This window comes from Paenibacillus aurantiacus (assembly GCF_042431225.1).
Lineage (GTDB): Bacteria > Bacillota > Bacilli > Paenibacillales > Paenibacillaceae > Paenibacillus_Z > Paenibacillus_Z aurantiacus.
Genome location: NZ_JBHMDO010000038.1, coordinates 115,344 through 173,014 on the forward strand (window position 1 = coordinate 115,344; position 57,671 = coordinate 173,014).

Below are 57,671 nucleotides of genomic sequence, written 5' to 3' on the forward strand. Positions count from 1 at the left end.
ACTGCCGGCTCGGAGCCGTTATATAGACGGTCGGCGAACAATCGGTACATCTGCTCGATCGTGCCTTCATGCAGTCCTTTCTCCTTCATCACCTTGTAGAGCGCGGAGATGTACAGCGGCACCACCGGGATGGCGGAGCTGGATTGCGTGACGAGCGCCTTGCTCACGGTCACATAAGCCTTCCCGTCAAGACCGCTCAGCTTGTCGGTCAAGCGGTCGGCGGTCGCCTCCAAATCGTCCTTCGCGCGGCCGATGGAGCCTTGACGGTAGATGGCTTGCGTAATGTCGGAGCCGATATAAGAGAAAGCGACGGTGCGGACACCATCTGCCAGCACGCCAGCCTCTTGCAGACGGATCATCCACTGTTCCCAATCGTCGCCGCCCATGACGGTGACCGTATTGCGAATCTCCTCTTCCGTAGCAGGCTCGATCGTGATGCTCGTCACTTCCCCGCTGTGGAAGTTAACGGTCTTGTTCGTATAGGACTGACCGATCGGCTTCAGAACCGAGTTGACGGCCTCGCCGGTAGCGGGGTCGTTGCGCCGCGCGGAAGCGACGCTGTAGACGACCAAGTCCACCTGTCCGAGCTCCTGGCGGATCACTTCAATGACGTGGTCCTTCGTCTCGTCTTCGAAGGCATCGCCGGTGACGCTGAAGGATTTCAGTCCTGCCTTGCCGGCTGCGGCTTCGAAGGCGGCCGAATTGTACCAGCCGGCCGAGGCTGTACGCTTCTCGCTGCCCGCGCTTGGACGATAGACGCCGATCGTGTTCGCGCCGGCGCCGAAAGCGGCCGCTATGCGGGCGGACAAGCCGTAGCCCGTGGAAGCGCCAATAACGAGCACGTTGCGCGGGCCTTCGATGGCCGGCTTTCCTTTGATGTACGTAATTTGTTCTTCAACTTGGCGCGCGCATCCTGCCGGATGGGCGGTCGTGCAGATGAAACCGCGTGTTCTAGGTTTGATAATCATGGTTATAGAGCCTCTCTGTGTCGTTATTCATTGTTTTCGTCCGGCTTCGAGATTCGTAGATGCCGTTATGACATAACGTATTATAACAATTTATTGGATGCAGGCATACTTTTTGCCGGAATCCGAACGGGAACCTGTATCAGCCGTCTGCCCACTTCCATCGTTCCATGAATATCACCGGTAATATAGATCATGGCATCACTTTATCCCGCATACAGATGCTCAGTTTGTATTCAATTACGGTCTTTCTCGCTTTCACTTACAAAGCTAGTCATCCCCAAAATAAGCTTGAATGCGTTTCGCGACTTCCTCGTTCGTTTGAACCCTTCCTTGGAGTCCCAAATCATGACGGTGTTGCCCAACCATATTCTTAAATAGATGGAGTGAAATATAATGGGCCTGATGATCCCTTTTTGCTCCCTTTCGGATCCATCCGGAAGTTCTGTTTCCGTTCGGACGATCCAAGTATTGCCCAAGCCGATCTCGATATATTTCAAACAAGTCCCCCTACCATCGCAGCTCCCTAGTTGACTTTAACGCGAATGACTTTCGGGTGGAAAGCTTCAACTCTGGTACAGGCGCCGCTCTCCAAGCAGAAATTGATCAATGGCTTCCCGATCTCCATCTGCCAATTCTCGTCCAATTCGCTTGGACCATTCGCGTTCGATCGCTGGCTTATTCGAATTGAACTCAACCACTAGTTCTGCCAGCGTGCAATACTCATTGATATCCTGCCAGAACTCATCCGCCGTCACAGGCCGATGATGGGATTCGATATACCAATCGGCTGGATATGCTTTGATCTTCTCGACGATCCGAAGAAAATTCCGCGCCGCATAATATCGGGGGCCATCGTAAATGGCCGGTCCAAGGACATCGCCGAGAAACAGGATCTGTTCCTCCGGGGTGTACATGATACACGAATCTTCTGCATGAACGCCGCCTATCTGTTCGATTTGACAGGATACAGCGCCTAGATGGAGCGTTAAGGTATCGGTAAACGTAATGTCCGGCAGCACAACCCGGATATCGCGCTCCATACCGGCATATTCCTTCTTGATATAGTCCGCGCAGAACGCGATCTCGCTTCCCTGCCTAACGCGTTCGTCAAGCGCTTCGTCCGACCAGTCTAAGCCGACCAGCGGTTGAAGCGCTTGGTACGTCAATTCTGTCGCGACGAGCAGTGATGATCTGTCATAAGCAGCGCCAAAGCTGTGATCCCAGTGCCAGTGCGTCAGCGCGGTTAGCGAAGGCCGAGCGGGATATTCGTTCCTCACCGCTTCCCGGAACGCCGCCGCATGACGCAGCGAGTTGCCGGCATCCAGAAAGAGCGTCCGCTCTTCGCCGATGATCGCACCGAGAATGGGGCGGTCAACCGAACCGTCTGCGGGCATGTATACAAACCGCCGAGTTAGCTGTTTCATCATGTTCAAAATCTCCTATGTCGTCGAATGCCGCGCCGTTGCGTGACAGGACATCCTAGCAATCCTTAAGCGGAATGGAAAAATCAACATAAAAAGGATGATGCTCTTCATTCAAACAAAGCTCGATGCGCTGCTTGAAATTCCCCCAGCTTACCATCTCTAATGCGGTCTCGATTGGAAAATATCCGACCTCCAGAGACTCCGGGGTAATCGTTAATTCTCCTCCGACCGGCCGGCCTAAAAATAACGTGTTGCAAATACTGGCGCCTACATTTTGAAAAATACCGCAGAACTTGGTCACTTCGATATCGATCCCGGTCTCTTCCTTGGTTTCCCTGATCGCGGCATCCTTCAACGATTCCCCTTCTTCGACTTGCCCGCCCGGCATCTCCCATCCCCGCTTGGGCCCTCGGATCAATAACAGCTCGTTACGCTCATTCACTACAATTGCCGCCGCAGACACGATATGCTTTGGAGCCATTTCATCGTCCTCCTTCTATTAACAAGCCTCGATTTATACTTCATGACGTGCGAAACCACTTGCGCAGCAGATTGATTTGCGCTTGATGATAGCGGCTATGGTCGGCGATGTGCCACAACCCCCAACGAAGGGTCGCTTGCTTCTCGTTGTCGTGTCCGAACGTGACCACTCGCGCGAGATCCGCATCTGTTAATTGCACACAGGCTTCTTCGAGCATATTCATAACCTCTTCATATTGGGCCATCAGCGTATGCCGCGGCACGCCATGGATCATTGGAATCCGATTCCGTTCATCGATCATGGGGCCGTATATTTCTTGCATGGCAGGCGGCACCGGTTGTCCCTTTATGCGAAACACCCAGTTCAGATCCACCACTGCAAGATGCCGGATCAACTGCGCCGTACTATTAAAATCGCGATGAAGTCCCTTGTAATCGACCTCTTCTTGCGACATCCCTTCGGTGATCGATCGCAGCCGCGCGTTATTCTCGCGTACGGCGGCAACTAACATGCCCACAATCGGGGACAAATTGGCTTGGCCTTGCAAATCGTAGAACACTCCGGTTCCCCCTTCTCGTCTTCACAATCCCATTCGTTCGATGATGCGAGTCAACTGTCTCGTCAAGTAAGGCGAAATGTCGCCAATGCCAGACAAGGCTTCCAGCAAGGGGAACGTATGCCCTCCCCAAGGGCCACGCGGGTCAAAAACTTGCCGTCCGATCCGCACCCCACCGGCTTCCAAGAAGCCGTTCAATCGCTCCAATCCTTCGGCAAGCACGCTGACCGGCAGCGGTTTGTTCCTCCGATGGGACCATTCCGCTAAGAAGGACATGCCGCGCAAAATATCGTATTCGAAGAACCGCGGGAAGCATGGCTTCAGCCAATCCGTCTCGATGACGCTTCCGTCCTGTTTGGCGCATACAAGTCGATGCTCGATGAGATAACGCGCCCCTTCGTCCAAGAACGCCGCTTCCCGATTCGTGAATTCGCGGTCGGTATGCCGCAAGATCGCCTCCAGCGGAGGCAGCGTGGAGATGATCGAGCTTTTCCGCGAGCCCATATACGCATCCGGATTGCAGTTCAGCCCGCCGTCGGGCAGCTGATGGTTTAAGAGCCACTCGCGAATCCATGGCTGTTCATGGTCCAACTCGCAGCCGCACGCCATCAGGATCATGTAATACACGGCCAGCTCGCAGTGACAACAATCCATCTTCCGCTTATCCGCTTCACAGGTTGGCTGGTCTTTCTCGGTAATGACGAATGTCTGCCAAACTTGCGTCTCCAGCAAATGTTTGGCGCTTGCGATCGCGGAAGCCGGAATGCGTTTCGCTGCTCCCATTTCATAGAGAGCGGCCATATGCCACCAAGCCCCGTCCCACTTTCGACGGCTGTCTTCCGGACGTGCCGCCTCCCATGGCGAAGCAGACGCCAAATACCGTATCGATTGTTCCATTGCGACGTCAATCCGCGGATTCGTTCCCAACCGCGCCACTCCTCTGCCTGCTCGCTGCTTTCCGGAACAGTCTGTCTCGCTCTGTTCCCACCCGCTTCCAATTTTATCAAGTTGCCTGGCTGCTTTTCTATCTTTTTTATCGATGGATCAAAGAAGAAGCGCAATCCGCGTTCCCGCCGACTGCGCCTCATCCTCTCGCTTATTGCCACGCTTTGCCGCTCATGATGGAGCTTCGTAGTTTCGCAGCGGCATCCCTACATATTCCCGGAAAGCACGGATCCGATCCGCCTCGTATTCGAAGACGACCGCCAGCTCGTTGCGATACGGCCGGCCGTTCAACGAACCTTCCGCGCGGAAGACGACCATCCCCCGGCTCTCATCCGCCAGCTCGATAACCGGCGTCAGCTGCACCTGCAGCACGGAACGCTCGAAGCGGATCAGCTCCTCGAAGCGCGCCATGCCGCGCTGCTCCTCATTCCATCCCTCTAACGGGAGCGGCACGAAGAAGCGAAAATCCTCCGTCGCCATCGTCCCGAAATCCGTCGTATCTCCAGTTTCGAACGCCTGCTTGAACGCTTGAAATACGGTGCTAATCCTCGATTGGGCCATCCCATATCGCCTCCTGACCGAATCTGCATAACGAACTTCAAGACGAGCGGTTAACGGACGAACTTCAGCAAGCTGGATATAACGCCAAGATGAATCGCTTCGTGCATGAAGGCGAAATTGAACAGCTCGCCAGCCGTTTCGAAGCGGAAAGGTCCCATCGCGTACGGCGTCATCAGCTTCTGTTCGAGCAGGTCTGGCGTCAGCTCGGCAAGCCGGGACAGCTGTTCCGCCAACAGGCCGATCAGTTCCGCCTTCGCCGGCGGCGCTTCCGTCCAATCCGAAGGTTTCGTGCCGGAGCCGAAGAATGCCGCATAATGAACGGGGATGGCGGTCGGCCAGCCGAAGCTCAGCGAAGCGTATTTGTCCCACCAGTACGCCAGATGACCGACCTGCCAGCAAATCGTATTGGAGAAGCCCTCCGGCTGGATGTCCATGCCCGTCTCTGGCACGTCTTGAAGATGACCGATAACGATCTGGCGAAGCACCTTTCCTGTGTGAATAATCGATTGAGCCATGCGTATCTCCTCCTGCTTGTGGTTTTCTCTTGACGCCTTAAGCATACCGCTGCGCGGCGAGACCAACCATCACGAGATTCCGATGCAAATGATCGGTTTCGGTAATGATCGCGAAGAGGGGGTTGGTATCGGGGATCGGCCACTTTATAATGACGAAGAAGATGGATCAAGAAATGGGGGACTGGCGCGATGGAACTTCGACAGCTCGAATATTTCGCCGCTGTGTGCCGAGAGATGCATTTCTCCCGGGCAGCTGAACAGCTCTGCACCACGCAGTCGAATCTGAGTCAGCAGATCAAATTTCTGGAGAACGAGCTGGGGCTACCGTTATTCGATCGGATCGGCAAGCGGATCGCGCTCACCGAGGCGGGTCAAATTATGCTCGAACAAAGCAAACATATCTTCGAGCACGTGGATTATGCCAAACGCGCCATCACGGATCTCAAGCGGATGGACGGGGGCCGGCTGGATATCGGCATTTTGCCGGGGGATGGCGATTTGCTGTTCGATGCGCTGCTGATCGATTTTCATCGCGCGTATCCCAAGCTGTCGATCAGCGTGACGGAGACGATGGACGTATACGAACAAGTGCTGCAAGGCACGAGAGATCTCGGCGTGACGACCGTGCCGCTCAAGCCGGATGAACGAATGGCGGTCATTCCGTTATTTCATGAGGAATTCGCGCTGGCCATTCGGTCGGATCACCCGCTTGCGAAGTCGAAGGCGATCCCATTCGAGCAGCTCGCGCAGCTCAAGCTGGTCCTGTTCGGTCCCGAGCACCAGATGACGAAGGTCATTCAGTCGTGCTGCGACGCCAAAGGCATCGCGATCGACAATCCGATCGTCACCTCCACTTTATCGACACTGTTATCGCTCGTCGATCAGGGTATCGGCGCTTCCATTCTCCCCCGGCTGCTGCTCGATTACATGGATCATCCGAATATTGCGACCTTGCAGCTGCTGCACCCCACCCCGAGTCAAGACATCTGCATCCTCCATCGCACGGACAAATTCATGGGCCAAGCCGCGAAGCTGTTCATGCAAGAGTTGCAGGCTTTCGTGGAGCGCGTGAAGCAGCATGCCGAACGTTCGTCGCAATCGCAATCGGGATAAGACACCAAAAATCCGTCGCAGCCGGAGCGGCCGCGACGGATGAATCTGCTATAGAGATGAATGAAGCCCGAACGCCGTGCCGCTTCTTACCACGTCTCGTCCAGATGTTGCGCATAATAAGAGAGACCGCGCCCGAAGTAGAGCAGCTTCTCGTCCGACGTCGTCTCCATCAGTTTGGTCAATGCGAGCTCCATGGCCTCCTTGTGGCGCCCGGTATTATACAGCGCCATCGACAGGAGCACCTGGATAGCTCGATTGGCAGGAAACGCGTCCATGCCCCGGCGCAAAGTCGCCACCGCTTCTTCATATTGCCCGAGCGAGCGGTAGGTGCTCCCAAGGCCAAGCAAGCATCGCTCGAGATCCGCTCCCGTAAGCCCGAGTTCGAGCGCATGCACGTAATACGGAATCGCCGCTCTGCCCATGCCCGAATTGTCATGCGCCACGCCGGTCTGATAGTGAACCTCCGCGACGTCCGGATAGGCGGCCGCAAGCTCCAACAGCAGCGCTCGGGCTTCCGCCAGAATCGCCTGGTCCTGCTTGGCTCGTCCCTCTTCGCGCAGCCCAATCGCCTGATCTAATCGTTCTCTCATGTAGCCTTAGTCCCTTCTGATTTCTTTCTCCATCACGTAATCGTCCATGACGAACCCGCCGCCGATATCCGCCACCTGCTCCCTTACGGTCCGGAAGCCCTTCTTCTCATATACCGCGATACTCGATCCGTTATGCCGATTAACCGTCAGCCATATGTGGCTCAGGCTGCGTTCGTGGCACAGCCGCTCCAGGAATGCCATCGCTTGGCTCGCATAACCGCGTCCCCGGTAGGCTTGGGCGATGTAGAACTTGCTCAGGAAGAGCTTCCTGTCTTCTTCCCTGACCGACATGTAACCGACGGAGGAGTCGTTCTCCTCGTGACGGATCAAGACATATTCGTAGCCCTGACGCTCGATCTGATCCGTAATCGCGGGTACCGATTGGAACTTGCTTATCATGTAATCGATCTGCTCGATCGTAATGAGGGCGATGTAATATTCACGCCAAATCTCCGACGCCAACCGCGCCAGCTCGGCAATGTCATTGGCGCTGTTCGCGCGTTGAAACTTCAACGTCATAGCTAGTTCCCGCCTTTCATTGAGCGGCTTCCCGCAGCGGGATATAGACCTCCGCTTCATCCGGCCATACCGACTTGTCGAAACGATAAATTTCGAGCGCGAGCGCTTTGTCGTGATTGTGCTTGCTAGTGGCTTGCAGATAATCGTGAATGACGCGATAAGGATCATCAGGCGATTGTACGGCTGCATACCGGTGCGGAGGGATCGTGAAGCCGAGCATGCCTTCCGGTATATCGGACAGGCGAGCGACTTCCATGCACACGAAGTACGTGAACAGAATCTCCGACGAGAAGTGCGGACTCACGTACCGTTCGGGATGAAGGACATGTTGGATTTCGCCCTTGCGTCTGAGAAACTCGTTCTTCATTGCCTCTATTCTGTCGGGACGATGGCTGTTGAAGGGAGACGTGATGCACAGGCCAACCAGATGGATTTCCGGTAAGTCGATTTCGTTCACTTGGTTCATGCTCGACATGGGAAGCACCTCTTTCGGAAATTGGTTTACACTCACTCGTTTATCGGTCAGTCGACACGGATTGGACTAAATCTCCTCCGACGGATTGATGAGCGCGAGCACTTGGTGGTCTTCCCATACTCCGTTAATCTTCACGTTGCTGCGCGCGATCCCTTCTTTATGGAAGCCGGCGTTCTCCAGCACGCGGATCGACCCGGGATTGCGAGGCGAGACCTCTCCGACGATTCGGTGAAACTTCAGCTCTTCGAACGCATAACGGACTACCTGCTTCACAGCCTCCGTCATATACCCTTTGCCGTTATGCCCTTGGTCTAGGCTGTACCCGATCATGCAGCTCTGAAGCGCGCCCCGCAGCACCTGAGCCAGGTCGACGCTGCCGATAATGCGGCCATTCTCCTTGAGGCAAATGACGAAGGAATACCGTCGATCGGATTCCCGGTCCGTCTTGGTCTTCTGGATGGCTTGGAGCTGGTACGCCTCCGTCGCATAATCTTCCGGGTTGCTTGGCGAGAACTGCTCGAAGAACGCCTTGTTGCGCTCATACATCGCGGCCAGTTCCGCGGCGTCCGTCTCCTCGGGGAACCGGACGTCGATTGGCGGTTCAGTCATCTTGCAACCTCCTTCCGAAGCTAATGCCACCCATTGTATCATATCCCTGTCCGAAACTCTCGCTAGCCGCTCTCGCTTGCTAGACGTTCTAGAAGAGACCATGACGCATCGGCCAATATCCCCCTTACCCCTTCGTGGTTCAGCCTGCGTTCAGACATCCCCCTCCCACTTCATGCCGATTTCTTCAAAAGAAATCCTGCTCTCGGCCAAACCCGCTTCATCCTCCGATCCAATCAATTGAATCTCCTCCCGCGTTAAAACCAGAACTTCCGAAGGCGCTTCGATTTTTCGTTTGAATAGGGATCGCAGCAAAATCGTTTGCGTTTCGGACATGTCGTAATACGCTTGCCATTCATTTATGGCATGGTCTGCATCCAAGGCTTGTCTTTCTAAGAGAAACCCGCCGTTCTCCAGCATATCGCCCATAGCATCTTGCGAATAAATCCCCTCGCCATCTCCCCAGAATGCCGTTGTAATGAGCGGTACGGTCTGCCCATCAACGTCATCCAACAAATACTGAAGCGTTTCCTGTTCGGCTAACGATTTCACTTCATCAGGCGAGTCGATCAAGTAGTCCAATGCGTCTTTCGCATGCCGTAACCGTTCGCTATGTTCGTTCCGAAAAGCAGCCACCATATATTCGGACTGGAACGTGACGGTTCCCCGCGTGCCGGAAGTATTTTGAACGTTATAATTACACCCATCCCAAGATTGTTCGTGAGCGAACTCGGGATTGTGCGCGGTATCGATTGCATGTGCGATTGAAGCTAATATACACCCTTGCCATAGGTTGTGACATTTCCATGCGATGCCTTGCAAAACAATCCCTCTCCCTTCGGCTTTAACGAGACCAACGACTACTCTACCATAATTTGGATTATTCATCAGCACAAATTAAGATCGCCTAGATTACAACCTGTCCCCCTCTTGAAATCGAAAAAGCACCCAATCCGGGTGCCTTCTCGCGCTTAAATGATCGCGCCTCCGCTACATCGCCATCAGCGGCGGCTCTTGGTCGGTAGCACCCGGAACCGCCAAGCCAGGCGGCTTGACGAGCTGCGCGATCATCGCCAAAGGCGGCTGACCGCTCTCTTGCAGCTGCCTGAGCATCCGCTTCTGATAAAGCGGGGCATGCTCCATCGACTTGGAGAACGACTGGATCAACCGGACCACATCGTCCAGACCGAAACGATCTTCGAGCCGGGCAGCCATGCCGACCAATTGGAACTCGATCAAAGCGAATTGGGCCGCCAAATGCAGCCAGCCAATGAGCGGATCGGATTTGTGCAAATGCGGCAGCAGCTGCTGGTAGCAGACATTCACCGCATAATTCTCTAATACATAGCCATGTTCCCGCAGCAACGGCGCATAGTAGCAATCGTAGGCGTTCACGTATCGGGTCAGGCTTTCATCAGTGAGTTCGCTACCTGTATAGGCTAGTCCGGCGAAGGCTTCCGTCAGACACTGGACATACCGCCGATTCGGGATCCCCATTACCATGCGCATCTCCAGCAGCTTGCGAAGCAGCCTCATACGATCGGGCAAGGATGGAAGCGCGGACGAAGGGCGGAAGGCAACGGTATCGCGCGCATGCTCTCCGATCATCGCGTTCAGCCTATCCAGGACCGCTTCCGGCTCCTCCGGCTGCTCGCCTGCCTGAAGCGCATGAATCAGCTCCGCCCCCTTCAGCAGCCGGTCCTCCATGCGCAGCTCGCGGTTCTGAAGGATATCGATTAGCAAGGCGCGCAGCCGCTTCCAATTCGGGAACGCGTCTTGGCGCTTGGCGTGCGGCCACTGCCGGTGAAGGATATGCCGCTGCTCCGGCCCCTCTTCCAGGGCGATGAACCGAATGCCGCGTTCATTCAACAGAATCAGGCGCGCAGCCTCCGGACAAGCGAGGGATGCCGAACGTTCATACTGGCCTTCCACGATGTTCGTAACCCGTGGGAACGTCGCGCACACATCGGACAGATAGACTTCGCCGACCGTGGCTTGGATGCGGCACAGGCCGTCCGTACGAAGCTGCGGGCAGCGTCCATCCGGCGGCATGATCATTCGGCCGTAATCTTCCGCTCGCGCAGAATCCGGATTCGGTTCGATCTGACCGGCAAGTCCATCCAGCTCGGGATGACGCAGCTGCTCGTAGACGCCGTAGGTCGCGCGGTCGATATCGATTCGCCAGCCGGCGCAGCACGTATCTTCGCAAGCCGATCCGATGCAGTGAAAATCCGTCATGTAATGGGGGCTGTGTACGACTCGCATGCTCATCAACCATTCACTCCTCATCGGTTCGATTGATCTTCCCAATGGTGCGTGACCTTGTGATCCGACTGCTCCCGCCGACTATGATGGAAGCCCTTACACAACTAAAGATAGCGGGTGGAGCAGCGCTTGTAAATCGTTATTTTGCAATGACCCCGCCGCCTCGAAAGCCCGCAGCATCGCGTGTTTGACGAAGCGACGAACCTCGCCTTTATCCCCCTTCGATCACCAAAAAACGCGGCGGACAACCGTCTCATCGGAACCGGTTATACGCCGCCTGTGTCTGCAATAAACTCCCAATCACGCCGTCTACTCCAAGCGTAATGGATCCTCGATCACTAATCCGTCGTAACCCGGCACCCCGTCGCCCTTCTGCGCATTCAGCGTTCCGAGATCATGGATCTTCCAGGCGCCTTCCTCAAGTTTCAACGCGACCTCCAGGTGGGCGGCGTGCCCGATCGCGTAGAACAGATTCAGCGTCATCGTGAATCGGACGGTATCCGGCGCGACGGACACGATGTCGATCGGCGGCCAGGAGAAGGCGCGGGAGGGATGCCCGCTTGTGCGTTGCTCGTCGAAATCGCCCTTCAGCCGCTGGAAGCCCGGATTGTTCCACGCCTCCTCGGTGAATAGCGAGATCAGCTGGTTGGCTTCCAGCGGCCCTTTCGGCAAACTCAAGGATTCGTCCAGTCCGAGCGCCTGCTCGATCAGCTCGGTATATCGCTCCGCCAGCAGGCGCATCTGCTCGCTCTCGCGTCTGCGGTCGGATGCGTCCGTCACGATGAGCTCATGGCCGGCCAAATTCGGCTGCAGCGTCAGCTCAAGCTGATCCTTGCCCGCCATCATCACGATCGTCTCGCCCTGCCGGCGAACGGGCTGATTGTCATCAAGCGGCAGCTCCGTCAGACTGCGCTCCCCCACACCCCTTGAACGGTCCGCGTACCGGAAGACGAGCGGGAATGCCTCGCCTTTACGGGTCACCGCAAAGGCGCGCAAATATCGCGGATTATTTGGGGCTAACCCTTTGCCGAAAAGATACTGCTGCGGACGAAACAGCAGCAAATCCCAGCCGTCGAACGAGACGCGCTCCATATGCGCCAAGCTCGCCTCTTGCTCCAGCCGCAATCCCTGTATAGCGGGCAGCTCCTTGCGCGCACCCGCCCTGGCCTCGAAGGTGACGGTATAGTCGCCGTAAAACTGCAAGCCGTCTTCCTGGACATCCGCTACTTCGCCGGCTTGGGGCTTCAGCCGGATCGTCCCATAGCGCGACTTCCCCAGCACGCGCGCGCCCGCTTCCTTCTCGGCCGGCTTGTAATAGCCCTCACGCGTCCACCACTCGTTCAGCTCCGGCGCTTCCGAGATTGACGGGGGCAGGATCGGCAGCCCCCCTGCCGTCTGCTGTACCGAGTTCGGCGTCTTCGCATACCGGATCGCCCGTTCTCCGTCGATCGGATCGCGGTCGACGTAGACCAGCCAGCGATCGCGATGAATGACCGGCGCGTCCAGCCGCCAAGCCACGCCCTCTCCTGCGCGCTCGTCCATTGCGAACGTTCGTCCGTCCAGCCACCGCCATGACGGCTCCGCCTTCGTCCATCGATACAGCGCATCGCCCACGTCGGACGGTACATGCAGGTAGAGTCCCCGCTCCGTCGCAATGGCGGATGCAGGATGCGGCGACGGCCAGATCGTTCGGCTGTTGTTGTCGGCGAGCAGGTAAGAGCGGCGGACGAAAGCGGCGGGCTGGTCGAACGGCTGCACGATTACCGGCTGCTTCAAGTCCTCCGGCGACCCAGCCGTCCGATAATCGGTCAGGACGCCTGTTCGGATATCGTACCGCTTGTACGCGATATCCCGCTTCTTCGGCTCGGTATCACCCTTGAGCGTATGGACGCGGAACGTCTCCAGCCACACCTCGTGCTCGGACGCCCAGCCGTACACGTTCATGCGCGCGTCGGCCGGCCCCCGCAGCGTGAACGTCCGCTCCGGCTTGCCGTTACGGTCGTAGAACCGGACGCTCTGCGCATACAGGTGCAGACCGGTGTCCGAACGCGCGGCCAAGGTCCGGCTCCCGTCGCCGAATTCCTGGTAAAATCGCGTGCTCTCGGCATTCCAGCTAATCCCCGGGTTCATGAGCGCCCTCCCTTCGCCGAAGCCGAATTCGGCTACAACCTTGTCGCCCGCCGGTTCCAGCACCTGGAACTGCCGGCCCGCCTTCGGCTGGTACACCATGCGGGTGAGATCAGGCGAAGGGAAGAGCAGCTCGCGCGTCGGCGAGCTGCCCGGATCGCCGTAAGCCGGATAGCTCGCGCCCGGACTCGCCTGTACACGTCTGCTCGCCCAGTCGATCAGCCACGTTCTCCCCTTGAAGCTTGTCACCAGCACCTTATCCCCACCGTTCTCCCCTTGCGCCACATGCATGCCAAGCAGAAAATCCGGCTCTTGCTTATTCTCCAGCGGCTGCGACCAGAATCGTTCCGCGACGACGGCCACTCTGCCGTCAGCCGGATCGAACTTCGCCAGATCGTAAATAATCGTGCCGTTCTGTTCAGTAGGGCGGACGAAGACGACATGCCCCTCATCCACTGCCATGACGGGAGTTGCGCTTTGCAGATGGTAGGGATACTCGAATAATAGATAGGACCGCGCCTCTGCCGAACCGGGCTCGACGACGACCGCTTCCAGGCGATCGCCGCCGCCCCGCTCCTCCTCGCCGTACCGGTTGACGACATGAACGACGCGTTCGTTCATGCTGAGGGTCTTTTGCACATAAAGCCCCGCTGACGGCTGCATCTCCAGCCGAAATCCTTCCGCATCCGGAATAGTCCGGATTTGCAGCGAATCGAATGCCGTCTTCGCCTGTACTTGCCGGGACTCGGGCTGCGGACTCGTCTCTGGCCGAAGCGGCCGATCGTTCTCGGCCCTCGCATCGGATGCCGCGGCATTCACGGCAGACTTGTCCTCTTGTATCGGCTGCAAGCTGCTTTCTTCGCCATAATACGAATAAACAACGGCGCCTGCCAGAAGCATGCCGCCCGCGGCCATCGCCATAAGACGCCATTTGCGCATTGTACGCTTCCCTCGCTCTCTCATCGCTTGCGTTACCACCTAAGACGAGAATTTTCCCAAAAAGTTCCGCTCTAATACGCCTTCCGCTTACCGCTAACCAAATAAATAAGGAGCCGATGCCCAAAGGCACCAGCTCCCTATCTCCGTATGCGATCGTGCTGTCGATCGCTAATATGAATTAAATGAGGACTTCGTTGCGGCTTGGCGCGCTGTCTGCGGCCGACGTCGTGTCGACCAGACCGAGCGTCTGCGCCGTCGTGGAATGAATCTCGCGAATAAGTGCCGGATTCTTCAGCAGCGGCTGCCCATAAGAAGGAATCATTTCTTTGATCTTCGGCTCCCACGCTTTCAACTGCTGCGGGAAGCACTTCTCGATCACCTCGAGCATGACGGACACCGCGGTGGATGCACCCGGCGACGCGCCGAGCAGCGCGGCGATCGAACCGTCGGCGGCGCTGATAACTTCCGTGCCGAATTGCAGCGTGCCTTTGCCTGCGGCTGTATCCTTGATGATCTGTACGCGTTGGCCGGCGACGATCAATTCCCAATCCTCGCTTTTGGCGTTCGGAATGAATTGGCGCAATTCGTCCATCCGCTGCTCTTTCGAGAGCATCAGCTGCTTGATCAGATACGTAGTGAGCGACATGTTCTTGACGCCCGCCGCCATCATCGTCACGAGGTTATGCGGCTTGATCGACTTGAACAAGTCCAGATTGGACCCGAATTTCAGGAACTTCGGCGTGAAGCCGGCGAACGGCCCGAACAGCAGCGATTGCTTGCCTTCGATGAGCCTGGTGTCCAGATGCGGCACGGACATCGGCGGCGCGCCGACCGGGGCTTGGCCGTATACTTTCGCGTTATGCTGCTTGACGACCTCCGGGTTGTTGCACACCATGAACAGGCCGCTGACGGGGAAGCCGCCGATGCTCTTGCCTTCCGGTATGCCGGATTTCTGCAGCAGATGCAGGCTTCCGCCGCCGCCGCCGACGAAGACGAACTTCGCCGTATGGCGCTCGACCGCGCCGCTTCCGGCATTGCGCACTTTCATCTCCCACGAGCCGTCGGATGCGCGCTTGATATCGTCCACTTGACGGTTGTATTGAATATCGACGCCTTTGCGCTCCAAGTGCTCGAGCAGCATGCGCGTTAAAGCGCCAAAGTTGACGTCCGTTCCGGCTTCGCTTCTCGTCGCCGCGATCGGCTGATTCCCGCTCCGGTCTTTCATCATCAGCGGAATCCATTCGGCCAGCTTATTCGGGTCTTCGGAGAATTCCATCCCCTCGAACAGCGGATTGGCGGACATCGCCGCGTACCGTTTGCGCAAGAAGCTGACGTCTTTATTCCCTTGAACAAAGCTCATATGTGGCACGGAAACGATAAAGTCCCGTGGATTGCGGATCAGTTTGCTGCCCACCAGATAGGACCAGAACTGCTTGGAAACCTGGTACTCTTCGTTGACTTTGATCGCCTTGCTGATGTCCACGGTTCCGTCCGGCTTCTCCGTCGTGTAGTTCAGTTCGCAGAGGGAAGCGTGTCCCGTCCCCGCATTGTTCCATTCGTTGGAGCTCTCCTCGCCCGCGACCGCGCGGCGTTCGAACACCGTGATCTTCCATTCCGGCACCAGCTCTTTCAGCAGCGCCCCCAACGTAGCACTCATGATTCCGGCACCAATCAAGATAACGTCTGTTTTCGTTTGACTGCTCATTATAACCTTCCTATCCCCTAAGAATTGCATACCTAAGCATTGCAGAAAGGATGTAGGCGCTCCTGCTTAGGAGCTACAGCAAGTAAGCAAGGGCGCGACCACGTCACACCGCGTTTGATGAATCAGCGTATTTACCTTCTCTTAGTTTATCACTATTGTTAATAGATTAAAATAATTGGTACTGCCAAGTACCTCAAATTATTTACGGCATTCTGCCCAAAGTCAGGAAATCTCCACATTCGTGTCGTTGCTCTACCTTTATATCGGCTGGAAGCGCGCCGCTTATAAGATATTCTTTATTCACAATCGTCCCGCAAGGTGAACAAAAAAAGCCCGCCTGTGCCAGGCCGGCTGTCGTTCCTTGCCCAATGCCTCTTCATTTCGGGACAAAATAAAAAAGGAGCGTCTGCGTGGCAGTCTGCTCCTTCATTTGATACATGACGCGTTATTTCGCTTTGACCCGGAACGTATTTCTCCCCGGCAATTTGACGATTCCGTCCCGACCGAAGGAACTGTCGTCGCCGGATTTGCGCAAGGCCAGGAAGATCGCCGTGACGCCGACGGATAACCCGAAGACAAGACCGTATATTAGGAACAAGTAGACGAAATTCATCCACCTGTACATGTGGAACAAATCCAGCTGCACCATGATCGGCTTCAGGACGAACGCAAAGGCTGCGCACAGCGCGGCGCCGAATAGATAGAAATTCCGCCGGGTGTGCATGCACCATTGATAGAGCAGCATGAAGCTTACGGGAACCAGCGCCGTATCCAGCGTGATGCTTTCCGGCAAGAAAGGTACGAATTTGAAAGGGTAGCCCCATAAGCCCTGCTCGACCCCGAACGTATCGATGTAGCTGAACCAGACATGCACGTTCAAGCCGAAGAAGCCAAGCAGCAGCGCTTTGCTGCGATCCAGTCTCCAGAACAGCATGATCAACGGGATGAGGAATAGCGCGGCCAACAGCCAAAACTGCCACGTGCCCATATTCGAGTACTGCAGCCAATAGCGATGGAGGGATGACGCTTCTTCCATCTTCACTTGCCGAATCCGTTCGAAATACTGCGACTGCCCTTGATCCACGACGTACACCTCCCTCTGTACTATTTCCCGGATGTTGCTAAACATGCATCGCAACCGAAGGCGCGATCACCTCGCCGCATCCCGCCGCCGCCATTCAGCCGACCGCCTTCCTTCAGGAATACTTTCCGACATAATAGCCCGCCATGAAGATGGTCAATATCAATATAAAATGCAGCAGCAGCCAGCCGGTCCTCCCGAAATGAAACAATCTTTTGTCCAATGGCCTTCGATACTGCTCAGGTACGCAGAGGCCGCCCACGTATTCGAACACCAGCAGGAAAATCCACCACCACGTGTAGGAGTCCCAGATGTCCCATTTGGATTTGAACTGGATAATGTCGGTGAACTGCACGAGCATCGTTTCGAAGAAAACGCCGACATGGACGATTCCCCAATAATACGGGATTTTCCAAGGCCAAGGCTTGGGACTGTATTTCACGCCAAATAGCACGTAGAAGGGAAACAGCGTCAGCAGCAGGGAAACAGGGATCTTTAGTACCGGGAAGAGCAGTGAATCGAATTTATAGTAGCCAAGCGCCACGAATAACCCGCAGATAATGGTTCCCACCGAGGCAGCAATCCCATATACACGCCCATAGTACTTCCAGCTTGTCTTCCACACCCACAGCGTCCCTGTTAAGGAAATGACAACGGCGATCAACAAAATATAGTAGTTCTTATTGCCCGATATGAGCTCGTCCCATAAATTAACCACAGCACCCGCTCCTACATGCGTGGATCAATCGATGGCGGCCGGCTAAAGCTCCATTTTCATCCCGTCACCCCGACTATCAGAACCCAGTGTGCCCTGTTGTCTCGAAGTTTAACCCGTTCGCCGCCTATTTCCGTCGTCTCTATCCATAAAGCAGATCTCCGCCAATAGAGCACGTATCCGATGCACAAAAGGCAGCCCCTTATGGGAGGCTGCCCTACACTGGCTGGCCAATAGCGTCATGCGTGCATGCTTTGAGCTATCCTTACAAATAACGCGCCGTAACCGAACGATCGCAATCCCGGATGCCCGCCGGCGGTCCTTCGTACAGACGATCGAGGATTTGCCCGAGCCGGACACCCCGGTGAAGATGGTGATTTTACCCTTCGGGATCCGGACAGTCACGTTCTTGAGATTGTTCTCGCGGGCGTTCACGATTTCGATAAAATCCGTGTTCATGCATGCGCCTCCTTCTCGTTCTGCCTCTAGTATTTTCCGTTCTATGGACGGGCTAATCTCGCAAGCAATCAATCGTCGCAATCTTCTGTCTTTTGAAGACGGACGAACGCGATCGGTTTCCTCGTTACCGCGTAAACGTCCTTGCGCGTCTGCGCTCGGCGCTCTGGCCAAGTTCCCGGTTGCCGGCCGAACGCTTCATCGGCCGCGTCCTCTCGTTTTGGCAGGATTACCAGTCTACCAATGCGCGTATCGATCGGGCAAGCGCCAAATTCACTATAATCAAACTCTCCCGTTCAGCCGGTTGAAGTGTGTACCACAGTTAACGTCTACTTTTTTTGGGAGATGCGTTGAACCTCCGCCCGACCTTTGCCGGGAAGCCCCCAGAGACCAATTCCGATGATTCTCCCAGCCCCGTTCCTCGCGAAGACTCCTCCCGAATAAGAAGCGGAAATTGTGGGTCTCTTGCTTCAGGCGGAAATAGAGGCGAAAGAAAAGCGCTTAAATTATTCAAGTCATTATCCGTGCAGCTATTGATATCATTTGTTGCCTGTATCGTTGCCCCTGTATCTCCCATTTGGATCACAGCTCCTGGCGATTGCTTTCGAACATTGTCTATTCCGCCTAAGGCGTCGATCTGCGAACGATTCAAAAAATTCACCCAGAAGCACCCGCGTACATAGGAATGAAAACCTGGTTGCGGGGTAATTTGTCTGATCCCATAGCGTGCCTCAAACGGCGTTGTCATTTCATATGAAGCACTGATAGTCTCATACGTAATAAAACCCGCTATGCCTGAAGTTAGCTGAATGAGGGATTGATATAGCCGAATAAAATCCGCTTGCACCGCAGAAGGTATTTGATTACTGAATAGTCGTTCGCTAAGCGAGAAGCTCACTTCATTCGGGAACAGCATGTTCTTATGCGTCTCTGGAGGGAAGGCAGCGGCGCGGTTAAGCGTGATCGCGAATCTAAAGTCTTGGGGAAAGGTATCCTCGTCCTCATTAGGGGCATCGCTAATGGCCAACGTCAGCAGTTCCTTTTTAGAGAGGAGAGTATTTATTAATCCCATAGCAGAGTCTGAGAATGGCAGCTGTCGATACTGGCCATTTGTTTTTTCGATTTCAATGAGTAAATTATGCGTTGTGAAAGGGACATAGGTTTCAAGGATCTGTTGGAGGACCCCGCCAAGCTGCTCGCCAAGTGGCGATATATTCTTATAGGTCGTTACATTCAGACATATGGCCTTGAAATAATGGGTGTCCAACGTTGTCTCCTCCTGTGCATTTTTTCAACGAGCTCCCGAAAAAGAGCGGGCTATCCATTTTAGCCCGGACGCATCGAGTTATGCTATTCAGCCGCTATGCAACGCTCCGTTCGCTTTCGCCGCCCGATAGCAGCATGCTATAAAAGAGCAACCGGATCATAACCATGAACCTTTATTCGATTCGCTCTAAAAGCATCTCTCACGTTCCTGCTGACCACCGGCTCCCTAACGACAAGACCATTAAGCCGCTCATACGTCAAGTTAAAGTCCTGCGCCGCTGCAAAATCGGCTTGCTCATAAAACAGCTCCGATCTGGGAAATACGCCGCTGACGCAGTGTCGGCATTGTGCATGGCGATAATCGGTCTCGATTCTCGTTCGCGGGTTTAATAGCGGAAGAATACTAGTGATGTGCATCTGATAAACAGCGCCTAGTTCACGGCCTTTATAATCGTGGGCCGGCGAGAATTCGCAGCCGCTCAGCCCGTAATCGAGGATCGTATTCATCGCGTGCTCGGTGACGACAAACTGCGGGGCCATGGTGACGAGCTGCCACTTCTTCATCTTCTTCACGTCCAGCATTAACTCGGATGCTTGCTGCCATTGGCACTCGCAGCCCATATTGGTGTTGTTGAACCGTGTTCCATAATAAGCAGCATCCCTTTCGGGCTGCTCCCACATATAAGGAACATTCATATGAAAGAAAGCGGCTGCTGCCATCTCTTTTTTGGTATAGCTTCGACTTTCCGCATAGGAGTAATCTAAATTACGCTCCTCGATCAGCTTTAATAAGATGAGATAGCCTTCTCGAGCTTGGTCGCTTCTTATGGTGATGAATCCGTATTCCATCGTATGGGAGGAGATTTCATCCACCTTGCCTTCCATAATCGATACGATCTTGGATAAATCAGAAGCCGATCCTCTTATGTTTAATCGAACATGTCTTTGCATTGATGGCGTCCCCTTATTTCATCAATTGAACGAATTAATCTGTCCATTCCTGTTAGCATACAAGATTGCGATGAAATCTGCATCGACGACCCATAAGTTTCAGCAGGAAAAGCAATTTTCACCGGCAACAAAAAAAGGCCAGATGGGACATCCGCCCCCTCTGGCCTTTATTCCGCTCCCTTCAATACTTACGCCCGCTCACGACTTCAGCCGCGCGCTCCTGCGTGAAGACGTCCTCCGGCGGCACCATGCGCTTGGGCAGCGTCCGGCCTGCCATGATTTCCTTGGCCGCCTGCATGAGCTGCGGGCCGATGAGCGGATTGCATTCGACGACGGCGTTCAGCTTGCCGGCCGCGAGTTCCGCGAGCGCCCTGCGCGAGCCGTCTACCGAGATAACGAGGATATCCTCGCCCGGCTTCAAGCCGGCTTCCTCGATCGCGTCGATCGCGCCCAGAGCCATATCGTCATTGTGCGCGAACAATACGTCCGGCCGCTTCTCCGCCGGCGCCTTCAAGAAATCCCGCATGATCGCCCGGCCCTTGTCTTCGGTGAAATCAGCCGGCGCGCTCTGCGTGATCGTCATGTCCGCGCGTCCGGCGAGCACGCTTCGGAACCCTTCTCCGCGTTGGATGGACGGCGCCGATCCGCTGGTGCCCTGCAGCTCGGCTATGCGAATCGGTCCCGGACGATTGCGCATCCGGTCGAGCAGATACTTGCCCGCCTTCTCGCCCTCTTCTTCGAAATCCGAGCCGATCGTCGTGACGAACAGCGACGTGTCCTTCACGTTCACGGACCGGTCCAGAATGACGACCGGAATACCGGCGGCCTTCGCCTCCCGCAGAATGCCCTCCCAGCCCGATTCCACGACGGGCGCGATCGCGATCACGTCCACCTTCATCGCGATGAAGGCGCGTATCGCCTCGAATTGCTTCTTCTGGGATTGCTCCGCGTTCTTCATGACGAGCCGGATGCCGGATTCCGCCGCCGCTTCCTGCACGGACGCCGTGTTGGCGATACGCCAGGCGCTCTCCTTGCCAAGCTGCGAGAAGCCAAGCGTGATCGGCGTATCCGGCTTCATCTCCGAAGCCGACGTTTGCAGCCAATCGCCGAAAGACGGGAGCGCCTCCGGCTCGACCTCTAGGGCCGTTACAGCGTATGGTTTGGTTTCGGCGTTATTCGCGCTGCACCCCTGCAGCGCGAGCAGAGCGAGCACCGCGATGAAGCACAGCATGGCTGCGTGGATCGCTCTCCTCATGTCCCGCCCCCTTTCCGCTCCGCATACGCAAGTCTGCTTTTATGTCTTGAGCGACACGCGCCGTTCGCTCAGTAATCGTTGGAACAAAATGAAGACGAACAAGAGCAGGCCGATGACGATCTTCGTCCACCACGAGCTCAGCGTGCCTTCGAAGCTAATTATAGTTTGGATGACCCCTTGGATCAACACGCCGATGAAAGTGCCGGCGACGTAGCCGACGCCGCCTGTCAGCAGCGTGCCGCCGATGACGACCGCCGCGATCGTGTCGAGCTCGAGGCCCATTGCGTGCAGTCCGTAGCCGGACAGCATGTAGAACGTGAACACCACGCCGGCCAGCGCGGAGCAGAAGCCGCTAAACGCGTAGATCAGAATCTTCGTGCGCGCCACGGGCAAGCCCATGAGCAGCGCGGATTGCTCGCTGCCGCCGATCGCGTAGGCGTTGCGGCCGAATCGCGTGTAGTGCGCCAGATAGATAGCGCAGGCTACGACCGCGAGCGCGATGACGACGTTGATCGAGATGAAGCTGCCGCCGGGGAGCGTAATCTTCGTCTGGGCCACCTTCGTAAAGAAGCCGTTCGTGATCGTAATCGTATCGATGCTGATGACGTAGCACAGGCCGCGGGCGAGGAACATCCCGGCCAACGTCACGATGAACGGCTGGATTTTGAAATAATGGATGATCGCGCCCATGACCGTTCCGAACGCGGCCCCCATGACGAGCACGAGCGGAATGACGACCGCCGGCGTCCAGCCATGCTGTTCGACCAGACTCGCGCTGACCATCGTCGTCAGCGCGATGACGGAGCCGACCGATAAATCGATGCCGCCGGACACGATGACGAAGGTCATGCCCACCGCCGTAATAATGAGGAACGAATTGTCGATCAGCAGATTGAACAGCACCTGCGCGGAGAAAAATCCGGTATATCGGAACGAGCCCGCCGCGAACATGACGGCCAAGAGGCCGAAGGTGACGAGGATGGGCATGTATTTGCGGTTAAGCATGGCGGGTAACCTCCTGTTCGGCCGGGTAATGCCGTTTCTTCCACCGAAGCGCCAGTGTCTTGCGGAACGTATCGGATTGGATCAAGCAGACGGCGAGCACGACGAACGCTTTGACGACGAGCGTAATCTCCGGCGGCACGCCGATCATATAAATCGTGGTCGTGAGCGTCTGAATGATCAGCGCGCCGATGACGGTCCCCATCAGATAGAACCGGCCGCCGTTCAGCGACGTGCCGCCGATGACGACCGCCAAGATCGCATCCAACTCATACCATAGCCCCGCGTTGTTGCCATCCGCGCTGGACACGTTGGCGCTCAGGATGAGACCCGCAATCCCCGCGCACAAGCCGCAGAACACGTAGACCGCCAGAATAACCGTCCGTGAACGTATGCCCGCCAGGCGGCTCGCATTCGCGTTGCTGCCGACCGATTCGATGAACAAGCCGAGCGCCGTCCGGCGTGTCAGCAGCGTGGCGAGCACGAGCATCCCCGCCACGATGAAAATAGAGAACGGCAAGGACGCAAGCGAGCCCGCGCCGATATATTCATAGTTCGGATTGGAGACGGTAATGATCTGTCCGCTCGTAATGAGCTGCGCGATGCCGCGCCCGGCCACCATCAGGATGAGCGTGGCGATGATCGGCTGAATCCGGGTCACGGTGACGAGCGCCCCGTTCCATAGTCCCAGCACGAGCGACAGTAGGACAGCAGCGCCGACCGCGGTCAAGACGAGCAGCATGGAGCTTTGATCGGTCCCCTTGCTGATCGATAGGCACGCGATGGCGCCGGAGATCGCGACGATGGAGCCGACGGACAGATCAATGCCGCCTGTCGCGATGACGAGCGTCATGCCGATCGAGACGAGCATGAGCGGCGCGCCGAAATTGAGAATATCGATGAGACTTCCGTACAGATTGCCATCCCGCAGCACGAGCGAGAAGAAATCCGGCGAATAGAGAAGATTGAATAACAGTAATGCGCCAAGCACGCACAGCGGCCAGAATAAATGATGCCGGACCAGCTTGCCCCCCATAGACTTATCCCCCTGCCATCGCTTGCATAATTTGCTGCTGGTTGATTTGGTCGCCGCTTAATTCCCGTACGACCTCCCGGTCCCGCAGCACGGTGATCCGGTCGCTGACCCGAATCACTTCTTCCAGCTCGGACGAGATGAACAACACCGACATGCCCTGCTTCGCGAGCGAGAGCACCAGCTTCTGGATCTCGGCCTTGGCGCCGATATCGATGCCTCGCGTCGGCTCGTCGAGTATGAGCAGATCGGGCTCGGTCAGCAGCCAGCGGGCGAGCAGCACCTTCTGCTGATTGCCGCCGCTCAAGTTCTTGATCAGATGCTCGGGATTCGGCGGATTGATGTTGAGCATCTTAATATATTGATCCGCGATCTCATCCTGCTTCTTCCTCGGCAGCGGCCGGAACCAGCCCCGGGTCGCCTGGAACGCCAAAATGATGTTCTCCCGGACGGTCAGATCGTCGATGATGCCCTCCGTCTTGCGGTTCTCCGAGCAGAAGGCGATGCCTTGATCGATCGCGCCGCGCGGCGACTTCACGCCGCTCCCGCTGCCTGCCACCGAGAGCTTCCCTTCGTCGCTGCGGTCCACGCCGAACAGCAGCCTTGCGATCTCCGTCCGGCCCGAGCCGAGCAGCCCGGCCAAGCCGACGACCTCGCCTTTGAGGATGGTCAGATCGAACGGTTTGATCGCGCCCTTGCGCGCGAGACCTGCGGCGGTCAGCATCGTCTGGCCTCTCGAGCTGGCCGATTCGGCGGACAGCTTCGGCAGCTCCTCCAGCAGCTTCAAGTCTTTGCCGATCATCTTCAGCACCAGCTCGAACCGCGGCAGCTCCGCGGCCATATACTCCCCTTCCAGCTCGCCGCCCCGCAGCACCGTGAGCCGGTCCGACATCTCATACACCTGGTCCAGGAAGTGGGTGACGAACAGAATCGCCAGTCCTTCGCTCTTCAGCTTGCGCATGATGCGGAACAGCTGCTGCACCTCGGTCTGATCCAGGCTCGACGTCGGTTCGTCCAGAATGAGCACCTTGGCGGATATGCTAAGCGCTCGCGCGATCGCGACCAGCTGCTGGATGGCGACCGAATACGTCTGCAGCGGCACCGTAACGTCGATGGATAGGTTCAACCGCTCCTTCAACAGCTGCTCCGCGTCCTTGTTCATCTTCTTCCACTGAATGCGGCCGAACTTCCGCGGCTCTCGCCCGATGTAGATATTCTCGGCGACGGTCAAATTCGGGCACAGATTCACTTCTTGATACACGGTGCTGATCCCGGCCTTCTGCGCCGCCAGCGGGCCCGAAATCGAGACGGCCTTCCCCTCCATCGCAACGCTTCCTTCATCAATGGAGTAGACGCCGGTCAACACTTTAATAAGGGTCGATTTGCCCGCGCCGTTCTCCCCCATTAACGCGTGCACTTCGCCGGGGAACAACCGGAAGTCCACGTTCGACAGCGCCTTCACGCCGGGGAAGCGCTTCGTAATGCCCGTCATTTGTAAAATCGGGGTATGCACATTCACGCCGATTCCTCTCCTTTATTCAGAAGACAAGTCCCCCGGCCAAGACAGCTGGCCGATGAACTTGTCTTCGTGATCTGCATCCGATTAATATTGGCGGGACGGCAGCGCTTCCTTGGCCTGCTCCGAGGTGAACGTGGTCTCGTCGGTGACGATGCGCGCTTCGATCTCTTTGCCGTCGACGACCGCTTGCACCGCTTCCATCAGCTGCGGTCCGAGCAGCGGGTTACACTCGACGATGAAGTTGATTTTGCCGTCAGCGGCTGCCTGCATGCCGTCTTTGACCGCGTCGACCGAGATGATGACGATGTCTTCGCCCGGCTTCAGACCCGCGGCTTCGATCGCTTGGATCGCGCCGAGCGCCATGTCGTCGTTGTGCGCGTACAGGACGTCGATATCTTTGTGCGCCTTCAAGAACGCCTGCATAACTTCCTTGCCCTTGGCGCGCGTGAAGTCGCCGGTCTGGGACGCGATGACTTTCAGCTTCGGATTGGCGGCGATCTTCTCCGCGAAGCCCGCCTTGCGGTCGTTCGCCGGCGCGGAACCCGTCGTGCCCTGCAGCTCGACGATGTTGACGTCTTCTTGCGCATCTTTGTACTTATCCGCGAGCCATTGGCCGGCCTTGCGTCCTTCTTCGACGAAGTCGGAGCCGATGAATGTTTTGTACAGCGACTTGTCGGCCGAATCGACCGCGCGGTCGGTCAGGATGACCGGAATGCCCGCGTCCTTCGCTTCCTTCAGCACCGTATCCCAGCCCGATTCCACGACCGGCGAGAACGCGATGACGTCGACCTTCTGCTGGATGTACGAGCGGATCGCCTTGATTTGGTTCTCTTGCTTCTGCTGGGCGTCGGAGAATTTCAGCTCGTAGCCGACTTCCTTGGCCGAATCCTGGATCGACTTCGTATTGGCCGTCCGCCAGCCGCTCTCGGCGCCGACCTGCGCGAAGCCGAGCGTAATTTTCTTGTCGCCGGCAGCCGCATTGCCGCCGCCATTATTAGCAGGCGCCGTCGTTGCCGCTTCATTGCCTCCCGTGTTCCCGTTATTCATCGTATTCCCGCCATTGCCGCCGCCGCAAGCGGTTACAACAGACATCATGACAGCAAGCGTTAAAGCAAGTCCCCATTTTTTCTTTGGTCTCATTCGTGGTTAAGCCTCCCTTTGTGGTTCACCTTGAACGGGTGTGACTTCAGTATAGACCCGGCCCGTAGACGTCTTATATGGGCTGCGTTTCGCGTTCGTTTCAATAATTAGGGAATATACGCCATACGACCGCTCGCGAAGTGTAATTTTTTTTGTGAAAAGTGCACTATCCCGCGAAGGTCTTAAATGCGGGAGAAACCATGCTATAATAAAAAAAATCTATATAAGTTGAACTTATATGCAAATCACAAGGCGGAGAAAAAGAGATGAATCTGGAGAAGCGACAGCGTGCGCCTTTGTGAACGGATATCAACCTTGTCACAACTTGAATCTAGATATCCGTGAACAACAGCGCTCGGAAGATCATCGCTTTTTCGGAGCCATTCCTTTGTGTGGCAAATAGTTCTACTTATCCCGCCGGAGGAACCGATGAACCTCGTCACATGGATCTCATCCAGCCTGCGAGCCAAATTGCTGAGCATGTTTATCATCTTGACCGCAGTCCCGCTGCTGGCGGTCGGCATCGTCTCCTATCAGAAGTCCTACACGGCCGTATCCGATCACAGCAAAGCGTCCACCCGGCTCGTGGCCGATCAACTGGCCCGCAATTTGGATATCTTGTTCGAAGACACCGAGCGCATTCTGGAGATGGGCAAAAATCCGCAGGTGCTGCAGTTCCTCTACTCGCCATCCGAAACCTACCAGGAAGCCAAATCCATCCTGCAGACGTTCAAGCTGTACCGGGAAACGTACAAATACGACAAGGTGCTGAACATTTCGATGGTCAATTTATACGGCAAAGGGATCAGCGAACGAAGAGGCGTCTTCCAGTTAGACCGCAACCCGCTCCGGAATCCGTATTTTCAATATGTGACGCAATACCCGGACGCTATCCTGCGCATTCCGCAGTCGGACGCTTCGGATTCCAACCGGCTGGACGGCTTTGCGTACCCGAATCAGAATGCGCTTTCAATTATTGCGGCGATCAAGCAGCGCATTACGCACGAGGTGATCGGCTTTATCGTCATCGACCTCAACGAAGCGATGATCGACGATTTTCTCGCGCAGACGAAGATCGGCAAGACCGGCTTCTTCTATATTAACGATCCTTACGGAGCGCCGGTGTTCCAGCCGCGCGCCAAGCAAGCCGCGCCCGACGTGCTGGCGCAGATCGCGGAACAGCCGATGACCGCGGAGCAGGACGGCTTCGTCCTGTCGACCAAATCCAAGCCGCAATTCGTCGTGTACAGCACGTCGAAGGTGACCGGCTGGAAAATCGTCGGCGTGGCGCCCTTCCAGGAAATTATCGCGGAGGCGAACAGCATCCGGCAGCTCATCATTGTCAGCGTGCTGCTGAGCGCCGTATTCGCGCTGACCTTGTATGTGTTCCTGACCAACCGGCTCACCCGGCCGATCCAAATTCTGATGAACAAGATGCGCAAAGCCGCAGGCGGCTACTTGGACGCCAAGGTCGCGCCGACCGGGACGGACGAGATCGCCGATCTGGGCAACAGCTTCAACATCATGCTCGAGAAGATCAAAAGCCTGATCGACAAGAACAGGCGCGAGCAGGAGCTGAAGCAGATGGCCGAACTCCGCACGCTGCAGGCGCAGATCAACCCGCATTTTCTGTACAACACGCTCGATTCCATCATTTGGATGGCGGAGGCGGAGAAGAAAGAAAGCGTTATCAAACTGGTCAAGGCGCTGTCCCGCTTCTTCCGGCTTAGCCTTAACAAAGGCCGCGATTGGGTGACGATCAAGACCGAGCTCGAGCACGCGCACAACTATTTGGTCATCCAGCAAATGCGGTATCACGATATTCTTCGGTACGAGATTAAAGTCGCCCCCGAGCTGCAGGTGTATCCGATGCTGAAAATGACGCTCCAGCCGCTAATTGAGAATGCGCTCTACCACGGTATCAAGAACAAGCGGGGTCTGGGCTTGATCACCATCGGCGGACGTGCGGAGGGCCAAGACATCGTGCTGACCGTGACGGACGACGGGATCGGGATGAAGCCCGAGCGGCTGGCGCAGCTGCGCGAGGAGCTGGAGAAGCCGATCGACTCCTTGGCGCCGCAGACGGACGATCACGAAGGCGGCTTCGGCCTGCTCAACGTCCATCACCGGATCCGGCTGTATTTCGGCGCGCCGTACGGCATCGAGATGGACAGCGTCTACCGGGAAGGCAGCCGGATTTCGATCCGCATCCCAAAACAGTAAGGAGGAGGACGCCATGAAAAAAGTGATGATCGTGGACGATGAAATTCTCATACGCGAAAATATGCGCAGCTGCGTGGATTGGGAGAAGGAAGGCTTCCACTACTGCGGGGACGCGCCGGACGGCGAGATCGCCCTGCCCTTAATCGAGGAATGGATGCCGGACATTCTGATCACGGATATCAAAATGCCCTTCATGGACGGTCTGGAGCTGGCGGCCATCGTCCGTAAGCAAATGCCGGCGGTCAAGGTCATCATCATGAGCGGCCATGATGAGTTCCGCTATGCGCAGAACGCGATCCGCCTTGGCGTCGAGGATTACTGCCTGAAGCCGATCAGCGCCTCGGAGCTCGTCGAGCTGCTTCACAAGGTCGGCCGCAAGATCGACGAAGAGCGGCAGCGGCTCAAAAGCCAGACCGTGACGAAGGAGCGGCTGCTCGCCGACCTGTGCGGCGGTCTCATCGGCACCTCCGAGGCGATCGAAACCGCCAAGGACCTGTCCATTCCGCTATCGGCCCGCTATTACGTAGTCGCCATCTTCGATATTCGCTCGGCGGAAGCTGCCGATTCACAGGAGCCGCGCGTCATGAACGGCTTACGCGAAGCGCTCGACCGGCAGCTGGGCGCCGGCATCGACCGCCTCTCCTTCGTCCGCAGCCGGACGGAGCTGGTCGTCATCTTCAAGGGCGGCTCGGCTGAGGGGATGGCCGATGGTCTTCGGGGGATCGGCACGGAGATTCGCGCGGAGCTTGCGGCGCGGTTCGGCTGCGACATCTATACGGGCGTCGGCAGCGTGCAGGGACGCATCCAAGGCATTCACGTCTCCTATCTCGAAGCGGAGGAGGACAAATACATCGCCCGGCTGAAGCAGCAGAACACGGCCGCGCTGCGCGGATCGGACGACATGGCCCCCATGGGCGTGCTGCTCGACCGCGCCGCCTTCCTCGACTTTCTGAAGGTCGGGTCGCCCGCCCAAATGGAAGCGTTCGTGCGGAACTTCGCCCGCGAGCTGCAGCCCCTCGTCTGGACCTCCTCGTCGTACGGCTTCTACCTGCTGAACGATCTGACCTTGGAGGCGTTTCGCGCAGCCAAGCAAACGTTCCGCACCGGCGTCGATCCGAGCGATAGCATCGGCCGCCTTCAGCAGGCGATCAAGCAGGTCGCGACGTGGGAGGATAGCCTCCGGTATCTAGGCGGGCTCCTGCTCGAGCTGTGGCAGTGGCGGTCCGAAGCAGCCGACAAATACGGCGATATCATCAAGAGCGTGAAGGATTATATCAATTGCCAGTATAATAACGATCAGCTATCGCTCAAGGTCATCGCCCAGCATGTCCGAATCAGCCCGAGCCATCTCAGCAAGGTGTTCAGCCAAGAGACGGGCCAGACGCTCACGGAATACTTAACCCAGGTTCGGATCGGCAAGGCGATGGAGCTGCTGAAGACGACGCGGCGCAAATCGTTCGAGATCGCGTTCGATGTCGGCTATAACGACCCGCATTATTTCTCGAACCTGTTCAAGAAAATAACGGGCATGACGACCAAGGAATACCGGAACCAGGGCGTCTCGGAGGTCAAGGATCACCCGAAGCAGCCGGAAGGACGAATGGCATGAGTGCTGCAGGCAAGCTGACGCGGGCCGCACTCGCCGCGCTCCTGGCGGTTGCGTTGAGCGGCTGCTTCAGCGGCGAATCCGATCGGCTTCAGACTCCGTCTTCGGGCGCGGGCAACCCGAAGCCCGAGGCACCGGCGGGCGCCAAGACGTACGGCATCATCTACCCGATGGCTTATCCGATGTACGAGATGATCACCCAGGACGCGAGCGCCGCAGCGGAAGCGGCCGGCGTCGCGCTCATCGTCAGCGCGCCGGACGAAGCGAATACGGAGCAGCAGATCCGCATCATGGAGACGATGATCCGGCAGCAGGTGGCCGGAATCGCGATCTCCCCGGTCGATTCCGAAGCGCTGACGCCGGTCATTAACAAAGCGCAAGCCGCCGGCATCCCCGTCGTCACCTTCGAGTCGGACGCGCCCAGCAGCGTCCGCACCGCCTACGTCGGCGCAGACAATTACGCGACAGGCAAACAAAGCGCGGTCGCGGTCAGCCAGCTGCTCGGAGGCAAAGGGATGATTCTCGTGGAGAACGGCATGGAGGAAATGCTCGGCATGCGGCAGCGGCTCTCGGGCTTCATCGATTATTTGAATGCGAATACGGCGATCGACGTCCTCGAGGTGCACTACAACCAAGGGAGCGAGGAGAAAGCCATGAGCGATATCGAGACGATGATTGACGCCCATCCCCATTTCGACGCTTTGGTCGGGCTGGACATCGTCTCGGCCTCCGCCTCCACCCTCATTTGGAAAGCCAAAGGCTTGAACCGGTTGGCCGTCTCGACGGGCATCGCCACGACCAGCAAGGAGGCGCTGCTCAACGGCCAGCTTGCCGCCGTTATTTCGCAGCGCGAAGAGGATTGGGGCAAGCTCATCATGGAGACGCTGCTTGCGGCTGGCGAGGGCGATCCGGTCGCGAAGCGGATCGAGACGGGCATCCAGGATATTCGGCAGAACGACGTCCGGTAGTTAAGGTGGAGTGGCAGGCGGCGACTGCTATTTCATTCCCGAGAAAAGCATGATGCTCGATAATCGTGGAACTTGTACCTTCTCTATTTCGAGCATAGCCAATTGCAAAAGACCTGCAGCACTCGCTGCAGGTCTTTTCGTTCATGCGGCATTCGCCGCCATGTCCGGTACGGTCTACTGTAGAATCAGTCTCGCCAGTGCCGCCAAGTCCTCGACGTCGATTCGGCCGTCGCTGTTGATGTCCGACTTGGCCGCTTCCGCCCAATCCGGATCCGCGCTCGTTTTGCCATAAGCCTTGGCCACGAGGGCCAGGTCGCCGATGCTAACCTTCTCGTCTTCGTTGACGTCGCCTGGCGGCAGCTTGACGATCGAGAAGCCCGTTGCCGTGACGGGCTCTTCGTGCTATTACGCGCAGGATGCTCTCATTTCTAGCTGACATGAATTCGCCGCATTGCGTCCCGCGTCAACGAAAGACGGGGGCAATCTAAAGCACGACGAATGGTTCCGCGAGGCAAGGGACGAGTCCAAGCCTCGCTTTTTTCATGCTTAAAAGCAACCGATAGACAGGCCGAAACATTCCATTCGCTTCAGCCCTCAAGGCAAAACGGATCCGCTGGACGGCGTTGCCGCAATCGCCGTTTCGAGAGCGTCACAATGTTGTAAACTTTGCACATTGTGCACAATTGCACTTTGAGCAATAATATAAATAGACAGTAGCCCGTCGTCATCCCATACGACCACGAAAGAAAGGAGGAAGCCGCCTACGTGCTGCACGACAAGCTAACTTTACGCGATAAGAAGAAAGAAGCAACGGCCGCCGCGTTAGCGGAGACGGCATTCGAGCTGGCGCTCGAGCATGGGCTGGACGGCTTCATCGTCGACGATGTCGTGAAGAAGGCCGGTTATTCGAGACGGACGTTCGCCAACTACTTCTCCTGCAAGGAAGAAGCGGTTGCGGCCGGCGCGGTGACCGTGAAGAACGAGGAGGAATACACCACCTTATTGTTCGCCTCCCTGCCTCCGGATACGACGCCGCTCGATATGCTCTATCGTCTGATGACGATGCAATTGACGAAGGATTTTCTGCTGAAGCTTCGCCGGTTCGTCTCCCTGGCCAAAGGATATCCTACGCTTGAGCCTTATAGCTTAAGCATTCTGCATCGCTTGCAGATGGCCGCCCAGCAATTGCTCGCGGAGTTCGCCGGCGAGCGCTATCCCGCCGAGTACACCCATCTGCTCGCCGGCGCGGTCTACGGCGCGTTCGTCCCCGTTCTCGACGGCAGCATGAACGTGCTGCTCCCCGGCGAGGAACCGGGCGATCAGAGGGATGCGATCACCTTCGAGCAGTATTTGAATTCGACCTTCGCGTATTTGCGCAACGGTTTCTAAGTTTATTTTGGCTGATAAAGGAGCGCTTTACCCATGTCCACTTTTCTGTACAAGTTAGGAAGAACCGCTTACGACAAGCCTTGGCAGTTTCTCATCAGCTGGGTCGTCATTCTCGGAATCGTCGGCGCCATGCTCGGCATCAATGGCATCCATTCCAGCTCCGAGATGAAGATCGAAGGCACGGAATCGCAGAAGGTGCTCGACAAATTGACGGCAGAGCTGCCGGCCGCATCCGGCGGGCAAGCGAGCATCGTGTTCACCGCGCCCGAAGGGCAGCGGCTGGATACGCCCGAACGGCTGGCGGCCATTCAGAAGGCCGTCGGCGGCGTCTACGCCAAGGATTACGTCATTAATCCAGCCGAATTAGCGGCAGCGGCTGGCGCAGCGGCCGGTCAAGACGCCGCAGCGCAAAGCGGTCAAGCGAGTGCTGGCGCAGGGCAAGACGCTGCTGCGCAAAGCGGCCAAGCAAGCGCGGGCGCAGGGCAAGACGCTGCTGCGCAAAGCGGCCAAGCAAGCGCGGGCGCAGGCCAAGACGCTGCTGCGCAAGCCGGCCAAGCGCCTCCGTACGGCCCGCTCATCGTAGATGGCGTGCCGGTCATGGGCGCCATGATTTCCGCGGACGCCAGCGTCGCCTTGTTCCAATTCCAATTCACCGAGCAGCTGACGTCGCTGCCGGCATCGGTTCCGGATGAGGTCATGGCCGCGGTTAACGTGGCGCAGGAAGGCAACACCGGCATCGGCGTCATTCCAAGCGAATCGTTATCGACGATGCCCGCGATCGGCTCGACGGAAGCAATCGGCATCGCCGTGGCGGCCGTCGTCCTGTTCATCACGCTCGGCTCGGTCGTTGCCGCGGGTCTGCCGCTGATCACCGCGCTCTTCGGCGTAGCCGTCAGCATCGGCGGCGCGTTCGCGCTCTCGAAATTCGTGCAGATGACCGACATTACGCCGGCCCTCGCGGTCATGATTGGCCTTGCGGTCGGTATCGACTATTCGCTGTTCATCGTTAACCGCCAGCGCCGCATGATTCTGGACGAAGGCTTGACCGCGCGCGAAGCGGCCAGCCGGGCGGTCGGCACCGCCGGCAGCGCCGTCTTCTTCGCCGGCCTGACCGTTATTATCGCCCTGTGCGGCATGCTCGTTATCGGCATTCAGTTCCTGTCGACGATGGCGCTCGTCGCTGCGACGACCGTCTTCGTCACCGTTCTACTTTCCTTGACGCTGCTCCCGGCGCTGCTCGGCTTCGTCGGCGAGAAAATCTGCTCTACCAAGGCGCGCGAAGCGAGCAAGCCGTCCGCGAACAAAGCCCGCCACGGCTTCGCGCATCGCTGGGCGAAGGGAACCGTCAAGTTCCGCTGGCTCATCATTCTCGGCGTCATCATCGTGCTCGGCGTCGCCGCGATTCCGGTGGCCAAGATGGACCTTGGCATCCCGTCCGGCGCTTCGGCCGACCTCGACACGACGGCCAGACAGAGCTATGACGCCATCACCAAGGGCTTCGGCGAAGGCTTCAACGGCACGCTGCTCTTAGTCGCAGAGCCGAAGGACGCATCGTCGGCCATGACACCGGAGCAGCTGGGCGCTCTGGTCCAAGAGCTGCAGAAGCATGAGAACGTGTCGGTCGTCAATCCGATGGGCTTCAACGAGACCGGCAGCATGGCTATTATCAGTCTCATCCCGAAGACGGGGCCGACGGATAAGGAAACGAAAGATCTCGTTCACGATCTGCGCGATCCGGATTCCAGCTTCGCGAAGGCCGCGAACGCGACGATCGGCGTAACCGGCTTCACCGCCATCAACATCGACATGTCGGCGAAGCTCGCGGAAGTGTTCCCGCTCTATGTCGGCATCATCGTCATTTTGTCGGTTATCATTTTGCTGCTCGTGTTCCGCTCGATCATCGTGCCGATCAAGGCGACGGTCGGCTTCATTCTAAGCATTCTGGCCACCTTCGGCCTGACAACCGCCGTTTACCAGTGGGGCTGGATGCACAGCCTGTTCGGCTTCGACACCGGCGGTCCGCTGCTCAGCTTCATGCCAATCATGGTAACCGGCATTCTGTACGGACTGGCGATGGACTATCAAGTATTCCTCGTCAGCTCCATGCGCGAGTCTTACGTCCACGGCAAACGCGGCGCCGAGAGCGTCGTGAATGGCTACGAAATGGCCAGCCGCGTCGTCCTGGCCGCCGCCATCATCATGGTATCCGTCTTCGCCGGCTTCATCTTCGCGCCGGACGCCATGATCCGTCAGATCGGCTTCGCGCTGGCGGCCGGCATTCTCATCGATGCCTTCATCGTGCGCATGACGCTCGTGCCGGCCATCATGTCGGTGTTCGGCGACAAAGCATGGTGGCTGCCGAAATGGCTGGACCGCCTGCTGCCGAATCTCGACGTCGAGGGCGACAAGCTGATCGCCAAGCTGAAGGCCGAAGGCCAGTCCAAGGCGAAAAAAGCGGTTTAATTAACCGTATGCATCTCGCATAAACGAAAAAGGTACGGCCTTTCGCATGAAGCGGAAGCCGTACCTTTTTTTATTGTGCCCCCTCTCAGCCAAACCGCTCCAAATACCCCGCAATATAAGCGGCCTGCAAGCGCCGCACCTCCTCCGTAAAATGCACATGGTCGCAGAAGGCGTCCGTGCCGAAGGCGCGAGTGAATCCGTACAGATCGAGCGCGGCCACACCGTGCCTGCTCATCACGTCGTCCGCGATCGCGTTGTAGGCGACGACATCGTCATGGTAACGATGGAACGCGGCGATGCGGGCGTTATGAATCTCTTCGACCGCATCCGTGGTGCGCAGCCAGATGACGGCTTGCGTCATTTCCCGCGCAATAATGACGATCTCCTCCAAATTGCGGCGGTACTGGTCCGGCGGCACCTGCTTCTCGCCCGTCTCCGGGTCCGTCTTCAGATCGTGCAGCCCGCAATTGAGGAGCAGCAGATCATACCGCATCCCTTTCGCCTGCTCGCTCTTCAAATAATCGAGCACCATCGCGCTATCCCCGCCGTTCGCGCCGACGGGATGATCCAGATCGGCGAGCGCCTCTTCTTCGCCCCGCTTCCGGTCGTAGACGAACCGTTCTTCGGTCATCCGCTTTAAATAAGGCCCATACTGAATGGATATGCTGTCTCCCAGGACATAGATCGATCTCATGCCACGAACGCCTCCCCAGCTTTCATTTGCCAGACATTTCCTCCCCCTACTATAAATCGATGAACGCGGCCGGCACAATAGCCCCTTTTCGAGCCATCGTCCGCATCCGATTCCACGCCGAACGCGAAAACAACCACGCCGCAAGGACGTGGTTGTTCTGAAATTGCGCCCACTCGGACGACGGTTAGTCGCGGACGGCAGCGGGTTGCTTCTTCATCTGATACATTCGCTCATCCGCACGCTTATACAGATCATCGGCGTTCTCGCCATCGCGCGGATAATGGCTAATGCCCACGCTCAGCGTCACCTCGATCTCTTCGCCGTCGGCCAACCGGAACGGACTTGCCTCCTGCGTCTGCGCAAGCTTCGCGAGAAAGCGCTCCGCCTCTTCCCGGCCGGCGGTCAGCACGACGAACTCATCGCCCGCGAACCTCGCCACGAATTCCGCCGGTCCAGCCGACTCGGACAGCTTCGCCGCGACATGGCATAGCGCGAGATCGCCCGCATGATGACCGTAATTGTCATTGATGGCTTTGAATTTGTTCAGGTCCATCAGGATAAGCGAGAACGAGCCCGATGCGCTCAGCAGCCGGTCCAATTCGCGTTGGAACGCGGCGCGGTTGTACAAGCCCGTCAGCCCGTCATGGTAGGCCAAATACGTGATCTGCCGCTCGTTGTGCTTCGTCTCCGTAATGTCCCGGATCATGATGAACTGCAGCGTCTCGCCTCCAACGACGATAAATTCGGAATCCATGGCGACGGTCCGATCCATGCCGAGCGCGGCAGACAGCGTCAGCTCCGTGTTCTGCATTCGGGTCTGGGCGCGAAAGGCCGCCTCATACTCCCTTTGCCATCCTTCCCTCTTCGTCTCCGACACGTTGTGCATGATGGACGAGGAAGAAGCCGGCAAATTCAAAATCGCAAGCGCGACCGGGCTTGCTTCCCGGATAGCGCCCTGCCGGTCGACGATAAGGATGCCGAGCGGCGCCCGCTCGAACAAGATGCGGTATCGCTTCTCGAAGGAAGGCAGGTCGTTATATTTGATCATGTTGATGAAAATCCCGACCATGGCGAAAATCATCGAGTGCGTGGTCAGCTTGTCCAAATAGGCTTGCTGCGATTGGAACACGAGACTCGCGACGTTGATTCCGACCCCGAATACGGTCGCCAGGATCATCGCGATGAGCAATATGCGGGCCGGGCCGGGTTCTCTTTTGAACAAAGGGATGAACAATCGAAGGATAACGCCGATCGCGACGCATGCGAGCAGCCAGAACAAATAGGCGCCGGGACCGGGCTCGTAGAAGACGGAGCCATCCGGTCTGAGGCCGACGAAACTGGCGGGCGGCACAAAAGGGACAAGGATCAACTGAACGAGAAAAGCGGCCATTAACGCCTTATACCAGCCCGCCTGCTTCTTCGCGTAGGCATGCGTATAGAGGAACCAATAGTGAAGAACCGTAATCAATAGGATCGAAATGAGCGGGAATTGGACAAAGGTCAGAATCGAGGTCCGATGGTGAAGCGGCGCGCTGTTCATGAAGAACATCGCCATAAAAGTCAGAGCCGCCGCGGCAAACATCCACCCGGCCGCCCGATAGAGGTTGTTGCGATAGTCCCTGCACACAATCAGCACGGTCATGCAGACCATGGCCAGCGCGGGAACGAGATAAATGATGGCAAGCAGGTAAATATTCATCCGTTTACCCTCTCTAAGGTGTCATACGTATGTTATATCATATCCGCTACATGCCGTCTATTCCGCTAAAGTGGTGAAGTATGGATGCGATATCGTGCCCGCCGCTTCCGGAATAAAGAAACATGCGCATTCGCTTCAAATATGCCCCCGGCTTGACGAGATTTCCCGAGCATGCGATACTAAGCGAAATCATCCGACCGAACGGTCGGTCGGACTAAAGCGACGGGAGAGATAACGATGCATATTCTTGACGATTTGGCATTCCGCGGACTCGTTCACCAGGCAACCGACCTGGAAGGACTGCGCGAACAACTGAATACGGGGACCGTGAAGCTGTATGCCGGCTTCGACCCGACAGCGGAGAGCCTGCATATCGGCCACCTGCTGCCAGTCTTGACGCTGCGGCGATTCCAACAGGCTGGCCATGTCCCCTTCGCCCTCGTCGGCGGCGCGACCGGCATGATCGGCGACCCGACGGGCCGAAGCGAGGAGCGGCCTTACAACACGCAGGATACGGTGGAGCAATGGACAAGCAGCATCCGGAGCCAGCTGTCCCGCTTCCTGGATTTCGACCATCCGGAACGGGCGGCGCGCGTGTTCAACAACTACGACTGGTTCCGCTCGATGAACGTCATCGAATTTCTTCGCGACACGGGCATCCGCTTCACGGTCAATTACATGCTGGCCAAGGAAACCGTCCAGAGCCGTCTACCGCTCGGCATTTCGTTCACGGAGATGAGCTACATGCTGCTCCAGGCGTATGACTTCCGCTTCCTCCATCAGGAATACGGCTGCTCGCTTCAGATCGGCGGCAGCGATCAGTGGGGCAATATTACGGCCGGGCTGGAGCTCATCTCCCGCACGGACGGCGGCGAGGCCTTCGGTCTGACGATGCCGCTCATCATGAAGTCCGACGGCACGAAGTTCGGCAAGACCGCCGGCGGCGCGATCTGGCTCGATCCGGCCAAGACGTCGCCGTACCAATTCTATCAATTCTGGCTGCAGACCGACGACGCGGACGTCATCCGGTTCTTGAAATACTTCACGTTCCTGTCCAAGGCGGACATCGAGCGGCTCGAGCAAACCGTCCGTTCCGCACCCGAGCAGCGCGAAGCCCAATCGGTACTCGCCCGCGAATTGACGCTCCTCGTCCATGGCGAAGAGGCGCTTGCGGGCGCGGTCCGGGTCAGCGAGGCGCTGTTCCGCGGGAATGTCGATACGCTCACGTCCGACGATCTGGCCGACGTCGCGCGAAGCATTCCAACCGTGCAACTAGCGGAATCGAGCCTGAACATCGTCGAGCTATTGGTCGCTGCCGGCGCTGCTTCCTCCAAGCGGCAAGCCCGCGAGGATGTGCAGAGCGGCGCGGTAGCGTTGAACGGCACGAAAGCGCGCGACGCGAACCAGCTCGTCGCCGCTGCGGATGCGCTGTTCGGCCGGTACGTCCTGGCGAAGGTCGGGAAGAAAAAATACGTCATGGCCGTCTTCGGCGGTTAAAGGGGGACATCGAAGATGATCGTGGAGCAAATCAAACAGAAGGCGCTTCGCTTGTTCGCCTCCAAAGGCTACGAGGCGACTTCGCTGGACATGATCGCAACCGAGGCAGGACGGAAGAAGCCTTCGCTCTATACGCATTTCGCGGGGAAGGAGCAGCTGTTTCTGACCGTGTTCCACGAGGCGATCGCGGAGGAAATCCGATACTTGGACGCGTTTCATGCGGAGCACCGCGCGCTGCCGCTCGAGCAAGCGCTGCTGCGGTTGATCCAGACGTACAAAGAACGTTATATGAGCGACGACCATCTGAAGCTCATTCTATACCATGGGTTCATTATCCCCCAGGTGCACGAGGAGCCGGTCAAGGATGCGCTGAACCGCTATTTCGAACGTAAGGAACAGCTCGTCCGTCAGCGGTTGGCAGCGGAAGCGCCGCGGCTTGCCGTCGATATCGACTCGGCCGTACTCGCCTACTCCAATCTGCTGGAGGGAATGCTGGTGGAGCTGATCTACGCCGGAGCGGACCGTTTCGACCGGCGGCTGGCCGGCTCGTGGGAGGTCTATCTGCGCGGTATTCTGAACTAAGCGCATAAATTTCATGGTTCCACCTAATGCAAACATTCCTGAGCTCCTTCGAATTCTGATAAAACTTTAACATTTAATGGGGCTTGGCGACTATTCCAAGGCAGAAGCACCTCAGGGATAATCAAGTGGCATGCTCGGGGCCTTGGTCTGGCAGATGACACGCGGACTGCCTGGCGCCGTGCATAGCCCAATCTCGAATGGAGGCATTGTAATGAACCAGAACCAAACGCCGGGCGCTCGGAGAAAGCCGATCAAATTCGCCGCGTCCCTCGTGCTCGCGATGCTGATGTTCGGCATGGCCGTCATGCCCGCGATCGCGGCAACGCCGGCCAAGACCGTCAACGCATCGGCCACGCTCGCTTACAATCTGAAAGGGCTCAAGCACAATGTGGCCGTTCAGAAGGCGTACATCGCCTCGACGTACTTGTACGTCACGCAGCGGTCCGGCGGAACCGTCTACCTGTCCCGTTTGCTCATGAACGGCAAAGACGCCACTTACGTGGATGAGATGAAGATCACCAACTCCGGCCATGGCCAGTCGCTCGACATGTACACATACAACGGCATCAACTACTTCTATTTCAGCTCGAAGGCGGATCCGGATACGTCGAATTACTGGTCGCTCCAAGTCGCCAGACTGCAATACTCGGCAGGCAAGACGGTCGATTACACGGATCTTCACCGGTTCACCTATATGAATTACGCCGACAAAACAGGCTCGCGTCTAGGCGAGACTTATCGCGTGGATGGCGGCGGGAACAGCACGCACACGGTGTTCCGCGTTCAGACGAAGGAAGGCACGGTGACGTGGTCGATCTACGACACGGTCAAGCTGAACCGGCTGCTCGACGCTAGCGAACAGGTGCGCATGGACAGCGCCGCGGCGGTCGCCGCCTGCGTCGGCAGCTTCACCCAATCGGGCAGCGGCATCGTCCGTCCGAACGGCTCGTTCCAGGGGCTCGACTTGCTGGGCAGCACGGAGATTTATACGTCCGGCGGCGCGGAAGGCCAGACGCCTCAAATTGCGATGCTAACGGGCAGCGGGTCGTTCAAGACGCTCGCGAGCATCACGAACGTGGGCAAGCACGAGATCGAGGGCGTGCAGACGAAGAACGGCAACGTTTATTTCACGATCGTGACCGACCCGGTCAACAAGCAGAATACGCAGAAAGTGTATTACGTGCCGGATAGTATTTTTTAGGCCGTCCGCATAACGCCGGGCGTACCAAAGGCAGCCTTCGGTCACACAGACCGAGGTTGCCTTTTTGACATCGAGTGAATATGGACAACCCCAAGGCCCAGCGACGGCACTGCCGACGTGCCAGAAGGTGCCTGCTGAATGAGGCAGAACACCCAGAGTTCATTGCCCATTGCAGACGACTCCATTCAATACGCGATCGTCTCGAACAAGAAAGGCGCACCGTTCACATACGCCCTTAACAGCGCTTGCGCATAAGGCTGCTCCTCGATCAGCCCTTCCGTCTCGAGCGGATTCTCGGCATGGAAGCTGTAGGCTTCGATGATCGCCATGATGAAGAAACATTCCAGTTGCGAGATAGCCGCCCCCTCCAGCTGCCTGACCCTCTCGTAGCCTTCCATGAACCAAGCTCGCTGCTCGGGAGTTAATCCCATAATCGACTGCGCCATATCGTAAAGGTGGTAGCCGTAGCCGCACCTGCCGAAATCGATCGGATACGGTATGCCGTCACGAAATACGACATTGCCCATATGCAAATCCGCATGAATCATTCCATGATTTCGTTCATGCGGGGACAACGCGGCCAGCGCGCGCTCGACTTTGTCGGCGGCCAAGGCGTACAGCTCCATCGCTTCATCCGAGATGAAAGGCTGATGATGCCGCCTGAGATGCGCCCAGTCTCGTCTGAAACTTTCAAGCCCCCAAGTCGGACGAGCGAAATGAGCGGACGGGCTAAAGTCCGCGCTTGCCTCATGCAGGTTCGCCATTAAGACTCCCCAATGTCGAATGCCCTCCTCGGTCAGCGCCCCTCTCTCCGGCCGCTCTCCCTCGATCCATGTCAGCACCGTCGCAAAGTATCGTTGTCCGCCGCCCGCCTCGCAATCCGTAATGGTCTCACCGTCGTCGTTCACAACGGTTTCGGGAACGACGAGCCCCTTCGTGCTCAAGGCAGTCAACCACTCCAGCTCCGATGCGATCTCCTGGCGCGGTTTGTTGTCCGGGTGAATACGGAGCAGATAAGATTGTCCCTCATTAGCTTCGATGCGGAAGGTGACATGCTCGGATACTTGGATGAAGCGAAGCCCGGTCCAGTCTATGTCATAGCGCCGCAACGCATGAAGCGCTGCTCGCTTCGCCTCCTTCAGCGTCTGGCGCCGGTCGGCATCGGTCTCGATTCGAAAACCGCTATTCATCGTGCTTCTCCTGCTCCCTTCCAGCACGAATAAAAAATGCTGCCGCCGCCACGGCAGACTGCATCATTACCTGTATTTTACCATTTGTCCGCACTTTTCGTTTGGTCATAAATGATTATAACGAGACATTACGCTTTAGATACGGTGCATCGCTGATCGAGATAGGCCCTGAAATCCGCCACGGACGTAAACAGCTGATCCGGCCCCTTCGCATGCAAGACGGCGGGATCGGACGTCTCGGCCCAGGCGGCTGCTACGATCGGGACGCCGGCTTGGCGCGAAGCGTCGACGTCGCTGGGCGCATCGCCGACATAAATGCTCTCGTCCTGCGCGATGCCAAGCTGCTGCAGCACGCGCTCGATCCCCTGAACTTTCCGCGGTCCCTGCGGCGAGCCGGTCTCGACGATCTCGAAATACGAATCGAGGCCGAACACATTCAGCGTAATGTCCGTACTCCGCCGCCCTTTCCCGGTGACGAGCGCCAAGCGAATTCCGCTTCGCTTCGCGAATTCGAGGATGTCGACGATGCCTTCGAACGGTTCGGCGCACATCGGGTGAAGCTCCTTGTAATGAACCAGGTAATCTTCAACGCCTTGATCATACGCTTCCGGAATCAGCGCATGCACAGTGCCTTCTTCGGACGGTCCGAACGTATCGATAATCTCCTGATCGGTCAACGTCCTGCCCGCATGCGGTTCGATCGCTGCTTTGAAAGCAGCGATGCACAGCGGCAGCGTATTGCCGATCGTCCCGTCCAAATCAAAAATAATGGTTTTCAGCATCATCAAGCTCCTTCGCCTGGAAATTGGGCCCATCGCCTACTCCTATGACGCTGCTTGCCATCAAAAAGATGCCGCCCTTCAAAATCTCACCCGGACTTGATGATCGGCGCTGCCATGCGGTCGATATATTGGCGTTCCATCCGGCGCCGAGCCTAGCGGACGCGGCGGTTCATCAGCCGCTCGTTGCGCTGGAACCCGTACTGCTCGTACAAGCCGTGGGCATCGAACGTGGCGAGCAGCCCGTGCATGCTCCCGAATTGTTCGATAATGCAGGCGACCAGCTGCTTACCCAGCCCTTGCTTGCGGTGCGCCTCGTCGATGATCACATCGCACAAATAAAAGACGGTCGCATGATCCGTCACGACGCGCGCGAACCCGACTTGCTCCTGGCCGCGATAAATCCCGAAACAGACCGAATTGTCGATCGACTTCCGAATGACGTCTACCGCCCGATTGTTCGCCCAATAGCTATTCGCTAGCAATTGGCAGATCCGATCAAGGTCGAGCCGTCCTTTATCCGTGCTGATCCAATATTCGCCAATCTGTCTCTCCATATCATCGCTCCCGGTTTTTGGATGTAATTATAAGGAGTGACCCTTAATTAAACAAGACCTTTCGAATCAAGGCGCAACCGTTGACAGCGGTTCTCTAATTCGTCGCCGGCATCAGGTTCATGCGCTCACCCGGTTATCCTCCACTTGATCGTGAACGCCCCTTGCGCGCGATCGCCCGTGACCACAATTCGCACCGTGGATGGCTCATCCACCCGATACACCATCCATCCACCGTCATCTTGCTCGTCCCTTACATAAGTAACGCCTTCGCCCTCTAGGCTATAGCCGTATCCCCCACCGTTCGCCATTTGCCAGTCAATCCGGTACGACAACGTCTGCCCGCGTCCCAGCTCGACCGGAATCTCTTTCTTCCCGTGAAAATAGGCGAACTCCGCATGATATCCATCCGCGCTTCTCGTCTCCGTCCAATGTTTGGTTTGCGTGAAATCGGTCACGGACACGTAAAGGGAGGCGCACAACAGCAGGATGGCTACCACGCCGCTGTACGGCCACCATCTCCGGAACATGCTGGCCGCGCCTAGGAACGCCAACGAGCAAGCGATCCCATAGAAGCCGGCAATCAGCACCATCAGCCATTGGCCCGGGAACCAAATCACGAACGGAAGAACGCCCCCGAGCAAATAAAGCAGCACCGTAAGGGCCAACTTCGCCGGACTTCCCTTCTGTTTGATGAGCGCCGCGTCTACGCAGACCGCGAACAGGACGGCATACCCGTACGCCATTTGTCAGAGCGGAAGCTCGTGAATCATCTCCGACGTTTCATACAGGTCCGAACCTCCCGTTACGACGAGAAATCCAAGAAATATCGCCCCGGCCGCCGCGAATTTGGATGACAGATAGGCGATGACAGACGTCCACTTGCTCTTCATTGTCCCTCTCCCCTCCACGAACTTGATGCTTTCAAAATAACAACAATCGACGACGCCCGGCAGTTCTAATTTTCATAGAACCCGCCCGTTCCTTTGCAAAACATTCATCAAACGTTTACGCAGCATTATTCAACTTTACGTAAAGTTAGAACCGTCCAGCTTGCGAAAAGGAGAGAATGTTGATGAAAATTGCAGAAAAATTGCGAAGATGGGGAACGGCCGCGGCATTAAGCTCGATGCTCTTGGGGATCGCGCAGCCGGCGGGCCTAAGCTTAGCCGCGGGTGAGCCGTTGCTTGTACTGGCGGCAGCGCCGAAGCTCCTTATTACGGAGCTTGTGCCGGATACGGCGAATATTTCGGGCAGCGACGGTTATGAATTTATCGAGGTGTACAATAACTCGGATGCCGCGATCGAGTTTGCTAGCTATGGTCTGTTCATGAAGAAAGGAACAACGGAAGTCCAGCTCAAGCTGGACCCTAAATATACGAATGCCGTCATCGCGCCGCACGGAGCCATCACGCTGTGGGTCATCAATGATGCCAGCAAGACGGCAACGACCGATAGCTTCAACGCCAACTTCAAGACCGCGCTGGAAGAAGGCACTAATTTGTTCCGTCTCGTCTCCAGCGAAGGCATGAGCAACAGCGCCGAACGCACCTTGATCATTCGCGATGACGCCGGAGCCGATGTGATCAGCGCCAAGTACGAGAACGACGACCAGACCAAGCCCGATCAAGGCATTTTCTATCAACACCCGGCCGCAGGCGAGAATAAGATGGTCATGATGCCGCAACCCGGCACGGTGTCCGCCACGCCGGGGCAAGTCGCCGATAATCAGCTTGTGCCATACGTGAAGGCGGCGAGGACGATTACGCATACGCCGCGACAGCAGGCTGCCGCTAATCAAGATTATAAGGTGGACGCCGTTATTACCGGCGGCGCGACGGTCGCCGGATCGGTCTACTTCAAGACCAACCTGCAGCAGACCTATGCCGCTCTTCCGATGACCGCATCGGGCACCGCTTACTCAGCGTCGATTCCGAGCGCGAGTCTGATTGGCGCGAGCGAGCTGACTTATTACATACAAGCACAGGACGGCAGCGATGAGCCTGTGAAGTCGGCGGAATATACGGTGCAGTTGACCGCTCCGACAGAACCGAACGTACCGACCGTACCTTCGGTTATACCGTCGCTGCTCATCACCGAGCTTGTGCCGGATACGTCCAACGTGACAGGCGTAGATGGTAAGAGCTACGACGCGTATGAGTTCATCGAAGTCTACAATAATACGAATGCGACGATCAATTTCAAGGACTATAAGCTGAGCTATGAATATGAAGGCACGGCGGCGCCGTGGACGCCGGTCTATACCGGGGATATGCCCATCCCGGCCGGACAAGCCCTCGTGCTATGGGTAACGAACGCCGCCAACAAGAGTCTGACGGCAGAACAATTCAATGGCAACTTCGGCACGTCCCTGACCGAGAACCTCCAGCTGTTCCGGCTCGCGGAGACGGGCGGCATGCATAACAGCAATCCCCGCAAATTGGTCATCTACGATGCGGCGGGCGCGGCAGTCGCAAGCGCTTCCTATCAGAACGACGCCCAGACGATCGCAGACAAAGGCATCTTCTATCAGCACCCGGCCGCAGGCTTGGCCGAGATGGCGATGATGCCGGATCCGGGTACGAAGCCGGCTACACCCGGCGCGGTCGCGGCCGAGCAGCTGATTCCGGCCGTCGTGCAGAAGCCGGTCGAAATTGCGCATACGCCGGCCGTTAACGCGTACAACAATCTGGCGTACGCTGTATCTGCCGTGATTACGGGCGGCAGCGCGGGGACCACCGCCAGCGTCTATTATAAGACCGATCTCGCCGAGACTTACGCCAGCGTTGCCATGACAGCGGATAGAGGCGTGTTCAAAGCCGACATTCCGGCCGCGGCTCTGGCCGGTGCCGGTCAACTGACCTATTACATCGAAGCGCGCGACGGTTCCCTCGAGCCCGTGAAGACGGCCGCCTTCAACGTGAAGCTGGTCGCGCCTGCCGACGATTCCGGCGTTCCGCCGCTGCTCATCACCGAGCTGCTGCCGAACAGCGATAACGTGACCGGGGTTGGCACGGATGCTTTCGAATTCATCGAAATCTATAACAACACGCAGCAGACGATCAACTTTAAGGACTACAAAGTGTACTACCGCTATACGGACAGCGGTCCGGACGCGGATGTTGTCTGGAATACCGACCGCGAGGATCTGATGATCGCCCCCGGCAAGACGTTGGTGTTCTGGATCATCAACAGCGCCAACAAGGCGTACACGGTAGCCCAATTCAACCAAGCGTTCGGCACGAGCCTTACGGAAGGTGAGGATATCGTGAAAATGTACAGCGACGGCATGGCGAACGGCTCCAAACGCGGCATCGCAATCGGCACGAACACGCATAAGGACATTGCCGTCGCCTATTACGACGGCACGACGACCAATGTCGTCAACAAAGGCTTCCACTATACGTACCCGACCGGCGGCGCAACCGACATGATCGCGCATGCCTCCGGCACGCTGGCCGCATCGCCTGGCAGCATCGAAGCCGTGCAGGTGCCGCAGAATCCCAATGCCGTGAAGGCGGATACCTCGGTGCCGGTCATCGCCGATCAGACCGGCAAGACCGAGATCAGCGAGATGGACAATCTGGCGATCACGGCCGACGTGGCGGACGAGACCGCCGTGAAGACGGTCGCGCTGTATTACCGCACGGACGCGGGCGCCGCTTTCACGAAGCGCTACTTGTACGAGGACTATTCGGACAAAATGTTCCACTACGCGGTCTTCTCGCCCGAGCTGGTCGGACGCCAAGCCGTCGAGTATTACTTCGAAGCGTCGGACGGCACCCATACGGTGAAATCCGATACGTTCAAAGTCAACATCCTGTCCAAACACAGCCATGCCGATCTCCGGCTGAACGTGAAGGACGGGGATATTATGAGCGGCGCCCGCGTGATCAAGGGCACGTCGGAACATGCGGCTGCGGATGATTTGAAACTCGCCGTGGACGGCAAAGAAGCAGCGCCAACGTATCATGCGCTCGAGGAAGATGCTTATTTTGCCTTCGAGGTAACGGGCGTCAACTATTACTTCAAGAACGCGGTAACGATGGGCAAAGAAATTCTGTATACGTTCATGGACCCGATCAATACGTGGACGACGCTGACCTACCCGATCGACGCGAGCCGTCTTGCCGAAGGCGCGAATGAGATCGCGGTCCGCGCGGCGACCAAATCCGGCCCGTTCGACGACCGGGCGGAAGAGAACAAGGACGATTTCAAGATTCGCAATGTGCGTCTGGTGCTCGCGGACGGAACGGTCATCTACGATCCGAAATACGCGAATCCCGAAGAAGTGCTGGCTATGGGCGACAGCGCGAATACGCTCGCAGGCATCGAATTCCAATTCGCCTTGACGCAAGCCGAGCTGCTGGCCAAAGCCTATGCGTGGACAACAACGGACGCGCAGGACGGAGCGCACGCAGTCTCGATCGAGGACGCTTCCGGCAAGAAAATATCCGCGAACGTAACGGTCGACAACACAGCGCCGGCGATTCAGCCATCCGTCGAGGAAGGCAAAGCTTACCGCGGCGCGTTCACGCTGAACGCCGGCGTGACCGATCCGCTGGCAGGCGTGCAATCCGTCGCCGCCAAGCTCGACGGCACGACGATCGACTTGCCCTACGCCGCTTCCTCCGGCAAGCTGGCGAAGGGCGAGCATGTCTTCGAGATTACGGCCATCGATAAAGCCGGCAATAAAGCGACGAAGACGATTCGATTCACGGTTCCGGACGAGAATCCGAGCAAGCCAGCGCTGGTGTCGCCGACCAACGGTCTGACTGGCGTCTCGCTCTCTCCGCTGCTGGCCGTCAAGCTGTCCGACCCGCTGGGCGATACGCAGAAGGCCTCCTTCTATCGCGGCTTCCGCTACGACGGGGCTAACCGCAGTGGGCTTGATGCATTCATCGGCGCCTCCGAGACCGAGCCGCCGAAGAAGATTGCGCCAGATGGCGAGAAGGCGATGGCGGCGGACGATTGGACTACGATCAGCACGGTGGATAAGAAGTACCTAACGACGGATTCGGCGGAGAAATTCCCGTATCATCGGTTCGCCATCGACCTGGACAAGTCGGTGAAGCCGACGGATCGGGTGGAGGTCAAGTGGCGGGGCCACTCGCTCGAAGGCCGCAAAGTAAGCCTGTACGCATGGAACAAGGAAGAGCAGAAGTGGGACATGCTGACGAGCAAAATCGCGGGCACCGAAGACTTCGAATTGACCAGCACGGTCGAAGCCGGTCCTTACAATACCGACGACAGCCTGCATGTGCTCGTGCAGGACGAGAAGCCGATATCGGAGGATCCGTACGATTTCTCGTTCATCTGGATGTCGGATACGCAGTACTATTCCGAGAGCTACCCGCAAATCTATACGAAGAACGTGCAGTGGATCGTAGATAACGAGAAGCAGCAAAAGATTCGGTACGTCATTCATACCGGAGATATCGTGGACGAGGCCGACCAGCCGTACCAGTGGGAGAACGCCAATAAGTCGATGAGCATTCTCGACAAGTCGGGCATTCCATACGGCGTGCTTGCCGGTAACCATGACGTGGCGCATCAATCCGGCGACTACCGCTATTATTGGGAGCATTACGGCGAGAATCGCTTCAACAGCCAACCGACCTACGGCGCCTCGTACCAGAACAATCGCGGCCATTATGACCTCGTGTCGGCGGGCGGCAATGATTTCATCATCGTGTACATGGGCTGGAATATCGGGGATGCGGAGATCGAATGGGTGAACAAAATCGTCTCCGAGCATCCGGACCGCAAGGCGATCCTCGCCTTCCACGAATATATGCTCGTCTCGGCCAATCGCGCGCCGATCGCCGACGAGATCTACGAGCGCGTCGTCGTGCCGAACAAGAACGTCATCATGACGCTGAGCGGCCATTACCACGACGCCGAGAATTTGGTGGACGAAATCGACGACAACGGCGACGGCAAGCCCGATCGCAAGGTCTACCAGATGCTCGCCGACTACCAAGGCGCGGAGATGGGCGGCCTCGGCTACATCCGTCTGCTGCAATTCGATCTAGATAACAACAAGGTGCACGTGAAGACGTACTCGCCTTATCTGGACGATTATAATTACTACGATCCGGCCGAATATCCGAAGAAGGACGAGTTCGATCTGGACGTCGACCTTGGCACGATGAACAAGCAGGTCGCAACCGACTATCTGGGCGTCAACATCTATACGGATCAATTGATCGGCAAGGTTGACGGCGTCGTGAGCGGCGGCAACGCCTCGGTCACGTGGAGCAATCTGAATGCCGACCAGCTGTATCAATGGTATGTGCGCGCCGAAGATAACAACACCGGCAGCACGCTGTCCGATATTTGGAGCTTCACGACCGGCAACGCCGGAACCGGGAATCCGAGTCCGATTGATCCCGTGACCCCGAGCCCGGGAACGGGCGGCAATACCGGCGGCGATAAGCCTGCCGGCAGCGAGAACAGCGGCGGCGATAAGCCTCCCGGTAACGAAAACATCGGCAGCGGCGGCAGCCAAGGCAGCAGCAGCGGCGGCGGCCAAGGCAGCAGCAGCGGCGGCGGCCAAGGCAGCAGCAGCGGCTCCGGCCAAGGCAGCAGCAGCGGCGCGGCGAAGTTCGCGGACGTGCCGCAATCCCACTGGGCGCACAGCTACATTCAGAAGCTGGCCGAGCGCGGCGTGGTGAATGGAACGGACGCGAAGCATTACGCGCCGGGCAAAGTCGCGACGAGAGCCGAATTCGCCAAGCTGATCGCCGGCGCCTTAGGCATCCCGAGCGGCGGAACAAGCGCGAGCTACACTGACGTTGCGGCAGACAGCTGGTACGCCGGGGCTGCTCAAGCATTGACCGAAGCCGGCATCATGCAAGGCGACGGCAAGGGCCAATTCCAGCCTACCCGCGAATTATCGCGCCAAGAAATGGCTGTCATTCTCGTGAAGGCGTACGAGTGGAAGTACGGCGAGATCCAAGCTGATGCGAACGCGATGGCAGGCTTCAAGGATGGCGCATCCATGAGCGCCTGGGCGAAGAGCTACATCGCCAAAGCGGTGACGCTTGGCCTTCTTCAAGGCCAAGGCGGCGGACTCTTCGCGCCGGCCAAACCGGCTACGCGCGCGGAATGCGCCAAGGTCGTATACCTGCTCATGACGATACAGGAGTAGAATCGATCGCTTACTTGGATAACTAAACAAAATCGCCTGGACCTTCTGCGGAAGGTTCAGGCGATTTTGTTATTGGCGGTTCGCTTATTCGCATCCAGCGCAACGGCTTACCGCAACGACTCCAAATACTCGCGCATTAACGTATCCGATATAGCCAGCGCCTCGTCGCGCGTCGCGGCAGGAGCCGAGATCGCCATGCCGTTCTCCGGGTCCCAGACGGTCTGCTTGTAATTTCCATTGGAATCTGTCATACGGTTCGCTAATAGCAAACTTACCTGGGTGAAATCTTCATTGGCAAAGATAAGATGCGACTGGTAAATTTCTGTTCTTACGGGAGCTCCTTGCCCGCCGTTCACAAGATAAGGATAAGACATAGCGCCCCAGCCTTCTTTCGCAAAATGAATCGTCAGCTTGCGCTGATCGCGCGGGACCGGAATCTGCTCGCCGGCGACAGTCGCTTCGCCTTTAAATGTACGTTTCCCGCTTAGGCTCGTATACAACTTTCCTTGCAGAATAACCACGGCTGGTTCCGTCCCCGCCTTCACACCATCAGTCCCAAGCCGGACCTTCACCCCCGTCAGCGTCATGTCGATGGAACGGGGAATCATCCGATCAATCATCCACATCGCGCCAATTACGAGAATCAGCATCCCGATGGCTGTCATTCGCCTTTTCATCCGTTAGCAAGCCTCCTCACAGTCCACCCGACATGGAAACTTCCTCCATGTGGTATTTAACGGACCGTACGTCTTGAAGGTTGCATGCCGCTGGATAGCTGCCTCAATCCCCCCCACGAATCATGACGGGAAATCTGCACCGCTGCTCCCTGTACTGGTTAACAGCTTGATCTACACTGCCTTCCCTTTCTTACTGCTGCCCATGAAGAAGAACGAGAGCAGGCTGCCCCCGAGCAGAATGATGGTGGTCAGCATGAGCGCGGCGTGCATGCCGGAGACGAACGATCCGCTTCCGTCGATAATCGCGCCAAGGACGGCAACGCCCAGCGTCGCGCCGAGCTGCCGGCTTGCATTCAGCGCTCCCGACGCGGCGCCGGTCAGCTCCTTGGGAACGGAGGAGACGACAGCGGTCACGAGCGGCGGGATCGTGAACGTCACCCCGAAACCAAACAGCAGCAGCCCCAGAATCGTGCGAAGATCGCTCGTATGAACATCGACACCGACGAGCATCCACGTGCCGAGCGCGCCAAGGCCAAATCCGATCGTCGTGAATGTTCTCGCCCCGACGCGAGGCACGATTCGCCCCACCCATATCGGGTTGACGACCATCGGAATCATCATCGGAAGAAGGGCGAGGCCCGCCGAATAAGCCGATAATCCGCGCAGCTGCTGGAAAAATAACGGCAGGACGAACAGAATGCCCGAAAGCCCAAGGTTCATGATCATCCCGGCAATCATGCCCGCCGAGACGGCAGGATTCCGGAATAACTGCAGCGGGAGCAGCGGCGACTTGCCCCTCCGCTCCACGATTACGAAGAGCACGGCGCTGGCCAACGCCACGCCGAACACCGTCACAATGACGGCTGAGCTCCATCCGTACGATCCCCCTTTCATGAGTCCGAAGGACAAGGCGACAATCGCTGCAATGGCCAATACTTGACCGTTCAAGTCCAGATGTTGGCGCGATTGAGGACGTTCTCTCTTGGTGAACAGCAGCGTCGTTGTCAGACTGATCAGAGCAAGCGGCACATTCAAGAGAAAAATGCTGCGCCAGCCAACCGAATCGACCAGGATTCCGCCTACTACCGGACCGGCCGCAAGCGCCATGCCAGTAAATGCGGCCCATATGCCAAGCGCCCGAGCCCGCTCCTTCGGATCCGGGAAAGCATGGGCAATGAGGGTGAGCGAGGCCGGCAGCAGGGCCGCCCCTCCCGCGCCGAGCACGATGCGCAGGGCGATCAGGGCGCCCAGCGAGGAGACCGCCGCCGATAAGGCCGACGCGACAAGGAATAGCGCTGCGCCCCCAATATAGACGCGTCGGGCCCCCAGCTTATCCGCAATCGATCCCATGGATAATAGCAAGCCCGCGAATACGATCGTGTAGGCGTTCACGATCCATTGTAGGCCGGATATGCCGCCTCCCAAGTCAGCGCGAATCGCGGGCAGCGCCACGCTTATGATTGTCGTATCGAGAAGTACCATGAAATAGCCGAGCGAAATGCCGAATAGCAGAAGGCCCTGGGCCCGGTTCCCGGTCGCTTTCGTCCGTGCTTCTAGTGCGTTGTCCACGATGAAATTCCCCTTCCTTCCAAATCGAATGATCTACCGCTCTTCCAGAACCAGTGTATAATTAGGCACATGCGAGAACGAGTTGAGCGTTTATCCTAGGAGTCGTACTCCTACATTCGAAATCGACAAAAGGACAAAAGCGAGGAATGAAACCTATGGAGCAAGCTGCTAAGGAACGGCTGCATGAGCTGGCTCAGTTCCTGAAGACGAGGCGAGCCCGCATATCTCCCGAGCAGGCCGGCTTGCCTACTGAAGGCCGAAGACGCACGCCTGGACTGCGACGAGCCGAGGTCGCCCAGTTATCGGGCATCAGCGTAGATTGGTACACATGGTTAGAACAAGCGCGAGACATTCAAGTATCCGCCCAGGTGTTGGAATGCATCGCCCGGACGCTCCGGCTCGACGACAACGAACGCAGCCACCTCTTTCTTCTGGCGTCTCAATCGCTGCCGGCCGAACGGACGCCAGCCGAGAGCGTGATTCCGCCCACCTTGCAAAGGTTCCTCGATCAACAGGAGGCAAGTCCCGCGCTCGTGACCGATCCGCGGCTGGATATCGTGGCGTGGAATCCGCTTGCGACCGAGATTTACGGCAATTACGGGGCGATGTCTGCGCGCGATCGCAATGCGGTCTGGCGGACATTCATGTCGCCGTACGTCCGGCAGCTGCTGCGGGAGAACTGGGAGAGCCACGCCCGGCACCGCTTGGCCTCCTTTCGGGCCAATTATGGCAAATATCCCGGCGATCCGTGGTGGATGGCATTCATCGAGGAGTTAAATCAAGCAAGCGAGGAATTCCGGGCATGGTGGCCGCAGCATCACGTCATGAGTGGGCCCGAGGGACAAAAGATCAATTATCATCCGACGGCCGGGCTGCTCATTTTCGATCAAATCTCCTTCCAAGTGACCAATGCTCCCCATCTCACCGTGACGATCAATGTACCGGCGAACGACGACACGATCGCCAAAGTCAAGAAGCTCCAATCCCGTGCCGGCGGTGAAAAGAAAAGGCAGCCGATCGTCTGATCGACTGCCTGAATCCTTATCCGCAACAAACCGATGGCCTGTTACGCTTTGCGAACCGCGAACCAAAGCTCGACATAATTAAGACCGTCCTTGGCGCCGTACATTTCGAACTCGACTCCGTCCACTTGCTCGTAACCCGCTGTCGGGAGCCATTCGGTGTAGAAGCGGCGGTACAGCGTTTCGATCGTGTTGCCGAATTGATCCCATGTATGCGGCTCCGACGGGAAGATCGCCCACGTATGCGCGGGAATCGTCACCGTAGTATACCCGTCCGTGTCGCTCGCTTCGTCCTTGAAGGCGCACAGCATGTACGGGAACGTATCCGGTCCGGTCTTCCGGTAGCTGCACACGGCATGGACGGGATGCAGATACTGGCCAACGAACGATGGCAGCTCGCCCGCCCGCGCTTCAAGCCGCTTCACGTCCCCGTTCGCGTGATGCCGCTCCCACAGCTGGGCAGGCGTCTGCGGCGCCTCCCCGCTTCCGTCGGTCCGGAATACGCCCTCAATGCCGAACACGTCAAAGCTCCCCTTCGTCTCGATCCGATAATTCATGGCCTCTGCCCCTTTGATCGTGATAAGGAAGGACAGCCGGGGGTAGGCTTTGAGCGCGATCCCGTCCTGACGGGCCATCGCCGGCGTAATCCCGTGCAGCGCATGGAACGCCCTTGCGAACGAGACCGGCGATTCGTAGCCGTACTTCATCGCGATATCGACCACTTTCGCAGACCCGCCATCTTGCAGCTCGAGCGCCGCAAGCGTCAGCCGTCTGCGCCGAATATATTCGGCCAGCGTCACGTCCGTGATGAACGAGAACGTCCGCTGGAACTGGTAGGTCGAGCAGCAAGCCATGCGAGCGACTTCGCCCAGCTCAATCTCTCCGTCCAAGTTGGCTTCGATATAGTCGATCGCCCGGTTCATTCGTTTCAGCCACTCCATCGCCTTCCCTCCTTTCGCCTTCAGTATAGCGGGGGCGGAGCGCCGCTTCGCAACGATTCGTGCCCGAATAAGTTGCCAGGCCGGGCGCAATCCGATCCTAACACCTCACATATTTGCGTTTGAAGCCAAGCCTCCCGCGTTCCAGCTCCTTGCGAATCGACTCGGAAGCATGCAGCACTTTCTTGCTCCGCGCAAGTTCAACCCCGCCTACCGCCTCGGCCGTCACGACCGCCTTGTCGTGAAGCGGCACATAAGAGATCGCCACCGTGTAGATAAAATTATTCATCGCGGATTTTACCCGATCCGGCGCATCATGGATCGTCTGCTGCGCCAGGTCCAGCAAGCCGGACAGCTTGCTTGCGCTGAACTCGCTGTCCTTGCGACTGCCCAGCAGCCAGCAATAACAGCTCCACCCGGCCGACCGCCGGAGCTCTTCGTCGCTTGCGATCCATCGATCGGCGACCGTCTGCGCGATATCAGCCTCGGCCAACGTGACCGCGACGACGTAATCCGAGAGCATGTAGAAATACGCTCCGTCCATCCAACGATCGAAATCGGCCTCCGTCATCGTTTTCGGATCGGCAATAATGCCGGCGAAATACATCGCATCGTAGTTCCCCGTCGCGTACAGCTGCTCGGCCAGCGGCTGATTGAGCTTGATCTGCTTCGCGAGCGGCTTCATCGCGCCCGTAGCCACGCCGAATACCGGCTCGTGAGCGCCATTGCCCATATACATTTTCTTGAGACGCTCCTTGCCCAGCGCTTCTAATTCCTGCATGACCGTATTGAAATCCATCCTCGCATGCTCCCTCTCTTATCCATAATTTGTCCTTGCATTACTCACGAAGCTATTACTCTTGTTCTCTCAAGGCTTGCGTGGATATACGTTATATTCGCCGTTACCGGACGAGAATCTAAGAATGTTGCCGTCCTCGGGGATACCGTTGAAATAAGCGCCGATGCAGCCCGTCGTACATCGGTGTCCGGCGATCAAGATGTTAACCTCGCGGTCTGCATGCATGGCCGTCAGTTCCTTCATGAAGGTGAAGATTCGATTGACGAAAGCCGGCACTTCCTCAACGCCTTTATAGAACGCGGGATCCGGCACGATGCCCTTCATTCTGACTTCTTCTCTACGCAACAGATCCGCCTCGCCGAGATCAAAGACATCCAACCTTTCATCGATCACAGGTTGTAGGCCTGTTGCGATTGCCGCCGTCTGAACCGCTCTTCGTTGAGGCGAGGTATAGACGTAATCGAATGCGATAGATGCCAGTTTGTCTCGAAGTCGTTCCGCTTGCTCGATGCCTGCCTCGTTAAGCGGCAAGCCCGATCTGCCTTGGAGCTTTCCTTCTTTGTTCAGATCCGTTTGACCGTGCCGTACGACATAAATCACGCGGCAGCCCTCCTTGGTTTCGCCTTTCGCCACACCATGTTCTTCATCGCTACGTTGTTCCGCACGCCGAGCGTGCTTTTGCCCGCGCCGGACATCCCGACCTGTAAGATATTCATCGGCTTCCCTCATTCCGGGGACCCGCCTTGCCCAGCAGCACGCGGCTCGCTTCCTCCAAGATTCGCTTATCGCGCATGACCATGAACCGCAAAGCATAATCGTCGCTATCCCGAAGCGAGGCGTCCAAGGCGTCCAAAGCCTGGCCGACCGGCATCCACACCGCGTACATCCCCAGCTCCGTTTCGTTCTCCGTGAGCGCGGCTGCGCCCAATTGGCGAATAGCCCTCGCCATGTAGCAATAAGACCGCTGCAGGAACCCGGTGCGCTGCTTATGCTCGTCCACGATGCCCAGCGCATGCGTAATCTCCGCCTCGAAGCCGGTCTCTTCGCGGATTTCCCGGATAAACGCGGCCTCGATGTCCTCCCCCTCGTCGACTCCCCCGCCGGGCAGCTTGTATACATTCACGGTGGACATATACATCATGGCCACCTGCATGTCATCCTTCCACAGCACGCCGCGCGAAGCATGTCTCGACACTTGTTCCAGCTCCGCGGCGACGTCTCCCGTCACCTTGAGATCGGTTATTCTCGCAAGCAGCTTCATCTTTCCGTCCTCCCTTATTCCGTAGTGCTCGACGTTAACATGATGGCCGTGCCGTCTTGGACGCATAACGATCCCTTACCTGGACATCTTTTTAAGAACTACATAACAAAACCGTCGTAACAAATCCGTTGCCCGACAATATGATGATGATAGAACAATGTAGCGAGGTGAACCGATGGCAGTCGTTAAAGCCAGGAGCGGAGATATTGACATGTTGGCCAGGTTGCTTCGAGCCGAGGCTGTGGGTGAAGGCGAAATGGGCATGCTCCTTGTCGGGAATGTCGGGATCAACCGGATAAGAGCGAATTGCTCTGATTTTAAAGGACTTCGGACCATACCCGAAATGATTAATCAGCCGCATGCGTTTGAAGCGCTGCAACATGGCATGTATTACGAGAAGGCTAGAGACAGAGAACGCCGTCTAGCGCAAAAGGTTGTAAATGGAGAGCGGTATTGGCCGGCCAAATATTCCCTTTGGTATTTCCGTCCCGGAACGGCTGAAAATCCCCTGCCTTGCCCGCCGGTTTGGTATAACCAACCGCACGTAGGACGATACAAACTTCACTGTTTTTATCAGCCGACGGGGGAAGAATGCGAAAGTGTATATAATTTCTAACCTGAAGATCCGCTTCAATAGCGGATCTTTACTTTATCTCTTACTAATTCGATTGTTGCCAGCCGATATTCCTGCAATTCAAACAGCCCTCTGTTCAATCGTGAACAGAAGGCTAATGAGCCGAGATATTGGCATAGTCCACTCCTCCATAAAGGATAAGTTCATCGTTCTCGACGCGAAGCGGATGCTGGGGATGTTGGCCGATGCGCGAAGAAGGCGGACCGGATTTCAGGTCGAACGCAATCGGGAACGCCTGTCCGCCCTCGATGCCCAGCAGATAAGTCTCGAGCGCATGACAATCCGTATAACGCGGAACATAGGCAAACAGATTGGTATCCCCCAAGGTGATCATCTGCAGCTTAACCGGTTCTTCGGAAGGTTGGATGATTTCGAAGTCGACCGGGAAGGTTACGACCTTGGCAGAAGGTCCGCCGGCTGCGGGTTCCCACCAAGCTTCATAGTTTCCCGTCCAGCTGAGGTCGGTCTCCAGCCCGTAGCAGCTCGGCGCCCCCAAAGGGCGTACGTTCGCATTCGAGTCGGGCTTGATAAGCAGATGCCCTTCGGGATGAGTGCCGATCGCGCCC

General features: G+C 57.3%; 52 protein-coding genes and 1 pseudogene (2 of these 53 cut by a window edge). 12 read left to right on the forward strand and 41 right to left on the reverse strand.

Translation table 11 applies throughout. The features are described from left to right. The 8 genes from fabV to ACFFSY_RS23625 all read right to left on the reverse strand — a co-directional run. Window positions 1-968, reverse strand: partial view of an enoyl-ACP reductase FabV gene (fabV, locus tag ACFFSY_RS23590; RefSeq protein WP_377498712.1) — the 5' portion only. It extends 223 nt beyond the left edge of the window; the window shows 968 of its 1,191 coding nt (coding positions 1-968); the start codon lies at window positions 966-968; its stop codon lies off the left edge, out of view. A 233-nt stretch (window positions 969-1,201) separates the two neighbouring features. Then, window positions 1,202-1,465: a DUF3977 family protein gene (locus ACFFSY_RS23595; RefSeq protein WP_377498714.1), complete on the reverse strand. Its 264-nt coding sequence runs from the start codon at window positions 1,463-1,465 to the stop codon at window positions 1,202-1,204. A 66-nt stretch (window positions 1,466-1,531) separates the two neighbouring features. After that, window positions 1,532-2,395, reverse strand: coding sequence for an MBL fold metallo-hydrolase (locus ACFFSY_RS23600; RefSeq protein WP_377498716.1), 864 nt, complete (start codon window positions 2,393-2,395; stop codon window positions 1,532-1,534). 52 nt (window positions 2,396-2,447) lie between these two features. Further along, window positions 2,448-2,873: an NUDIX hydrolase gene (locus ACFFSY_RS23605; protein ID WP_377498718.1), complete on the reverse strand. Its 426-nt coding sequence runs from the start codon at window positions 2,871-2,873 to the stop codon at window positions 2,448-2,450. Between the two features lie 40 nt (window positions 2,874-2,913). Then, window positions 2,914-3,432: a DinB family protein gene (locus ACFFSY_RS23610; RefSeq protein ID WP_377498720.1), complete on the reverse strand. Its 519-nt coding sequence runs from the start codon at window positions 3,430-3,432 to the stop codon at window positions 2,914-2,916. A gap of 21 nt (window positions 3,433-3,453) precedes the next feature. Next, window positions 3,454-4,356 carry a hypothetical protein gene (locus ACFFSY_RS23615; protein ID WP_377498722.1) on the reverse strand — a complete coding sequence of 301 codons (903 nt, stop codon included), beginning with the start codon at window positions 4,354-4,356 and terminating at the stop codon, window positions 3,454-3,456. Between the two features lie 189 nt (window positions 4,357-4,545). Continuing rightward, window positions 4,546-4,935: a nuclear transport factor 2 family protein gene (locus ACFFSY_RS23620; protein ID WP_377498724.1), complete on the reverse strand. Its 390-nt coding sequence runs from the start codon at window positions 4,933-4,935 to the stop codon at window positions 4,546-4,548. 50 nt (window positions 4,936-4,985) lie between these two features. Beyond that, a complete protein-coding gene (locus ACFFSY_RS23625; protein WP_377498726.1) occupies window positions 4,986-5,450 on the reverse strand; it encodes a DinB family protein in 465 nt (154 codons plus the stop codon). Between the two features lie 189 nt (window positions 5,451-5,639). On the opposite strand from ACFFSY_RS23625, the gene ACFFSY_RS23630 reads away from it, so the two are divergent. Further along, complete coding sequence (locus tag ACFFSY_RS23630) at window positions 5,640-6,563, forward strand: LysR family transcriptional regulator (protein ID WP_377498728.1); 924 nt, start codon at window positions 5,640-5,642, stop codon at window positions 6,561-6,563. Between the two features lie 86 nt (window positions 6,564-6,649). Here ACFFSY_RS23630 and ACFFSY_RS23635 read toward each other — a convergent pair whose 3' ends face one another. The 18 genes and pseudogenes from ACFFSY_RS23635 to ACFFSY_RS23720 form a co-directional block, all read right to left on the reverse strand. Beyond that, on the reverse strand, window positions 6,650-7,153 hold the full coding sequence (locus tag ACFFSY_RS23635; RefSeq protein WP_377498730.1) for a tetratricopeptide repeat protein: 504 nt from the start codon (window positions 7,151-7,153) through the stop codon (window positions 6,650-6,652). Window positions 7,154-7,159: 6 nt separating this feature from the next. Beyond that, complete coding sequence (locus tag ACFFSY_RS23640) at window positions 7,160-7,672, reverse strand: GNAT family N-acetyltransferase (protein ID WP_377498732.1); 513 nt, start codon at window positions 7,670-7,672, stop codon at window positions 7,160-7,162. 16 nt (window positions 7,673-7,688) lie between these two features. Next, complete coding sequence (locus ACFFSY_RS23645; protein WP_377498734.1) at window positions 7,689-8,147, reverse strand: GyrI-like domain-containing protein; 459 nt, start codon at window positions 8,145-8,147, stop codon at window positions 7,689-7,691. A gap of 66 nt (window positions 8,148-8,213) precedes the next feature. Further along, window positions 8,214-8,756: a GNAT family N-acetyltransferase gene (locus ACFFSY_RS23650; protein ID WP_377498736.1), complete on the reverse strand. Its 543-nt coding sequence runs from the start codon at window positions 8,754-8,756 to the stop codon at window positions 8,214-8,216. Window positions 8,757-8,906: 150 nt separating this feature from the next. Further along, entirely contained in the window at window positions 8,907-9,641 is a 735-nt protein-coding gene (locus ACFFSY_RS23655) for a hypothetical protein (protein ID WP_377498835.1), read from the reverse strand. 102 nt (window positions 9,642-9,743) lie between these two features. Continuing rightward, the gene (gene fliB / locus ACFFSY_RS23660; protein ID WP_377498738.1) at window positions 9,744-11,024 is read right to left on the reverse strand and encodes a flagellin lysine-N-methylase; all 1,281 of its coding nucleotides are present in this window, start codon (window positions 11,022-11,024) and stop codon (window positions 9,744-9,746) included. 303 nt (window positions 11,025-11,327) lie between these two features. Beyond that, entirely contained in the window at window positions 11,328-14,084 is a 2,757-nt protein-coding gene (locus ACFFSY_RS23665) for a hypothetical protein (protein ID WP_377498740.1), read from the reverse strand. A gap of 178 nt (window positions 14,085-14,262) precedes the next feature. Further along, window positions 14,263-15,819, reverse strand: a complete 1,557-nt coding sequence (locus ACFFSY_RS23670) for a malate:quinone oxidoreductase (protein ID WP_377498742.1) — start codon at window positions 15,817-15,819, stop codon at window positions 14,263-14,265. Window positions 15,820-16,234: 415 nt separating this feature from the next. Continuing rightward, window positions 16,235-16,873, reverse strand: a complete 639-nt coding sequence (locus ACFFSY_RS23675) for a CBO0543 family protein (RefSeq protein ID WP_377498744.1) — start codon at window positions 16,871-16,873, stop codon at window positions 16,235-16,237. Window positions 16,874-16,985: 112 nt separating this feature from the next. Next, a complete protein-coding gene (locus ACFFSY_RS23680) occupies window positions 16,986-17,588 on the reverse strand; it encodes a CBO0543 family protein (RefSeq protein WP_377498746.1) in 603 nt (200 codons plus the stop codon). Between the two features lie 327 nt (window positions 17,589-17,915). Further along, window positions 17,916-18,044 (reverse strand): annotated as a pseudogene (locus ACFFSY_RS23685) (hypothetical protein); the annotation flags it as partial. Window positions 18,045-18,363: 319 nt separating this feature from the next. Beyond that, window positions 18,364-19,308 carry a hypothetical protein gene (locus ACFFSY_RS23690; RefSeq protein ID WP_377498748.1) on the reverse strand — a complete coding sequence of 315 codons (945 nt, stop codon included), beginning with the start codon at window positions 19,306-19,308 and terminating at the stop codon, window positions 18,364-18,366. 137 nt (window positions 19,309-19,445) lie between these two features. Then, complete coding sequence (locus tag ACFFSY_RS23695) at window positions 19,446-20,258, reverse strand: hypothetical protein (protein WP_377498750.1); 813 nt, start codon at window positions 20,256-20,258, stop codon at window positions 19,446-19,448. A 181-nt stretch (window positions 20,259-20,439) separates the two neighbouring features. Further along, window positions 20,440-21,513, reverse strand: a complete 1,074-nt coding sequence (locus ACFFSY_RS23700; RefSeq protein ID WP_377498752.1) for an ABC transporter substrate-binding protein — start codon at window positions 21,511-21,513, stop codon at window positions 20,440-20,442. Window positions 21,514-21,552: 39 nt separating this feature from the next. Then, a complete protein-coding gene (gene yjfF / locus ACFFSY_RS23705) occupies window positions 21,553-22,518 on the reverse strand; it encodes a galactofuranose ABC transporter, permease protein YjfF (RefSeq protein ID WP_377498754.1) in 966 nt (321 codons plus the stop codon). Continuing rightward, complete coding sequence (locus tag ACFFSY_RS23710) at window positions 22,511-23,551, reverse strand: ABC transporter permease (RefSeq protein WP_377498756.1); 1,041 nt, start codon at window positions 23,549-23,551, stop codon at window positions 22,511-22,513. Before ACFFSY_RS23710 ends, yjfF begins: the two co-directional genes overlap by 8 nt. 4 nt (window positions 23,552-23,555) lie before the next feature. Further along, entirely contained in the window at window positions 23,556-25,067 is a 1,512-nt protein-coding gene (locus ACFFSY_RS23715; protein WP_377498758.1) for a sugar ABC transporter ATP-binding protein, read from the reverse strand. Window positions 25,068-25,151: 84 nt separating this feature from the next. Further along, window positions 25,152-26,207 (reverse strand): ABC transporter substrate-binding protein, encoded by a 1,056-nt coding sequence (locus ACFFSY_RS23720; RefSeq protein ID WP_377498759.1) that lies wholly within the window; start codon window positions 26,205-26,207, stop codon window positions 25,152-25,154. A 429-nt stretch (window positions 26,208-26,636) separates the two neighbouring features. Between ACFFSY_RS23720 and ACFFSY_RS23725 the strand changes: the two genes are divergently transcribed. From ACFFSY_RS23725 to ACFFSY_RS23735, 3 genes are read left to right on the forward strand one after another with little or no spacing between them, the layout of a single operon-like run. Continuing rightward, window positions 26,637-28,430: a sensor histidine kinase gene (locus tag ACFFSY_RS23725; protein WP_377498761.1), complete on the forward strand. Its 1,794-nt coding sequence runs from the start codon at window positions 26,637-26,639 to the stop codon at window positions 28,428-28,430. Between the two features lie 13 nt (window positions 28,431-28,443). After that, window positions 28,444-30,039: a response regulator gene (locus ACFFSY_RS23730; protein ID WP_377498763.1), complete on the forward strand. Its 1,596-nt coding sequence runs from the start codon at window positions 28,444-28,446 to the stop codon at window positions 30,037-30,039. After that, window positions 30,036-31,004: a sugar ABC transporter substrate-binding protein gene (locus ACFFSY_RS23735; RefSeq protein WP_377498765.1), complete on the forward strand. Its 969-nt coding sequence runs from the start codon at window positions 30,036-30,038 to the stop codon at window positions 31,002-31,004. Before ACFFSY_RS23730 ends, ACFFSY_RS23735 begins: the two co-directional genes overlap by 4 nt. A 174-nt stretch (window positions 31,005-31,178) precedes the next feature. Here ACFFSY_RS23735 and ACFFSY_RS23740 read toward each other — a convergent pair whose 3' ends face one another. Then, window positions 31,179-31,373 (reverse strand): dockerin type I domain-containing protein, encoded by a 195-nt coding sequence (locus ACFFSY_RS23740; RefSeq protein ID WP_377498837.1) that lies wholly within the window; start codon window positions 31,371-31,373, stop codon window positions 31,179-31,181. A 396-nt stretch (window positions 31,374-31,769) separates the two neighbouring features. Here ACFFSY_RS23740 and ACFFSY_RS23745 point away from each other — a divergent pair, with 396 nt between their 5' ends. Both ACFFSY_RS23745 and ACFFSY_RS23750 read left to right on the forward strand, forming a co-directional pair. Next, entirely contained in the window at window positions 31,770-32,393 is a 624-nt protein-coding gene (locus ACFFSY_RS23745) for a TetR/AcrR family transcriptional regulator (RefSeq protein WP_377498767.1), read from the forward strand. Between the two features lie 33 nt (window positions 32,394-32,426). Continuing rightward, window positions 32,427-34,856 carry an MMPL family transporter gene (locus tag ACFFSY_RS23750; protein WP_377498769.1) on the forward strand — a complete coding sequence of 810 codons (2,430 nt, stop codon included), beginning with the start codon at window positions 32,427-32,429 and terminating at the stop codon, window positions 34,854-34,856. Between the two features lie 85 nt (window positions 34,857-34,941). Here ACFFSY_RS23750 and ACFFSY_RS23755 read toward each other — a convergent pair whose 3' ends face one another. Both ACFFSY_RS23755 and ACFFSY_RS23760 read right to left on the reverse strand, forming a co-directional pair. After that, a complete protein-coding gene (locus ACFFSY_RS23755; RefSeq protein ID WP_377498771.1) occupies window positions 34,942-35,550 on the reverse strand; it encodes an SGNH/GDSL hydrolase family protein in 609 nt (202 codons plus the stop codon). 184 nt (window positions 35,551-35,734) lie between these two features. Further along, window positions 35,735-37,249, reverse strand: a complete 1,515-nt coding sequence (locus ACFFSY_RS23760; protein WP_377498773.1) for a GGDEF domain-containing protein — start codon at window positions 37,247-37,249, stop codon at window positions 35,735-35,737. A gap of 237 nt (window positions 37,250-37,486) precedes the next feature. Here ACFFSY_RS23760 and tyrS point away from each other — a divergent pair, with 237 nt between their 5' ends. The 3 genes from tyrS (at window position 37,487) to ACFFSY_RS23775 (ending at window position 40,529) form a co-directional block, all read left to right on the forward strand. Then, window positions 37,487-38,746 (forward strand): tyrosine--tRNA ligase, encoded by a 1,260-nt coding sequence (gene tyrS, locus ACFFSY_RS23765; protein WP_377498775.1) that lies wholly within the window; start codon window positions 37,487-37,489, stop codon window positions 38,744-38,746. 15 nt (window positions 38,747-38,761) lie between these two features. Further along, entirely contained in the window at window positions 38,762-39,328 is a 567-nt protein-coding gene (locus ACFFSY_RS23770) for a TetR/AcrR family transcriptional regulator (RefSeq protein ID WP_377498777.1), read from the forward strand. A 211-nt stretch (window positions 39,329-39,539) separates the two neighbouring features. Further along, complete coding sequence (locus ACFFSY_RS23775; protein WP_377498779.1) at window positions 39,540-40,529, forward strand: helveticin J family class III bacteriocin; 990 nt, start codon at window positions 39,540-39,542, stop codon at window positions 40,527-40,529. A gap of 185 nt (window positions 40,530-40,714) precedes the next feature. On the opposite strand, the gene ACFFSY_RS23780 is transcribed toward ACFFSY_RS23775, so the two are convergent. From ACFFSY_RS23780 to ACFFSY_RS23800, 5 genes are all read right to left on the reverse strand, one after another. Beyond that, window positions 40,715-41,719, reverse strand: coding sequence for a phosphotransferase enzyme family protein (locus tag ACFFSY_RS23780; RefSeq protein ID WP_377498781.1), 1,005 nt, complete (start codon window positions 41,717-41,719; stop codon window positions 40,715-40,717). A 128-nt stretch (window positions 41,720-41,847) separates the two neighbouring features. After that, the gene (locus ACFFSY_RS23785; RefSeq protein ID WP_377498783.1) at window positions 41,848-42,504 is read right to left on the reverse strand and encodes an HAD family hydrolase; all 657 of its coding nucleotides are present in this window, start codon (window positions 42,502-42,504) and stop codon (window positions 41,848-41,850) included. Between the two features lie 149 nt (window positions 42,505-42,653). Next, window positions 42,654-43,055, reverse strand: a complete 402-nt coding sequence (locus ACFFSY_RS23790) for a GNAT family N-acetyltransferase (protein WP_377498785.1) — start codon at window positions 43,053-43,055, stop codon at window positions 42,654-42,656. 125 nt (window positions 43,056-43,180) lie between these two features. After that, on the reverse strand, window positions 43,181-43,798 hold the full coding sequence (locus tag ACFFSY_RS23795; protein WP_377498787.1) for a hypothetical protein: 618 nt from the start codon (window positions 43,796-43,798) through the stop codon (window positions 43,181-43,183). A 3-nt stretch (window positions 43,799-43,801) separates the two neighbouring features. After that, window positions 43,802-43,945 carry a hypothetical protein gene (locus ACFFSY_RS23800; RefSeq protein ID WP_377498789.1) on the reverse strand — a complete coding sequence of 48 codons (144 nt, stop codon included), beginning with the start codon at window positions 43,943-43,945 and terminating at the stop codon, window positions 43,802-43,804. 182 nt (window positions 43,946-44,127) lie between these two features. On the opposite strand from ACFFSY_RS23800, the gene ACFFSY_RS23805 reads away from it, so the two are divergent. Then, on the forward strand, window positions 44,128-50,205 hold the full coding sequence (locus ACFFSY_RS23805) for an S-layer homology domain-containing protein (protein ID WP_377498790.1): 6,078 nt from the start codon (window positions 44,128-44,130) through the stop codon (window positions 50,203-50,205). Between the two features lie 107 nt (window positions 50,206-50,312). Here ACFFSY_RS23805 and ACFFSY_RS23810 read toward each other — a convergent pair whose 3' ends face one another. Both ACFFSY_RS23810 and ACFFSY_RS23815 read right to left on the reverse strand, forming a co-directional pair. Continuing rightward, window positions 50,313-50,882, reverse strand: a complete 570-nt coding sequence (locus tag ACFFSY_RS23810) for a hypothetical protein (protein WP_377498792.1) — start codon at window positions 50,880-50,882, stop codon at window positions 50,313-50,315. Window positions 50,883-51,053: 171 nt separating this feature from the next. Further along, window positions 51,054-52,451, reverse strand: coding sequence for an MFS transporter (locus tag ACFFSY_RS23815; RefSeq protein ID WP_377498794.1), 1,398 nt, complete (start codon window positions 52,449-52,451; stop codon window positions 51,054-51,056). Between the two features lie 155 nt (window positions 52,452-52,606). On the opposite strand from ACFFSY_RS23815, the gene ACFFSY_RS23820 reads away from it, so the two are divergent. After that, window positions 52,607-53,476, forward strand: a complete 870-nt coding sequence (locus ACFFSY_RS23820; protein ID WP_377498796.1) for a helix-turn-helix transcriptional regulator — start codon at window positions 52,607-52,609, stop codon at window positions 53,474-53,476. Between the two features lie 41 nt (window positions 53,477-53,517). Here ACFFSY_RS23820 and ACFFSY_RS23825 read toward each other — a convergent pair whose 3' ends face one another. The 4 genes from ACFFSY_RS23825 to ACFFSY_RS23840 form a co-directional block, all read right to left on the reverse strand. Then, on the reverse strand, window positions 53,518-54,414 hold the full coding sequence (locus ACFFSY_RS23825) for an AraC family transcriptional regulator (RefSeq protein WP_377498798.1): 897 nt from the start codon (window positions 54,412-54,414) through the stop codon (window positions 53,518-53,520). A gap of 97 nt (window positions 54,415-54,511) precedes the next feature. Beyond that, entirely contained in the window at window positions 54,512-55,210 is a 699-nt protein-coding gene (locus ACFFSY_RS23830) for a DNA alkylation repair protein (RefSeq protein WP_377498800.1), read from the reverse strand. A gap of 69 nt (window positions 55,211-55,279) precedes the next feature. Then, the gene (locus tag ACFFSY_RS23835) at window positions 55,280-55,810 is read right to left on the reverse strand and encodes a histidine phosphatase family protein (protein WP_377498802.1); all 531 of its coding nucleotides are present in this window, start codon (window positions 55,808-55,810) and stop codon (window positions 55,280-55,282) included. Between the two features lie 112 nt (window positions 55,811-55,922). Then, the gene (locus tag ACFFSY_RS23840) at window positions 55,923-56,471 is read right to left on the reverse strand and encodes an NUDIX hydrolase (RefSeq protein ID WP_377498804.1); all 549 of its coding nucleotides are present in this window, start codon (window positions 56,469-56,471) and stop codon (window positions 55,923-55,925) included. Window positions 56,472-56,646: 175 nt separating this feature from the next. Here ACFFSY_RS23840 and ACFFSY_RS23845 point away from each other — a divergent pair, with 175 nt between their 5' ends. Continuing rightward, window positions 56,647-57,087, forward strand: a complete 441-nt coding sequence (locus ACFFSY_RS23845; protein WP_377498806.1) for a cell wall hydrolase — start codon at window positions 56,647-56,649, stop codon at window positions 57,085-57,087. A 112-nt stretch (window positions 57,088-57,199) separates the two neighbouring features. Here ACFFSY_RS23845 and ACFFSY_RS23850 read toward each other — a convergent pair whose 3' ends face one another. Further along, on the reverse strand, window positions 57,200-57,671 hold the 3' portion of the coding sequence (locus tag ACFFSY_RS23850; protein WP_377498808.1) for a hypothetical protein. 38 nt of this gene lie beyond the right edge of the window; the window shows 472 of its 510 coding nt (coding positions 39-510); its start codon lies off the right edge, out of view; it ends in the stop codon at window positions 57,200-57,202.

Excerpts from the sequence above, each read along its gene's own strand:
- ACFFSY_RS23600 (WP_377498716.1), bottom strand. The coding sequence starts at position 2,395 with ATGATGAAACAGCTAACTCGGCGGTTTGTATACATGCCCGCAGACGGT.
- ACFFSY_RS23605 (WP_377498718.1), bottom strand. The coding sequence starts at position 2,873 with ATGGCTCCAAAGCATATCGTGTCTGCGGCGGCAATTGTAGTGAATGAG.
- ACFFSY_RS23620 (WP_377498724.1), bottom strand. The coding sequence starts at position 4,935 with ATGGCCCAATCGAGGATTAGCACCGTATTTCAAGCGTTCAAGCAGGCG.
- ACFFSY_RS23625 (WP_377498726.1), bottom strand. The coding sequence starts at position 5,450 with ATGGCTCAATCGATTATTCACACAGGAAAGGTGCTTCGCCAGATCGTT.
- ACFFSY_RS23630 (WP_377498728.1), top strand. The coding sequence starts at position 5,640 with ATGGAACTTCGACAGCTCGAATATTTCGCCGCTGTGTGCCGAGAGATG.
- ACFFSY_RS23635 (WP_377498730.1), bottom strand. The coding sequence starts at position 7,153 with ATGAGAGAACGATTAGATCAGGCGATTGGGCTGCGCGAAGAGGGACGA.
- ACFFSY_RS23640 (WP_377498732.1), bottom strand. The coding sequence starts at position 7,672 with ATGACGTTGAAGTTTCAACGCGCGAACAGCGCCAATGACATTGCCGAG.
- ACFFSY_RS23645 (WP_377498734.1), bottom strand. The coding sequence starts at position 8,147 with ATGTCGAGCATGAACCAAGTGAACGAAATCGACTTACCGGAAATCCAT.
- ACFFSY_RS23650 (WP_377498736.1), bottom strand. The coding sequence starts at position 8,756 with ATGACTGAACCGCCAATCGACGTCCGGTTCCCCGAGGAGACGGACGCC.
- ACFFSY_RS23655 (WP_377498835.1), bottom strand. The coding sequence starts at position 9,641 with ATGAATAATCCAAATTATGGTAGAGTAGTCGTTGGTCTCGTTAAAGCC.
- fliB (WP_377498738.1), bottom strand. The coding sequence starts at position 11,024 with ATGAGCATGCGAGTCGTACACAGCCCCCATTACATGACGGATTTTCAC.
- ACFFSY_RS23665 (WP_377498740.1), bottom strand. The coding sequence starts at position 14,084 with ATGCGCAAATGGCGTCTTATGGCGATGGCCGCGGGCGGCATGCTTCTG.
- ACFFSY_RS23670 (WP_377498742.1), bottom strand. The coding sequence starts at position 15,819 with ATGCAATTCTTAGGGGATAGGAAGGTTATAATGAGCAGTCAAACGAAA.
- ACFFSY_RS23695 (WP_377498750.1), bottom strand. The coding sequence starts at position 20,258 with ATGCAAAGACATGTTCGATTAAACATAAGAGGATCGGCTTCTGATTTA.
- ACFFSY_RS23700 (WP_377498752.1), bottom strand. The coding sequence starts at position 21,513 with ATGAGGAGAGCGATCCACGCAGCCATGCTGTGCTTCATCGCGGTGCTC.
- yjfF (WP_377498754.1), bottom strand. The coding sequence starts at position 22,518 with ATGCTTAACCGCAAATACATGCCCATCCTCGTCACCTTCGGCCTCTTG.
- ACFFSY_RS23710 (WP_377498756.1), bottom strand. The coding sequence starts at position 23,551 with ATGGGGGGCAAGCTGGTCCGGCATCATTTATTCTGGCCGCTGTGCGTG.
- ACFFSY_RS23720 (WP_377498759.1), bottom strand. The coding sequence starts at position 26,207 with ATGAGACCAAAGAAAAAATGGGGACTTGCTTTAACGCTTGCTGTCATG.
- ACFFSY_RS23725 (WP_377498761.1), top strand. The coding sequence starts at position 26,637 with ATGAACCTCGTCACATGGATCTCATCCAGCCTGCGAGCCAAATTGCTG.
- ACFFSY_RS23730 (WP_377498763.1), top strand. The coding sequence starts at position 28,444 with ATGAAAAAAGTGATGATCGTGGACGATGAAATTCTCATACGCGAAAAT.
- ACFFSY_RS23735 (WP_377498765.1), top strand. The coding sequence starts at position 30,036 with ATGAGTGCTGCAGGCAAGCTGACGCGGGCCGCACTCGCCGCGCTCCTG.
- ACFFSY_RS23750 (WP_377498769.1), top strand. The coding sequence starts at position 32,427 with ATGTCCACTTTTCTGTACAAGTTAGGAAGAACCGCTTACGACAAGCCT.
- ACFFSY_RS23755 (WP_377498771.1), bottom strand. The coding sequence starts at position 35,550 with ATGAGATCGATCTATGTCCTGGGAGACAGCATATCCATTCAGTATGGG.
- ACFFSY_RS23760 (WP_377498773.1), bottom strand. The coding sequence starts at position 37,249 with ATGAATATTTACCTGCTTGCCATCATTTATCTCGTTCCCGCGCTGGCC.
- tyrS (WP_377498775.1), top strand. The coding sequence starts at position 37,487 with ATGCATATTCTTGACGATTTGGCATTCCGCGGACTCGTTCACCAGGCA.
- ACFFSY_RS23770 (WP_377498777.1), top strand. The coding sequence starts at position 38,762 with ATGATCGTGGAGCAAATCAAACAGAAGGCGCTTCGCTTGTTCGCCTCC.
- ACFFSY_RS23775 (WP_377498779.1), top strand. The coding sequence starts at position 39,540 with ATGAACCAGAACCAAACGCCGGGCGCTCGGAGAAAGCCGATCAAATTC.
- ACFFSY_RS23780 (WP_377498781.1), bottom strand. The coding sequence starts at position 41,719 with ATGAATAGCGGTTTTCGAATCGAGACCGATGCCGACCGGCGCCAGACG.
- ACFFSY_RS23785 (WP_377498783.1), bottom strand. The coding sequence starts at position 42,504 with ATGATGCTGAAAACCATTATTTTTGATTTGGACGGGACGATCGGCAAT.
- ACFFSY_RS23790 (WP_377498785.1), bottom strand. The coding sequence starts at position 43,055 with ATGGAGAGACAGATTGGCGAATATTGGATCAGCACGGATAAAGGACGG.
- ACFFSY_RS23795 (WP_377498787.1), bottom strand. The coding sequence starts at position 43,798 with ATGGCGTACGGGTATGCCGTCCTGTTCGCGGTCTGCGTAGACGCGGCG.
- ACFFSY_RS23800 (WP_377498789.1), bottom strand. The coding sequence starts at position 43,945 with ATGAAGAGCAAGTGGACGTCTGTCATCGCCTATCTGTCATCCAAATTC.
- ACFFSY_RS23805 (WP_377498790.1), top strand. The coding sequence starts at position 44,128 with ATGAAAATTGCAGAAAAATTGCGAAGATGGGGAACGGCCGCGGCATTA.
- ACFFSY_RS23810 (WP_377498792.1), bottom strand. The coding sequence starts at position 50,882 with ATGAAAAGGCGAATGACAGCCATCGGGATGCTGATTCTCGTAATTGGC.
- ACFFSY_RS23820 (WP_377498796.1), top strand. The coding sequence starts at position 52,607 with ATGGAGCAAGCTGCTAAGGAACGGCTGCATGAGCTGGCTCAGTTCCTG.
- ACFFSY_RS23825 (WP_377498798.1), bottom strand. The coding sequence starts at position 54,414 with ATGGAGTGGCTGAAACGAATGAACCGGGCGATCGACTATATCGAAGCC.
- ACFFSY_RS23830 (WP_377498800.1), bottom strand. The coding sequence starts at position 55,210 with ATGGATTTCAATACGGTCATGCAGGAATTAGAAGCGCTGGGCAAGGAG.
- ACFFSY_RS23840 (WP_377498804.1), bottom strand. The coding sequence starts at position 56,471 with ATGAAGCTGCTTGCGAGAATAACCGATCTCAAGGTGACGGGAGACGTC.
- ACFFSY_RS23845 (WP_377498806.1), top strand. The coding sequence starts at position 56,647 with ATGGCAGTCGTTAAAGCCAGGAGCGGAGATATTGACATGTTGGCCAGG.